50 protein-coding genes, 1 other RNA gene and 1 pseudogene (1 of these 52 cut by a window edge) are annotated in these 57,121 nt (G+C 68.5%); 24 read left to right on the top strand and 28 right to left on the bottom strand.

Features of this window, described 5'->3' with window-relative positions; translation table 11 throughout:
- Both hrpA and crcB read right to left on the bottom strand, forming a co-directional pair.
- Positions 1-249, bottom strand: the 5' portion of a protein-coding gene (gene hrpA, locus ACE3N6_RS02720; RefSeq protein ID WP_374243631.1) for an ATP-dependent RNA helicase HrpA. The gene continues 3,825 nt to the left of window position 1, outside the view; the window shows 249 of its 4,074 coding nt (coding positions 1-249); it begins with the start codon at positions 247-249; the stop codon falls past the left edge of the window.
- A gap of 51 nt (positions 250-300) precedes the next feature.
- The gene (gene crcB / locus ACE3N6_RS02715; protein WP_374243630.1) at positions 301-705 is read right to left on the bottom strand and encodes a fluoride efflux transporter CrcB; all 405 of its coding nucleotides are present in this window, start codon (positions 703-705) and stop codon (positions 301-303) included.
- Between the two features lie 146 nt (positions 706-851).
- On the opposite strand from crcB, the gene ACE3N6_RS02710 reads away from it, so the two are divergent.
- From ACE3N6_RS02710 to ACE3N6_RS02690, 5 genes are read left to right on the top strand one after another with little or no spacing between them, the layout of a single operon-like run.
- Positions 852-2,396, top strand: coding sequence for an EAL domain-containing protein (locus tag ACE3N6_RS02710; RefSeq protein ID WP_374243629.1), 1,545 nt, complete (start codon positions 852-854; stop codon positions 2,394-2,396).
- Positions 2,393-2,707 (top strand): hypothetical protein, encoded by a 315-nt coding sequence (locus ACE3N6_RS02705; RefSeq protein ID WP_374243628.1) that lies wholly within the window; start codon positions 2,393-2,395, stop codon positions 2,705-2,707. Before ACE3N6_RS02710 ends, ACE3N6_RS02705 begins: the two co-directional genes overlap by 4 nt.
- Positions 2,704-3,543, top strand: a complete 840-nt coding sequence (locus tag ACE3N6_RS02700) for an HDOD domain-containing protein (protein WP_374243627.1) — start codon at positions 2,704-2,706, stop codon at positions 3,541-3,543. Before ACE3N6_RS02705 ends, ACE3N6_RS02700 begins: the two co-directional genes overlap by 4 nt.
- A 7-nt stretch (positions 3,544-3,550) precedes the next feature.
- Positions 3,551-5,353, top strand: coding sequence for an ATP-binding protein (locus ACE3N6_RS02695; protein ID WP_374243626.1), 1,803 nt, complete (start codon positions 3,551-3,553; stop codon positions 5,351-5,353).
- A complete protein-coding gene (locus ACE3N6_RS02690) occupies positions 5,350-6,678 on the top strand; it encodes an HD domain-containing phosphohydrolase (RefSeq protein ID WP_374243625.1) in 1,329 nt (442 codons plus the stop codon). The genes ACE3N6_RS02695 and ACE3N6_RS02690 overlap by 4 nt, the downstream gene beginning before the upstream one ends.
- Here the strand turns inward: ACE3N6_RS02690 and ACE3N6_RS02685 are convergent.
- From ACE3N6_RS02685 to ACE3N6_RS02670, 4 genes are read right to left on the bottom strand one after another with little or no spacing between them, the layout of a single operon-like run.
- Positions 6,675-8,822, bottom strand: coding sequence for a putative bifunctional diguanylate cyclase/phosphodiesterase (locus tag ACE3N6_RS02685; protein ID WP_374243624.1), 2,148 nt, complete (start codon positions 8,820-8,822; stop codon positions 6,675-6,677). The genes ACE3N6_RS02690 and ACE3N6_RS02685 overlap by 4 nt on opposite strands.
- Positions 8,819-11,563: a response regulator gene (locus ACE3N6_RS02680; protein ID WP_374243623.1), complete on the bottom strand. Its 2,745-nt coding sequence runs from the start codon at positions 11,561-11,563 to the stop codon at positions 8,819-8,821. The genes ACE3N6_RS02685 and ACE3N6_RS02680 overlap by 4 nt, the downstream gene beginning before the upstream one ends.
- Positions 11,563-12,120, bottom strand: a complete 558-nt coding sequence (locus tag ACE3N6_RS02675; RefSeq protein WP_374243622.1) for a YfiR family protein — start codon at positions 12,118-12,120, stop codon at positions 11,563-11,565. The genes ACE3N6_RS02680 and ACE3N6_RS02675 overlap by 1 nt, the downstream gene beginning before the upstream one ends.
- 10 nt (positions 12,121-12,130) lie before the next feature.
- Positions 12,131-14,155 carry a TonB-dependent receptor plug domain-containing protein gene (locus ACE3N6_RS02670; RefSeq protein WP_374243621.1) on the bottom strand — a complete coding sequence of 675 codons (2,025 nt, stop codon included), beginning with the start codon at positions 14,153-14,155 and terminating at the stop codon, positions 12,131-12,133.
- Positions 14,156-14,404: 249 nt separating this feature from the next.
- Between ACE3N6_RS02670 and ACE3N6_RS02665 the strand changes: the two genes are divergently transcribed.
- From ACE3N6_RS02665 to proB, 9 genes are all read left to right on the top strand, one after another.
- Complete coding sequence (locus tag ACE3N6_RS02665) at positions 14,405-16,072, top strand: glutamine--tRNA ligase/YqeY domain fusion protein (RefSeq protein WP_374243620.1); 1,668 nt, start codon at positions 14,405-14,407, stop codon at positions 16,070-16,072.
- Positions 16,073-16,391: 319 nt separating this feature from the next.
- Complete coding sequence (locus ACE3N6_RS02660; protein WP_374243619.1) at positions 16,392-18,833, top strand: EAL domain-containing protein; 2,442 nt, start codon at positions 16,392-16,394, stop codon at positions 18,831-18,833.
- Position 18,834: 1 nt separating this feature from the next.
- Positions 18,835-20,118 (top strand): hypothetical protein, encoded by a 1,284-nt coding sequence (locus ACE3N6_RS02655; protein WP_374243618.1) that lies wholly within the window; start codon positions 18,835-18,837, stop codon positions 20,116-20,118.
- Positions 20,119-20,140: 22 nt separating this feature from the next.
- Positions 20,141-20,557, top strand: coding sequence for a hypothetical protein (locus ACE3N6_RS02650; protein WP_374243617.1), 417 nt, complete (start codon positions 20,141-20,143; stop codon positions 20,555-20,557).
- 151 nt (positions 20,558-20,708) lie between these two features.
- Positions 20,709-21,533, top strand: coding sequence for a nuclear transport factor 2 family protein (locus ACE3N6_RS02645; RefSeq protein ID WP_374243616.1), 825 nt, complete (start codon positions 20,709-20,711; stop codon positions 21,531-21,533).
- Positions 21,534-21,616: 83 nt separating this feature from the next.
- Entirely contained in the window at positions 21,617-21,928 is a 312-nt protein-coding gene (gene rplU / locus ACE3N6_RS02640) for a 50S ribosomal protein L21 (protein WP_169147605.1), read from the top strand.
- Positions 21,929-21,940: 12 nt separating this feature from the next.
- Entirely contained in the window at positions 21,941-22,204 is a 264-nt protein-coding gene (gene rpmA / locus ACE3N6_RS02635) for a 50S ribosomal protein L27 (protein WP_153161217.1), read from the top strand.
- Positions 22,205-22,291: 87 nt separating this feature from the next.
- On the top strand, positions 22,292-23,458 hold the full coding sequence (gene obgE, locus ACE3N6_RS02630; protein WP_374243615.1) for a GTPase ObgE: 1,167 nt from the start codon (positions 22,292-22,294) through the stop codon (positions 23,456-23,458).
- On the top strand, positions 23,439-24,557 hold the full coding sequence (gene proB, locus ACE3N6_RS02625) for a glutamate 5-kinase (protein WP_374243614.1): 1,119 nt from the start codon (positions 23,439-23,441) through the stop codon (positions 24,555-24,557). The genes obgE and proB overlap by 20 nt, the downstream gene beginning before the upstream one ends.
- Positions 24,558-24,731: 174 nt before the next feature.
- On the opposite strand, the gene ACE3N6_RS02620 is transcribed toward proB, so the two are convergent.
- From ACE3N6_RS02620 to ACE3N6_RS02605, 4 genes are all read right to left on the bottom strand, one after another.
- Positions 24,732-25,916 carry a porin gene (locus ACE3N6_RS02620; RefSeq protein ID WP_374243613.1) on the bottom strand — a complete coding sequence of 395 codons (1,185 nt, stop codon included), beginning with the start codon at positions 25,914-25,916 and terminating at the stop codon, positions 24,732-24,734.
- A 495-nt stretch (positions 25,917-26,411) separates the two neighbouring features.
- Positions 26,412-26,726, bottom strand: a complete 315-nt coding sequence (locus ACE3N6_RS02615; protein ID WP_374243612.1) for a c-type cytochrome — start codon at positions 26,724-26,726, stop codon at positions 26,412-26,414.
- 148 nt (positions 26,727-26,874) lie between these two features.
- Positions 26,875-28,611 (bottom strand): autotransporter assembly complex family protein, encoded by a 1,737-nt coding sequence (locus ACE3N6_RS02610; protein WP_374243611.1) that lies wholly within the window; start codon positions 28,609-28,611, stop codon positions 26,875-26,877.
- A gap of 66 nt (positions 28,612-28,677) precedes the next feature.
- A complete protein-coding gene (locus ACE3N6_RS02605; RefSeq protein WP_374243610.1) occupies positions 28,678-29,679 on the bottom strand; it encodes a class 1 fructose-bisphosphatase in 1,002 nt (333 codons plus the stop codon).
- Between the two features lie 131 nt (positions 29,680-29,810).
- Here ACE3N6_RS02605 and ACE3N6_RS02600 point away from each other — a divergent pair, with 131 nt between their 5' ends.
- Entirely contained in the window at positions 29,811-31,076 is a 1,266-nt protein-coding gene (locus tag ACE3N6_RS02600) for a D-amino acid dehydrogenase (protein WP_374243609.1), read from the top strand.
- A 5-nt stretch (positions 31,077-31,081) separates the two neighbouring features.
- On the opposite strand, the gene ACE3N6_RS02595 is transcribed toward ACE3N6_RS02600, so the two are convergent.
- From ACE3N6_RS02595 to petA, 8 genes are all read right to left on the bottom strand, one after another.
- A complete protein-coding gene (locus ACE3N6_RS02595) occupies positions 31,082-31,963 on the bottom strand; it encodes a flagellar brake protein (protein WP_374243608.1) in 882 nt (293 codons plus the stop codon).
- 53 nt (positions 31,964-32,016) lie between these two features.
- Positions 32,017-32,409, bottom strand: a complete 393-nt coding sequence (locus tag ACE3N6_RS02590; RefSeq protein ID WP_374243607.1) for a DnaJ family domain-containing protein — start codon at positions 32,407-32,409, stop codon at positions 32,017-32,019.
- 25 nt (positions 32,410-32,434) lie between these two features.
- The gene (locus tag ACE3N6_RS02585) at positions 32,435-32,935 is read right to left on the bottom strand and encodes a hemerythrin domain-containing protein (protein ID WP_374243606.1); all 501 of its coding nucleotides are present in this window, start codon (positions 32,933-32,935) and stop codon (positions 32,435-32,437) included.
- Positions 32,936-33,035: 100 nt separating this feature from the next.
- Entirely contained in the window at positions 33,036-33,485 is a 450-nt protein-coding gene (locus ACE3N6_RS02580; RefSeq protein WP_374243605.1) for a ClpXP protease specificity-enhancing factor, read from the bottom strand.
- Positions 33,486-33,590: 105 nt separating this feature from the next.
- Positions 33,591-34,187: a glutathione S-transferase N-terminal domain-containing protein gene (locus tag ACE3N6_RS02575; RefSeq protein WP_153161384.1), complete on the bottom strand. Its 597-nt coding sequence runs from the start codon at positions 34,185-34,187 to the stop codon at positions 33,591-33,593.
- Positions 34,188-34,295: 108 nt separating this feature from the next.
- Complete coding sequence (locus ACE3N6_RS02570; RefSeq protein WP_374243603.1) at positions 34,296-35,039, bottom strand: cytochrome c1; 744 nt, start codon at positions 35,037-35,039, stop codon at positions 34,296-34,298.
- A gap of 14 nt (positions 35,040-35,053) precedes the next feature.
- Positions 35,054-36,319 carry a cytochrome bc complex cytochrome b subunit gene (locus ACE3N6_RS02565; RefSeq protein ID WP_153161205.1) on the bottom strand — a complete coding sequence of 422 codons (1,266 nt, stop codon included), beginning with the start codon at positions 36,317-36,319 and terminating at the stop codon, positions 35,054-35,056.
- A 3-nt stretch (positions 36,320-36,322) separates the two neighbouring features.
- Positions 36,323-36,916, bottom strand: coding sequence for a ubiquinol-cytochrome c reductase iron-sulfur subunit (gene petA, locus ACE3N6_RS02560; RefSeq protein ID WP_153161204.1), 594 nt, complete (start codon positions 36,914-36,916; stop codon positions 36,323-36,325).
- A gap of 268 nt (positions 36,917-37,184) precedes the next feature.
- Here petA and dacB point away from each other — a divergent pair, with 268 nt between their 5' ends.
- A complete protein-coding gene (gene dacB, locus ACE3N6_RS02555; protein ID WP_374243601.1) occupies positions 37,185-38,615 on the top strand; it encodes a D-alanyl-D-alanine carboxypeptidase/D-alanyl-D-alanine-endopeptidase in 1,431 nt (476 codons plus the stop codon).
- Here dacB and ACE3N6_RS02550 read toward each other — a convergent pair whose 3' ends face one another.
- From ACE3N6_RS02550 to ACE3N6_RS02510, 9 genes are all read right to left on the bottom strand, one after another.
- Positions 38,616-39,002 carry a DUF2237 family protein gene (locus ACE3N6_RS02550; protein WP_374243600.1) on the bottom strand — a complete coding sequence of 129 codons (387 nt, stop codon included), beginning with the start codon at positions 39,000-39,002 and terminating at the stop codon, positions 38,616-38,618. It lies immediately after the preceding gene.
- Complete coding sequence (galE, locus tag ACE3N6_RS02545) at positions 38,999-40,018, bottom strand: UDP-glucose 4-epimerase GalE (RefSeq protein ID WP_374243599.1); 1,020 nt, start codon at positions 40,016-40,018, stop codon at positions 38,999-39,001. The genes ACE3N6_RS02550 and galE overlap by 4 nt, the downstream gene beginning before the upstream one ends.
- Positions 40,019-40,097: 79 nt before the next feature.
- Positions 40,098-41,297, bottom strand: coding sequence for a CaiB/BaiF CoA transferase family protein (locus tag ACE3N6_RS02540; RefSeq protein ID WP_374243598.1), 1,200 nt, complete (start codon positions 41,295-41,297; stop codon positions 40,098-40,100).
- Positions 41,298-41,322: 25 nt separating this feature from the next.
- Entirely contained in the window at positions 41,323-41,919 is a 597-nt protein-coding gene (recR, locus tag ACE3N6_RS02535) for a recombination mediator RecR (protein ID WP_374243597.1), read from the bottom strand.
- Positions 41,920-41,925: 6 nt separating this feature from the next.
- Positions 41,926-42,249 (bottom strand): YbaB/EbfC family nucleoid-associated protein, encoded by a 324-nt coding sequence (locus tag ACE3N6_RS02530; protein ID WP_374243596.1) that lies wholly within the window; start codon positions 42,247-42,249, stop codon positions 41,926-41,928.
- 22 nt (positions 42,250-42,271) lie between these two features.
- The gene (dnaX, locus tag ACE3N6_RS02525) at positions 42,272-44,221 is read right to left on the bottom strand and encodes a DNA polymerase III subunit gamma/tau (RefSeq protein WP_374243595.1); all 1,950 of its coding nucleotides are present in this window, start codon (positions 44,219-44,221) and stop codon (positions 42,272-42,274) included.
- Between the two features lie 98 nt (positions 44,222-44,319).
- Positions 44,320-44,418, bottom strand: an RNA gene (ffs, locus tag ACE3N6_RS02520) — signal recognition particle sRNA small type.
- A gap of 46 nt (positions 44,419-44,464) precedes the next feature.
- Positions 44,465-45,907: an ATP-binding protein gene (locus ACE3N6_RS02515; RefSeq protein ID WP_374243594.1), complete on the bottom strand. Its 1,443-nt coding sequence runs from the start codon at positions 45,905-45,907 to the stop codon at positions 44,465-44,467.
- A gap of 9 nt (positions 45,908-45,916) precedes the next feature.
- Positions 45,917-46,606, bottom strand: a complete 690-nt coding sequence (locus ACE3N6_RS02510; protein ID WP_374243593.1) for a response regulator — start codon at positions 46,604-46,606, stop codon at positions 45,917-45,919.
- A 170-nt stretch (positions 46,607-46,776) separates the two neighbouring features.
- Between ACE3N6_RS02510 and ACE3N6_RS02505 the strand changes: the two genes are divergently transcribed.
- The 5 genes from ACE3N6_RS02505 to ACE3N6_RS02485 all read left to right on the top strand — a co-directional run bounded on the left by ACE3N6_RS02505 (position 46,777) and on the right by ACE3N6_RS02485 (position 52,946).
- A complete protein-coding gene (locus ACE3N6_RS02505; RefSeq protein ID WP_374243592.1) occupies positions 46,777-48,288 on the top strand; it encodes a M48 family metalloprotease in 1,512 nt (503 codons plus the stop codon).
- 83 nt (positions 48,289-48,371) lie between these two features.
- Positions 48,372-48,896 carry a Spy/CpxP family protein refolding chaperone gene (locus ACE3N6_RS02500; protein WP_374243591.1) on the top strand — a complete coding sequence of 175 codons (525 nt, stop codon included), beginning with the start codon at positions 48,372-48,374 and terminating at the stop codon, positions 48,894-48,896.
- Between the two features lie 60 nt (positions 48,897-48,956).
- Complete coding sequence (locus tag ACE3N6_RS02495; RefSeq protein WP_374243590.1) at positions 48,957-49,418, top strand: winged helix-turn-helix transcriptional regulator; 462 nt, start codon at positions 48,957-48,959, stop codon at positions 49,416-49,418.
- Between the two features lie 69 nt (positions 49,419-49,487).
- Positions 49,488-50,075, top strand: coding sequence for an ACP phosphodiesterase (locus ACE3N6_RS02490; protein ID WP_374243589.1), 588 nt, complete (start codon positions 49,488-49,490; stop codon positions 50,073-50,075).
- A gap of 162 nt (positions 50,076-50,237) precedes the next feature.
- Positions 50,238-52,946 carry an ATP-binding protein gene (locus ACE3N6_RS02485; RefSeq protein ID WP_374243588.1) on the top strand — a complete coding sequence of 903 codons (2,709 nt, stop codon included), beginning with the start codon at positions 50,238-50,240 and terminating at the stop codon, positions 52,944-52,946.
- A 480-nt stretch (positions 52,947-53,426) separates the two neighbouring features.
- Here the strand turns inward: ACE3N6_RS02485 and tnpB are convergent, their stop codons facing one another.
- Positions 53,427-53,741, bottom strand: coding sequence for an IS66 family insertion sequence element accessory protein TnpB (gene tnpB / locus ACE3N6_RS02480; protein ID WP_374243587.1), 315 nt, complete (start codon positions 53,739-53,741; stop codon positions 53,427-53,429).
- Between tnpB and ACE3N6_RS02475 the strand changes: the two are divergent.
- The 3 genes and pseudogenes from ACE3N6_RS02475 to ACE3N6_RS02465 all read left to right on the top strand — a co-directional run.
- Positions 53,727-53,996: pseudogene (locus ACE3N6_RS02475) on the top strand (transposase); the annotation flags it as partial. The gene tnpB and the pseudogene ACE3N6_RS02475 sit on opposite strands and share 15 nt — an antisense overlap.
- A gap of 576 nt (positions 53,997-54,572) precedes the next feature.
- Complete coding sequence (locus ACE3N6_RS02470; RefSeq protein WP_374243656.1) at positions 54,573-55,235, top strand: hypothetical protein; 663 nt, start codon at positions 54,573-54,575, stop codon at positions 55,233-55,235.
- Between the two features lie 141 nt (positions 55,236-55,376).
- Positions 55,377-56,309 (top strand): IS4 family transposase, encoded by a 933-nt coding sequence (locus ACE3N6_RS02465; RefSeq protein WP_374243655.1) that lies wholly within the window; start codon positions 55,377-55,379, stop codon positions 56,307-56,309.
- The last annotated feature ends 812 nt before the right edge of the window (positions 56,310-57,121 follow it).

Raw genomic sequence — 57,121 nt, 5'->3', positions numbered from 1 at the left:
GGCGATCTCGTCCTTGCGCTGGTTGACCGGCAGGTCGGGCGGGAAATCCGGCTGCGGCAGCGCCTCGCGGCGGGCGATCAGCTTCGCGGCGGAATCGGCGATGGAAAGGCGCAGCGCCTCCGGCACGTCGGCCAGGGTGCGCGGGCGACGGGCGAGCTTGCGCAGCTCCCGGCGCAGGCGCGGGCGGTCGGCCGACAGGCAGTGTTCAAGCAGGCGATAGGGGTCTTGGGCGTCGGGCGAGGCTGGCATTGCGATACAACAAAAAGGTAAGAGGCGAGCGAAACGTATCGGTTTCGCAGATCAGCCGCGCAGCGCGTGGACGGTCCACATCCCGACGGCGGTCATGCACAGGGAGCCGCCCAGGTGCAGCGCGGCAGCGCCCAGGGCCCAGGCGTAGCGGGCGGTGTCGATGAGGTGGACGACCTCCGCCGAGAAGGACGAGAAGGTGGTCAGCCCGCCCAGAAAGCCGGTCACGATGAACAGACGCGCCTCGGGCGGCAGATCGGTGCGCAGCGCAAACCACGCCACCGCCACGCCCACCAGATAGCCCCCCAGCAGGTTGGCCGCCAGGGTGCCCAGCGGCAGGTGGGCGAACAGGGGGTTGAGGCGCAAGCCCAGCCACCAGCGCAACCAGGCGCCCAGGGCGGCGCCGACGCCGATGGCGACAAGGGCGAGGACCGGAAAGTGGTGGGCGTGATCGGACATGGGCCGGGATTTTACCCTGCCCGCCCCGTCGCCGCCCGCTAAAGACCGGGCGACTTCGGCCGATAGCCTGTCTGCAGGCGTGGCGGCGGGTGTGCGCCTGCCGTCGATCAAGGTCTTCCGACGCCGCCGCGCAACCTGGAGAACAGATGGAACACCTCGCCCCCCCTCCCGAATCGCCGGCCCTGCTCGCCTACCAGCCCCGTTTCGAGTGCAGCAGCGGCGAGCTGGCGGGCGCCCGGCTGCACGTGCCCGGGCCCGACGGCAGCGCCGACGCGGCGATCGCCTCGGCGGGCGACCTGCCCATGCTGCGCGCCGCCTGCCAGCAGGTGGCGGACTGGTCCCGGGGGCGCACCCGGCCCTTCGTGCTGTCGCTGGGCGCGCGCCTCGCGGCCCTGTGCGACCCGGCCTTCGCCCAGGCCCTGTCGCGGGTGCTGCTGGACACCCGGCTCACCCCGTGCACCCTCGAGTTCGCGATCGTCACCGGCCACGACACCCTGTCCGACACCGAAGAGGCGGCCCTCCAGCACCTCAAGCGCTGCGGCATCCGCCTGTCCATCGACGCCGCCAGCCCGGCCAACGCCCACCTGGCGTGGGCCCGCCGGCTGCCGCTGGACAGCCTGGAGGTGCCCTCGCGGCTGGTGCAGGACGTGGTGGTGGACCCGGAAGGCGTGGCCATCGTACGGGCGCTGGTCAACCGCGCCCACAAGATGGGGCTGTCGGTGTGCGCCGCGGGCATCGGCGACGCCCACACCGCCTCGGTGATGACCGCCGCCGGCTGCGACGAGACCCGTGGCCCCCTGTTCTGCGGCGCCGAGCCGGCCGACCGCTTCGCCGCCCTGATGAAGACCGGCCTGCGCATCGAGGCCCACCTCCAGCGCGCCGCCCAGCCCGAGCGCACCCTGCTGCTGGTGGACGACGAGGCCAACATCCTCGCCGCCCTGCGCCGCCTGCTACGCCGCGAGGGCTACACCATCCTCACCGCCACCGGCGGCAAGGAGGGCCTGGAGTTGCTGGCCACCCACAGCGTGGACGTGATCGTCTCCGACCAGCGCATGCCCGGCATGACCGGCGTGGAGTTCCTGCGCAAGGCCAAGGACATGGCGCCCGACACCGTGCGGATGGTGCTCTCCGGCTACACCGATCTCCAGTCGGTCACCGACGCCATCAACGAAGGCGCGATCTACAAGTTCCTCACCAAACCGTGGGACGACGCGATGCTCGTCGCCAACATCGACGAAGCCTTCCGCCGCAAGCTGCTGTCCGACGAGAACCGCCGCCTGTCCACCGAGCTGTCCCGCGCCAACAGCGAGCTGGAGCGCATCAACGCCCAGCTCAAGTGCGTGCTGGCCGACCGGGAGCGCCGCCTCGGCATGGGCGAAACCTCCCTCGGGCTGGCCCAGGAAGCCCTCGCCACCATCCCCCTGCCGCTGATGGGCCTCGACCCGGGCGGCATGATCGCCCTGGCCAACGGCGCCGCCGAGCGGCTGTTCCCCGGGCACGCGCCGCTGATCGGGCTGGACGCCGTGGCGGTGCTGCCGCCCGAGCTGCTCGCCCGGATCGGCGCGGCCGCCGACGGCGCCGGCGTGGACTGCCCCGAGCTGGGCTGCCGCATCGACGTTCACCCCCTGGGCGGCAGCCGCAGCACCCGCGGCACGCTGCTCACCTTCAACCGCGGAACGCCCGCGCCATGAGCACCGCCCTCGACCTCCCCCTCGCCGACGTCCAGCCCGGCATGACCCTGGCCGACGCGGTGATGGACCGCCACGATCAGGTGCTGCTGCCGGCCGGGGTCGTCCTCACCGACAGCCACCTCGACGCCCTGCGCCGGCGTGGCATTGCGCGGCTCGCCATCGCCCCGCCGACGCCCCCCGACGACCTCACCCGCCGGCGCGAAGCCATGCGGGCGCGGGTGATGCACATCTTCCGCCACACCGCCGACGACCCGGCCGCCCAGCCCCTGCTGCACGCCGTGCTGGCCTTCCGCGAGGAGCAACTAAAGTGAGCCAGCCCAGCCTCGCCGACATCGTCCAGCACATCCACGCCCTGCCGGCCATGCCGGCGGTGGCCCTGGAGCTGCTGCAGACCCTCTCCGGCGGCGACCCCGACGTGGACGCCCTGGCCCACCGCATCGCCCGCGACCAGGCCATCGCCGCCCGCGTGCTGCGGGTGGCCAACTCGCCCTTCTACGGCCTGCAGGCGCGGGTCGGCTCGATCCACGACGCCATCGTGGTGCTGGGCTTCTCGGCGGTGCGCTCGCTGGTGCTCACCAGCGCGGTCGTCACCACCCTGCCCGCCGGCCGCTGCGACGGCTTCTCCGCCGACCGCTTCTGGCGCCACGTGATCGGCACCGCGGTAGCGGCCCAGGCCCTCGCCCGCCCCCTGCGGCGCAAGCCCGACCACCTCTTCATCGCCGGCCTGCTCCACGACATCGGCCGGCTGGTGATGGTGTCGGCCTACCCCGGCCACTTCACCCAGGTCATCCAGCGCGCCGCCGAACGGGATTGCCACCTGGTGGACGTGGAGAGCGAGATCTTCGGCTGCGACCATACCGCGGTCGGCGCCGCCATCGCCCAGCACTGGAACTTCCCGGCCGAGATCGTCGAAGCCCTGGCCTTCCACCACAACCCGGCCGCCGCCGCCCCGGGCAGCCTGGCGGCCATCGTCCACTACGCCGACGGGATCGCCAAGGCCCTCGACCTGGAGGGCGCCGACAACACCCAGATGGCCCGCCTGCAGCTCGCCGCGGTCGACGCCCTGGGGCTCGACTGGCAAGCCCTCACCGCCGTGCTGGCCGAAACCCACGGGCGCTTCGAGGCGCACCTGCCGCTGCTGGGCTGACCACGCCATGGACACCGCCACCTACACCCTGCCGGCCAGCCAGTTTCCCCTCGCCGAATGCGTGGCGACCGCCGTCGCCCTGCACCGGGGCGACACCATCCTGTTCGCCAACGGCGCCCTCGCCCGGCTCACCGGCTACAGCGAGGCCGAACTCGCCCGGATGCCCTTCGCCCGGCTGTTCCCCGGCCACGCCCAGGATTGCGTGGAGGCGCTGGCCCGGACGGCCGCCCGGGACGCCCCGCCCAGCCACCGCGAAACCTGCCTCGTCACCCGCGCCGGCGAAACGCGCTGGGTCGAGCTGACCATCGCCCGGACCGACATCGACGGCCAGCGCACCGCCGTGTGCAGCCTGGTGGACATCACCGACCGCAAGCTCGCCGAAGCCGCCCAGCAGCAGGCCAAGCAGCTCCTCGCCCAGATCATCGACGGCGACCCGGTGCCCACCCTGGTCATCGACGCCAGCCACGCCGTCACCCACTGGAACCGCGCCTGCGAGCAGATCCTCGGCCTGCCCGCCGCCGCGATGGTCGGCACCCGCCGCCAGTGGGAGGCCTTCTACGACAGCGAGCGGCCGATCCTCGCCGACCTCATCGTGTCGGGCACCGTGGACGAGATCATCGGGCTCTACGGCGGCAAGAACCTGCGCCGCTCCCAGGTCATCGCCGGCGCCTACGAAGCCGAAGACTTCTTCCCCCGGGTGGGCGGCTGCGGCCGCTGGCTGTACTTCACCGCCGCGCCCCTCTACAACGCCGACGGCGCCATGATCGGCGCCATCGAAACCCTCCAGGACATCACCGAACGCAAGAACGCCGAAAACGCCCTGCTGCAGATGCGCGCCGACCTGGAAGCCACCGTCGTCCAGCGCACCCGCGACCTGCAGGACGCCAAGGCCAGCCTGGAGGAAGACATCGCCCGCCGCGAGATGGCCGAGACCGAGCTGCTCAAGCGCTACGTCGAACTCACCGATCTCAACTGCCGGCTCCACGACACCCAGCAGCAGCTCGTCCAGTCCGAGAAGATGGCCTCCATCGGCCAGCTCGCCGCCGGCGTCGCCCACGAGATCAACAACCCCATCGGCTACGTCAACTCCAACCTCCACAGCCTGAAGACCTACATCGGCCAGCTGCTGGAAGTGCTCGACACCTACGAGGCCCACCGCAGCGCCCTGCCGCCGGCCGACGCCGACGCCATCGAGTCGGTCAAGCGCGCGGTGGATTTCGCCTACCTGCGCGACGACATCGGCGAACTCATCAGCGAATCCGCCGAAGGCACCGCCCGGGTGCGCAAGATCGTCCAGGACCTGCGCGACTTCTCGCGCACCGACGCCAGTCAGGACTGGCAGGCCGCCGATCTCCACCAGGGCCTCGACAGCACCCTCAACATCGCCAGCAACGAGATCAAGTACAAGGCCGACGTGGTGCGCGAGTACGGCACCCTGCCGCTGGTCGAGTGCCTGCCCTCGCAGCTCAACCAGGTGTTCATGAACCTCTTCGTGAACGCCGCCCAGGCCATGCCCGACAACCGGCGCGGCACCATCTGCGTGCGCACCGGCCACGACGGCGACACGGTGTGGATCGAGATCGCCGACGACGGCAGCGGCATCCCGCCGGACGTGCTCGACCGCATCTTCGACCCCTTCTTCACCACCAAGCCCGTGGGCAAGGGCACCGGCCTCGGCCTGTCGCTCTCCTACGGCATCGTGCAGAAGCACCACGGCCACATCGCCGCCAGCAGCGCGCCGGGCACCGGCACCTGCTTCCGCATCACCCTGCCCGTCCATCACCAGGCCGTACCGGGAGTAAGCCCATGACCCTAGCCGCCGCAGCCCCCGCCACGCCCGACCGGAGCCCCGCCCCGGCCCCCGCCTTCTCGATCCTGTGCGTGGACGACGAAGCCAACATCCTCTCCGCCCTGCGCCGCCTGTTCCGCCCCCACGGCTACACCGTGCATGTGGCCAACAGCGGCGCCGAGGGCCTCGAACTGCTCGGGCGCGAGCACGTCGATCTCATCATCTCCGACATGCGCATGCCGGTGATGGACGGCGCCACCTTCCTGGCCGAAGCCCGCAAGCGCCACCCCGACACCGTGCGCCTGCTGCTCACCGGCTACGCCGACATGGAATCCACCGTCGCGGCGATCAACAGCGGCCAGATAACCCGATACATTTCCAAGCCCTGGAACGACCAGGATGTATTGCTTACCGTCCGCGAAGCCCTCGAACGCCAGGCCCTGAGCCGCGAGAAGACCCGCCTCGAAGCCCTCACCCAGAAGCAGAACGACGAGCTGAAATCCCTCAACGCCAGCCTCGAGCAGAAGGTCGAGGCGCGCACCGCCGAACTCAAGAGCGCCCACGAGAAGCTCAAGCAGAGCTTCCTCACCTCGATCCGCGTGTTCTCCAACCTCATCGAGCTGCGCGAGGGCAGCAACGCCGGCCACGCCAAGCGGGTCGCCGATCTGGCCCGCAAGGTGGCGGTGCGCCTCAACTTCCCGCCGGCCGAAGTGCAGGACGTGATGCTCGCCGGCCTGCTCCACGACATCGGCAAGATCGGCTTGCCCGACGACCTGCTCGCCAAGCCCGTCTCGCACATGACCGGCGACGAGCTGGGGCTGCTGCGCAAGCACCCCATCACCGGCCAGGCCGCCCTGATGGCCCTGGAGAACATGCGCGGCGCCGCCACCCTGATCCGCAGCCACCACGAGCGCTGGGACGGCCAGGGCTACCCCGACCGCCTCTCCGGGCTGGCCATTCCGTACGGCGCGCGGGTGATCGCGCTGGTCAACGACTACGACGACATGCAGAGCGGCACCCTCTCGCCGCGCAAGCTCAAGCCCGCCGAAGCCATCGCCCTGATCCAGCAGAACCGCGGCAAGCGCTACTGCCCGCAGGTGGTGGACGCCTTCCTGGAGGTGACCGGATCGAGCGCCGAGAACATCCCGCCGCCGATGAACGAGGTGAGCGCCGCCTCGCTGCGGCCCGGCATGGTGCTGGCCCGCGACCTGGTGACCCGCGACGGGGTGATGCTGCTGGCGGCGGATTTCGTGCTGGACGAAAACCTCATCCGCCAGCTGCGCGACCTGGAAGCCTCGGAAGGCGTGCGCCTCACCATCGCCATCCAGCCCGCCCCGCGCAGCTAGCCGCCGCTGCGCCCCGGGCCTTCCGGCAGCAGCACGCTGGCGCGGCTGAGGGACTGGGCCAGCGCCCGGCTCGACATGGGCCGGGCGAACAGGTAGCCCTGCACCAGATCGCAGCCCTGCTGGCGCAGCGCCTCCAGCTGGGCGGCGGTCTCCACCCCCTCGGCCACCACCTCCAGCCCCAGGCTGTGGGCCAGCCCGATCACCGCCTTGACGATCGCCACCCCCTGCCCGTCGTCCAGCTCGCTCACGAAGGAGCGGTCGATCTTCAGGGTATTCACCGCCAGCCGGCGCAGGTAGGCCAGCGACGAGTAGCCGGTGCCGAAATCGTCCACCGCCACCCGGATGCCCATCTCCCGCAGCTGGGCGAGGGTGAGCGTGGCGTAGTCGAGATCGCGCATCAGCACCGTCTCGGTCAGCTCGAACTCGATCCGCGACGCCGGCACGCCGGCCCCGTCGAGCACCGCCCGCACGGTGGGGATCAGCTGGGCGTCCATGAAGTTCACCCCCGACAGGTTGATGCTGACCCGGAAATCCGCCGGCAGCGCGTCGCCCAGCTCGGCGATGTCGTTGCACACCCGCTCGATCACCGCCCGGGTGAGCGGCACGATCATCCCCGTCTCCTCGGCCAGCGAGATGAACTCCGGCGGCGGCACCGGCCCCCGCGCCAGGTGCGGCCAGCGCACCAGCGCCTCGGCCTTCACGATGGCCTTGCGCCCCACATCCACGATGGGCTGGTAGAGCACCTGCAGCTCCTCCTCGCCGATCGCCCGGCGCAGGTCGCCCTCCAGGGTGAAGCGCAGGAAGGCCGCCACCTTCATCTCCTCGGAGAACAGCGCCACGGATTCGCGGGTGACCCGCTTGGCCCGGTTGAGCGCCGTCTCGGCCGCCTTCAGGATGGCGTCGGCCTCGGTGGCGTGCTCGGGCATCACCGCCACCCCCACCCGCGCCGACAGGGTGATGTCCTGCCCCGGCACGCGGATCGGCGCCTGCACCGCCTGAAGCAGCTCGTGGGCCATCGCCAGCACCTCCTCCACCTCGCCCACGTCGCTCACCAGAATGCCGAACTCGTCGGCCGCCAGGCGGGCCACCTTGAGCCGCGGCAGGGCGCCGCCGCCGGCCGGCTCGGCGGGCGTGCGGTCGCCCATGCGCTCGCGCAGGCGGTGGCCGATCACCTGCAGCACCTGGTCGCCCCGCTCGGGGCCCAGGCTGTCGTTGATCCGCGCGAAGCGGTCGATATCCACCACCATCACCGCGCAGCGGCTGTCGTTGCGCAGGCAGCGGGCGGCGGCCGAAAGCAGGCTCTCGCGGAAGAACTCCCGGTTGGGCAGCCCGGTGAGCGGATCGAAGTAGGCCAGCTGGCGGATCCGCCGCTGGGCCTCGACCTGCTCGGTGATGTCCTGCACGCTGCCCTCCATCAGCAGGGTCTCGGGCTCGCCGGCCTCGTCGGTGCGCTCGGCGGTCTCGAGGAGGGTGCGCACGCTGCCGTCGGGCCACACCACCCGGTAGGTGAGCTGGTAGCCCACGCCCTTGCGGGCGCCGGCCAGGGCCATCCCCACCATCGCCCGGTCGGGGCCGTACACGTGCGCGACCAGCGCCTCCATGCCCTCGCCGAAGGTGTCGGCGTGCTGGCCGAACAGCCGGTAGTACTGGGTCGAACGCTGCACCTCGTCGGTGGGGACGAACCACTCCCAGCTCCCGAGCCGGGCGATCCGCTGGGCGCTGGAGAGGCTCTCCTTGTTGCGCACCAGCTCCTTGAGCAGCTGGGCCGAACGCAGCACGTAGCGGATGCGGAAGCGCAGCAGCGTCCAGTTGATCGGCTTGGAGATGAAGTCGGTGGCGCCGGCGTCGAAGGCCTGCTCCACCGATTCGCTGTCGTCCAGCCCGGTGAGCATGATGATCGGCACCAGCTCGCCGGCGGGCGTGGCGCGCACCCGGCGGCACACCTCGAAGCCGGACAGCCCGGGCATCATCACGTCCAGCAGCACCAGATCGGGGTGCACCGCGTCGAAGGCCGCCACGGCGCGCACGCCGTCCTCGGCCTCGGAGGTGACGAAGCCGCCCTCGCGGAGCGCCTCGGTGGCCATCATGCGGGTGAGGGGGTCGTCGTCCACGACCAGGATGTGGGGTTTTGGCGTTGCGGTCATGAGTTGATCGGGCCTTCCACCCGGCTGATTTCGTCCGCGCTCACGAATCCCTCCTGGGACAGACGTTGCGTACACGCGGCCCAGGCGTCGACGATGCGCGCAGCGTCGGCGGGCTCGGGCCGGCAGCCGGCCTTCATCCGCTCGTCGAGGGCGCGGGCGCGCACCCCCAGCTGCACCGCGCCGATCGCCAGGCAGGCCGACTTCATCTTGTGGGCCAGACGTTGCACGGCGATGGCGTCGCCCGCCGTCGCCCCGTCCACGATGCCGCTCACGTTGCGCCCGGTCTCGGCCACGAAGAGGGCCAGCAGGCGGGTCAGCATCGGCGCGTCGCGCCGGCCATTGACGCCCGGCAGGCCCATCAGGATGTGGATGTCCAGCGCCGGCTCGGTCGGCGGGGGCGCGGCCGGCCTGGGCGCCGCAGGGGCCGTGGGGGCCGGCGCCGGGGCCGTCCGCAGCCAGCGACTCAGCACCGCCCACAGCTGCTCGCCCGACACCGGCTTGACCACGTAATCGTCCATCCCCGCGGCCAGGCAGGCGTCCCGGTCCTCGCGCAGGGCGTTGGCGGTGAGGGCGACGATGGGCATCCGCGGCAGGCCCCGGGCGCGCTCGTCGGCGCGGATCGCCAGGGTGGCCTGACGGCCGTCCATCTCGGGCATCTGGATGTCCATCAGCACCAGATCGAAGCGCTGCCGGTAGCAGACATTGACCGCCTCGCGCCCGTCCACCGCCACCGATACCCGGCAGCCGAGGGATTCGAGCACCGCCACCGCCACCTCGCGGTTGATCGGGTGATCCTCCACCACCAGCAGGTGCGCCGCCAGCGCGCGCCCCACCGGCACCGCAGCCGGCGCCGACGGGGCGCCCAGGTTGCGGCACACCTCGGCGGTGGCGAGGGGGCGGCTGAGGATGATGGCGGCGCCGGTGTCGCGCATCTGCGCCACCTCCTCGCGGCCGATGCCGACGATGGCCACCAGCGTCGGGTGCCCGGCCCGTCGGCGCAGGTCTTCGAGGAGCCGTCGCCCGCAGCCGCCGTCGAAGCTGCCGTCGACGATCAACCAGTCGTAGCCGGTGCCGATGGCGAGCATCTCATCCACCGCCAGCCGGTCGTAGGCCAGCTCGGAGCGGGCGCCGGCATAGGCGAGCTGCTCCACCAGCGCGTCGCGCAGGTGGGAATCGCCCACCGCCACCAGCGCGGCCCGCCCCACCAGGGGCATCGCCGGCCCGGTGCCGGCATGGTCGCAGCCCAGCTCGAACTCCACCCAGAAGCAGGAGCCGCGGCCCGGCTCGGTGACGTAGCCGATCTCGCCGGCCATCAGCTCCACCAGCTGGCGGGCGATGGCCAGCCCCAGCCCGGTGCCGCCGAAGCGCCGGGCCATGGAGTTGTCGGCCTGGGAGAAGGATTCGAAGAGCCGCGCGCCGGCCTCCCGGGGGACGCCGATGCCGGTGTCGCGCACCTGCACGCGCAGGCGCAGGAAGCCGTCGCGGGCGCCGGGCACCGGCTCCACGGTAATCGAGATGCCGCCCTTCTCGGTGAACTTCTGGGCGTTGGACACCAGATTGTTGAGCACCTGCCGAACCCGCAGGCCGTCGCCCACCACCCGGTCGGGCACCCGCCGATCCACGTGAAGGTTGAGCTGCAGGCCGCGGGCGTAGGCCGACGTGGCGAAGAGGGTTGCCACCTGGTCGAGGGTGTCCCGCAGGGAGAACGGCAGAAGCTCCAGCTCCAGCCGCCCTGCTTCGATCTTGGATACGTCGAGCACGTCGTTGATGATCTCCATGAGCCCCCGCGCGGAATCGTCCAGCATATCAACAAAGCGCTGCTGGCGCTCGCCCAGCGAGGTCTGGCGGAGCAGGCCGATCATGCCCATCACGCCGTTCATCGGGGTGCGAATCTCGTGGCTCATGTTGGCCAGGAACTGGGTCTTGGCGCGGCTGGCCGCCTCGGCCTGCTCCATGGCGGCCTGCAGCTCGGCGGTGCGGGCCGCCACCTCGGAGGCCAGGCGCTCCCGATGCAGGGTCAGCTCCCGGTCGCGGGTGGCGATCTCGGCCAGCATGCCATTGAAGCCGGCGATCAGCTCACCCACCTCGTCGGCGTGCCCCGGCGGCGCCCGCAGGTCGTAGCGCTTGCCGGCGCCCACCGCGCGCACCACGTCGGCGAGCTTCTGGAGGGGCTCGACGATGGTGCCCTGCATTCGCCGGGAGAACAGGCTGGCGGCGATCAGCGCCACCACCAGCCCGAGCAGCGCGAAGCCCAGCCACAGCAGCAGCCGCCCCACGATGGAGCGCAGGTCGAACTCGATGACGAGCCGGCCCAGGGTCTCGCCGTCGCTCGTCAGGGGCTTGGCCACCGCCAGATGAAGGGTGCGCCAGTTGAAGGAGCCGGCAGAGGGGTAGTCGCGCAGGCGGGCCAGGTGCTCGCCGTCGGCCCGCAGGCCCGCCGGGTAGTCGGCGAAGACGCTGCCATCCGGGCGCAGCACGACGGCGGCGGCGATCCGCTCGTGGTGCTGCAGCGCGCCCAGCAGCGACTCGGCCACCTTGGTGTCGTCGAAGCGCAGCGGCGAGATGGCGTTGTCGGCGACGATCTCGGAGAGCATCCGCCCGTCCTCGTCGGCCCGCCGCAGCTCGCTGTTCACTTCGGTCAGGAAGATCGTCAGCAAGGCCACGCCCAGGGCGACGAGGGCACTGAGCTGGGCCACGATGCCCAGCTTGCGGCCGATGGGCAGATCCTGCAGGCGTGCCATCAGGGCGCCTTCATGCCGAGCACGTTGCGGCCGTGACGCAGCAGCTGCGAGCTGGCGCGCAGGCTCTCCCGCTGGAGGGTGGCCTGGTTGATGTCGAAGCGCACCCGGCGCTCGTCCACCACCAGACCGATCCCGCCGCCGGCCTCGGCAAAGCCGTCGATGTCGCTGACGGTGAGCACCCCGCGCCCGGCCAGCCCGCGCAGCAGCAAGCCGACGCGCCGCTCCTCTGAGTCGGCGATGAAGACGAGGTGGCACTCGCCGGCCGTCTCCACCCCGTCCACGGTGCGCAGCCTCACCTCGTGGCCATTCACCTGCCGCCCCTCCAGGCCCGCCAGCGCCTCGCCGAAGGGGTCGCGGCCCAGCAGGCACAGGCGCAGCGGCGAGCCCGCCGGCAGTCGCGGGGCAGGCCACTCCACGTAGCGGGTGAAGTTGAGCAGGTAGGCGGCCTTGATCTGGTACTCGCCCGGCGGCATCGCCCAGACCGGGCACGCGCCAAGGCCGAGTGCCACGGCACAGAGCAGGCGGGCGGCCCGACGGGCCAGGAAACGGCGGATCACTCCCGGCCCCTCAGAAACGCCAGACGCCCTGGACATAGGCCTGCCGCCCCATGTAGGCCGACTGGGTGGGGAGGAAGTTGGACATGTACTCCATGTGCCACCGGTCGAACAGGTTGAGCCCCATCACGGTAAGCTCGAAGGACGAGCCCGGGCGCCAGCCGTAGCGCAGGTCGATGGCCGTGTAGGCGGGCACGTTGCCGTAGGCGATGGCGCCCACCCGACGCGCCATCAGGTCAAGCTCATGGCCCCGGGCCAGATTGACCACCCCGTGCACGCTGCCCCAGTAGCGCGGCGACGCGTCCTCCATCCGCGCTCCGGCCGCGGCGGTGACCGGGTCGCTGCTGCGGGCGGCCTTCAGGTCTACCCGGGTGTAGCTCGCCTGAAAGCGCAGGCGCTCGCTCACCGGCACGTCCAGGCCCAGCTCGACGCCGGTCGAGTGGGCCTTGCCCACGTTGCCCCGGTAGATGTTCTGGATCGGCACGTAGTAGGGCGGAACCGGCAGCGGAAAGCCCGGCAGGGTCAGCCCGGCCGGGTCCAGATAGTCGCCCACCAGGCGCCGGTAGTCGTGGTGGAACAGCACCGCCTCGAAGCTGCCGTTGCGCAGGGAGCGGCGATAGCCCAGCTCGAGCGCGTCGACCCGCTCGGCCCGCGGCTCCCAGCCCGGCCCGGGGGCCGTGCGGGCGAACACCACCGGCAGCAGCGGGTTGCCGGTGCGCTGAAGGCCATAGAGGATCGACGCCCCCACCTCGCCCACCGACGGGGTGCGGGCCGCGCGGGACCAGCTGGTCCACAGGCTGTCGGCTTCGGTCGGCGTCCACATCAGGCGGGCGGTGGGCTGGGGCTCGAAGTGAGACAGGGTGGAGTGTTCGAGGCGCGCCCCCAGCGTGAGCTTCCAGGTGCGCGGCGCCAGGGTGATCTCGTCCTGCACGAAGGCGCTCATCACCTGCAGGCTGCGCTCCACCGGCGAGAGCACCAGAATGGGCGTGGCGGTGTCGATGTCGGTCTTCACGTAGCGCGCGCCGCCGCCCCACATCAGCTCGTGCCGCCCGGCGGGCGCCAGGCGGTGCTGGAAATCCACGTCGAAGGTGCCGATGCCACCGTGGCCGTACTCGCCGATGGACGCCGTCAGGTTGTCGTAGTAGGCCTGCACCGACGCCTCGCCGCCGAGCAGCCCCCAGCTGTAGCGCCCCAGCAGGCTCGCCCCCTCGAAGGTCAGGTTGAGCGGAAACAAGCCGCCGGTGCCGTCGATGGCGGTGGTCACCAGCCGCTCGTCGGTGGTCCGGCGAAAGCTGTTGCCCTGCACCGTCCAGGCGTTGGTGGCGGCGCCGACGCTGTCCATCCGGAACCCCGCCGACCAGCCCTGGTTGCGATCGGACGCCGATTGCCCGTCGGCCGTGCGGGACGGCATCAGCTCGCTACCCTTCGCGAAGACCCGCATCGCCCCCACGCCCTCGATGTCGAACCCGTGGCGCACCGCCAGCGCCGGACGGCCCTTGTCGTCCAGCCGGGCCGACACCAGCGAGCCGCGGGTCGCGGTCGCCTTGCGGGTCACGATGTTGATGACCCCCATCACCGCGTTGGCGCCCCACAGCGACGCCCCCGGCCCACGCACCACCTCGATCCGCTCGATGTCCTCCATCGGCAGGTCGAGGGATTCCCAGAACACCCCGGAGAACAGCGGGTTGTAGACGCTGCGCCCGTCGATCTGCACCAGCAGCTTGTTGGAGTAGCGCCCTTCCGCCATGCGCACCCCCACCGCCCAGCGGCCCGCGCCGATCTGCGCCACCGACACCCCGGGCACCTCGCGCAGGGCCTCCGGCACGCTGCGGGCGCCGCTGCGGCGGATGTCCTCGGCGGTCAGCACGGTGACTGCGGCGGGGGTCTCCGACAGCTTCTGCGTCTTGCGCGAGACCGTCGCCACATCCAGGCGGGCGAGTTCCTCCAGGGCCAGATCGGCAAGGAAGGCATCGTCGGCCCAGGCCGGCTGGACGCTCAGGGCAAGGGCAACAAACAGCGGAAGGCGGTAACGGCGCATCGGGGCAGTTCTCGGGAAGAGGCGGGCAGCCAGCAAGACCACATTTTTAACAAAATCACAAAGGCATCGCCACCAAACAAGTCGCAGACAAACGGTTTTGCCAGATTGCATGAACCGTACCATGAAGCCGATCACGCTCACCGACCAAGCCGTCGCAAGCCTGCGCGACGCCCGCCATCGGCTACAATCCCAAGATTACTCAGACCACCACGGCGGCCCGCCGCCCGCGCCCAGCAAGGTACGACCCAGATGACCGCTCCGACCACGCCGGCCTCCGATGCCGCGCCCAGCAACTTCATCCGCAACATCATTGACGAAGACCGTCGCCTCGGCAAATGGGGCGGCCGCGTCGAAACCCGCTTCCCGCCCGAACCCAACGGCTACCTCCACTACGGCCACGCCAAGAGCATCTGCCTGAACTTCGGCCTGGCCCTCAGCTACGGCGGCGCCTGCCACCTGCGCTTCGACGACACCAACCCGACGAAGGAAGAGCAGGAATACGTGGACGCCATCATCGAGGCCGTCCAGTGGCTCGGCTTCGACTGGGGCGAGCACCTGTACTTCGCGTCGGACTACTTCGACAAGATGTACGCCATGGCCGAGCACCTCATCACCGTGGGCAAGGCCTACGTGGATTCCCTCTCCGCCGAGGAGATGCGCGCCTACCGCGGCACCCTGTCCAGCCCCGGCAAGGACAGCCCCTACCGCAACCGCAGCGTCACCGAGAACCTGGAACTCTTCCAGCGCATGAAGGCCGGCGAGTTCCCCGACGGCACCCACATCCTGCGCGCCAGGATCGACATGGCCTCGCCCAACATCAACCTGCGCGACCCGGCCATCTACCGCATCCGCCACGCCACCCACCACCGCAGCGGCGACAAGTGGTGCGTGTACCCGATGTACACCTTCGCGCACCCCATCGAGGACGCCCTGGAAGACATCACCCACTCCATCTGCACCCTCGAGTTCGAAGACCAGCGCCCGTTCTACGACTGGCTCCTCGACAACCTGGCCGAAGGCGGTTTCTTCCCGCGCCCGGTGCCCCAGCAGATCGAGTTCGCCCGCCTCAACCTCACCTACGTCGTGCTCTCCAAGCGCAAGCTGATCCAGCTGGTGGACGAAAAGCACGTCGCCGGCTGGGACGACCCGCGCCTGCCCACCCTCGTCGGCGCCCGCCGCCGCGGCTTCACGCCCGAAGGCTTCCGCCGGTTCGCCGAGCGCATCGGCGTCTCCAAGGCCGACTCCTGGATCGACATGAGCGTGCTCGAAGACTGCATGCGCGAGGATCTCAACGAGACCGCCGAGCGCCGCGTGGCCGTGCTCGATCCGCTCAAGCTCATCGTCACCAACTACCCGGCCGGCCAGAGCGAACGCTGCCTCGCCCCCAACCATCCGCTGCACGCCGAGCTGGGCAAGCGCGAGATGCCCTTCGGCCGCGAACTCTGGATCGAGCGCGAAGACTTCATGGAGACCCCGGTCAAGGGCTACCACCGCCTCTACCCGGGCAACATGGCCCGCCTGCGCTACGGCTACGTCGTCAAGTGCACCGGCTGCGAGAAGGACGCCGACGGCAACATCACCGCCGTGCTGTGCGAATACCTGCCCGACTCCAAGTCCGGCACCCCCGGCGCCGACAACTACAAGGTCAAGGGCAACCTGCACTGGGTTTCCGTGGAGCACGCCTACGCCGCCGAGGTGCGCCTCTACGACCGCCTGTTCGCCCACGCCTACCCCGGCACCCGCCGCGAAGGCGACCCGGAAGGCCTCGAACGGGATTTCCTCGACGACATCAACCCCAACAGCCTGCGGGTCATCGCCGCGCAACTCGAACCCGCGCTGCGCGCAGCAAAGCCGGAAGCCCGCTTCCAGTTCGAGCGCCACGGCTACTTCGTGGCCGACGGTATCTACTCTGCATAGGGCGCGCGGGTATACAACCCCACCGTCCCCTTGCGCGACACCTGGAAGAAATAAGCCGGCCGCCGCCCCGGCGCCGCCTGCGCGAGCGGCGGCGCCGGGGCGCTGCCATCACCTCCCCACCCGGACCCTGTTCAAGCGATAATCATAAAGATGGATGGCACCCCCGGACGTCGCGCGGCTGCCGTCAGGCCGGTTCCGCTTAAGCTTCCGGCTTTACTGCCGATTACATTCGGACGCCCGTAGCTGGGCCCTCGTCCTGTAACCCGGCAACGCGCCCCCGGACGCCAACGCCCCTCGCCCCGTACGATATTCGTCCCAGATGTTAAGCAACCTCTCGATCCGCGTCCGCCTCCTGCTGGCCAGCACCGTGGTCCAGGTCGTGATGCTTACGCTGCTGCTCACCAACAGCGGACGCCTCATGAACGAAGCGACGACCGCGAGCCTCAACACCCTGATCGCCCAGAACGCCGCGATCCTCAACGTCGTCACCGCCACCTTCGTTCCCCAGGGGCGCTACAACGACCTCCAGGACGCCCTCGGCGAACTCCTCAACGAAACCAACGAAGGGCTGATCTACGTCCGCATCGTCGACGCCACCGGCGCCACCCGGGTCCGGGCCGGCCTGCCCGACATGCAGATCCTCCCGCCGCCCGACGACGCCAGCGCCCTGGGCGTCGACGCCGGCGCCACCCACAACCTCATCCACGTCCGCCGCCCGGTGCTGCTCGAACGCAACCAGGTCGGCTTCGTGCAGTTCGGCGTCTCGGTTGCCGCCCTCACCCTCGCCAAGCGCCAGATCCTCAGCCAGGGCATCGCCATCGCCAGTGCCGAAGTGCTCCTCACCCTGCTGCTGCTGGGCGCCGTCGGCTACCTCATGACCCGCAACCTGGGCCGGCTGCTGCGCGGCAGCCAGGCCATCGCCGCCGGCCAGCTCTCCCACCGCCTCCCCGAGCACGGCAAGGACGAACTCTCCCAGCTCTGCCAGCACTTCAACCGCATGGCCAGCGCGCTCCAGTCGCGCATCCTCGAACTCGAAGCCACCGCCCGCCAGCTCGCCAACAGCGAAGAGCGCTACGCCCTTGCCACCCGCGCCGCCAACGACGGCCTGTGGGACTGGGACATCGTTGGCAACAAGACCTACTTCGCCCCGCGCTTTGCCGAAATCCTCGGCATTCCCCCCAGCGCCGTGCTCGACGACAGCCACGCCCTCTACACCCGGCTCCACCCGGAAGACCGGGAAGCCTTCCGGCTGCGGATGATCGCCCACCTCAAGCGCGAATCCACCCAGCTCACCATCGAACACCGCATCCTCCACGCCGACGGCAGCTACCGCTGGATCCTCACCTGCGGCATGGCCGTCCACGACCCCGTCACCGGCCGCGCCGTGCGGATGGCCGGCTCGATCAGCGACATCCACCTGCGCAAGCGCGTCGAAGACCAGCTCCTCTACGACGCCCTCCACGACGGGCTCACCGGCCTCGCCAACCGCGCCCTGTTCGCCGAACACCTCCAGAACACCCTGCGTCATGCCGACCGGGTCACCGGCAGCCTGTTCGCCGTGCTCCACATCAACATCGAGCGCTTCCACGTGGTCAACGACAGCCTCGGCTACTCCGCCGGCGACGACCTCTTGCGCCTCGTAGCCGCCCGCATCCGCGCCCTCGCCCGGCCGGGCGACGTGGTCGGGCGGGTCGGCGGCGACCAGTTCGCGGTGCTCCTGAACGACATCGCCGACGCCAGCGAAGCCATCCGCTTCTCCGAAAACCTCCAGACCCACCTCGCCCAGAGCGCCGAACTCAACGGCCATGTGCTCTATCCCAAGACGCGCATCGGCGTCGCCCTCGGCAGCGGCGGCTTCCAGAACGCCGAAGACCTCATGCGCGACGCCGACAACGCCATGCAGCGCTCCCGCCGCAGCGCCGACAACACCATCACGGTCTTCCAGTCCGCGATGCACCAGCAGGTCATGCGCGACCTGCAGCTCGAATCCCAGCTCCGCGCCGCGCTGCGCGACCGCCAGCTCGTCGCCTACTTCCAGCCCATCGTCGACCTCAAGACCCGCCAGGCCAGCGGCTTCGAAGCCCTCGTCCGGTGGCCCCAGGCCAACGCCCGGCGGATCGGCCCCGACGTCTTCATCCCCGTCGCCGAATCCCTCGATCTGGTCCACGAACTGGGCATGCAGATGCTCGACCAGAGCTGCGCCCGCCTCCGCGCCTGGCGCGAACGCGGCCTGGCCGACGAGACCCTGTCCATCAGCGTCAACCTCTCCGCCCGCCAGCTCATGCAGGTCGACCTGGCCGACCAGGTCGTCGCCTGCATCGAACGCCACGGCCTGCCCCCGAGCACCCTCAAGCTGGAAGTCACCGAAAGCACCCTCGTCACCCGCAAGGAACTCGCCATCAGCCAGCTCGGCAAGCTGCGCGCCAAGGGCCTCAAGATCCTCATCGACGACTTCGGCACCGGCTATTCGTCCCTCAGCTACCTGCACTCGATCCCCTGCGACACCATCAAGCTCGACGGCTCCTTCATCCGCGAGATCGAGCGCGACACCCGCCTGCGCGCCATCGTCGGCGCCACCATCCACCTCGCCCACGAACTGGGCATGCAGGTGGTCGCCGAATGCATCGAAACCCAGGCTCAGGCCGACATCCTCAGCGAACTCGCCTGCGATTTCGGCCAGGGCTTCCTCTTCTCCCCCGCCGAGCCCGAAGACAAGGCCGCCCGCTGGCTCAACAAGCAACACGTCTCCACCGGAGTCTAGGATGACCACCCCCCCGCCCCCCACCGGCCTGCCGCCCCACCTCCAGGCCCCTCTCTTCCGCACCCGCGGGCGGAGTCGCCAGCAACGCCGGCTCCTCCGCCCGCTGCTCGCCGGGCTCCTCAGCCTCGCCAGCGCCGCCTCCGCCGCCGACGAACCGCCCCGCTTCGCCCTCTCCGGCTTCGGCACCTTCGGGCTCACCCGCAGCGACAAGGACAACTACCGCTTCCACAGCAGCAACACCCAGCCCAGCAGCATGCCGGGCCAGAACTTCGACCCCTCCACCGACAGCGTCCTCGGCGTCCAGGGCACCGCCCGCCTCGCCGACAAATTCGACCTCACGGTGCAGGCCGTCACCCGTCAGGCCGCCGGCTACGACTACACCCCGCACATCACCTGGGCCTACCTGCACTACCGCCCCACCCCGGCCCTGTCCCTGCGGGCCGGGCGCACCACGACCCCGTTCTTCATGTTCTCCGACTCCCTGAACGTGAACTACGCCACCCCCTGGCTGCGCCCGCCCGCCGAGGTCTACAGCCTCAACCCCTTCTCCGACCTCGACGGCGTCGACGCCCTCTACCGCGCTCCGCTGGGCGACATGGACCTCGAAATCCAGGGCCTCGCCGGCCAGAGCGCGGTACTCACCCGCTCCGCCTCCGGCCGCCTGCGCAACGCCCGCGGCATCCGGGTCGGCCTCGCCGGCACCGGCTTCAGCGCCCAGGCCGGCTACACCCGCACCGACCTGCAGCTGCACTGGACCGACGGCCTCCACGCGGCCCTCGGCGGCCAGCTCGCCGCCACCGGCGAGATCGACGCCATGAACGAACTCTCCGGCATCCACAGCAATGCCGAATTCTTCTCCGCCGGCTTCCAGTGGGAAAAGAACAACTGGATCACCATCGCCGAGTTCGCCAAGCGCCGCGTAGACCGCTACATCTCCACCGCCCACGCCTGGTACATCACCGTCGGGCACCGCATCGACGCCTTCACCCCCTACCTCACCTACGCCAACCAGACCCAGGACAACCCGGCCTTCGACGCCGCCGTCACAGCCGTCCACACCCCCCTGGTCAACCTCTACAACAACTCGCGCAACACCGCCCAGCACTCCCTCGCCATCGGCAGCCGCTGGGACGTCGCCCGCAACATCGCCCTGAAGGGCCAGATCGAGCGCATCACGCCGGCACCGCACAGCCGCGGGCTGTTCCCATCGGGCAATCTCGAGGACTACTACCGGCCCACCACGCCGGTTCACCTCCTGAGCCTGTCGGTGGATTTCGTCTTCTGAAGGCTGCCCGCCCATGCCACCCATGAGCCTGATCCGACTCCTCGCCTTCGCCGCGGCGCTGACCTCCTCGCTCGCCCAGGCCGAGATCGTCATCGTCACCAGCCAACGCAACGTAGCGATCGAACTCAGCCGCGAGCAAGCCGAAAAGCTCTTCCTCGGCCGGGCCACCACCCTCGCCGACGGCACCCCGGTCAAGCTGGTCGACCTCCCCAACGGCGCCACCCGGGACGACTTCTACCTCAAGCTCACCAACAAGAACCCCGCCCAGATCGTCGCCTACCGCTCCCGCCTCGTCTTCAACGGCCGCGCCACGCCGCCCATCGAGGCCGACAACGTAGGCGAAGCCCGCCAGTGGCTCACCGACACCCCCAACCTCATCGGCTACCTCGAACGCACCGACATCACCCCTGGCATGCGCGTCCTCCTCCGCCTGCCCTGACCGCCCCGCGCCCCTCCCCCAGGGGGGTGCCCGCATTTCACGGAGCGGTCTGTGAACTTGCGTCAGCAACCGCCCGATGCGGAGGAATCTTGCAAACGCATCGCGGCCGGCCGCCTAGAATTCCCCGGAACCCACTTCCCTCCCGCAACACATGACACCCAGCACCATCAACCCGCAGCCGCCTTACCGCCGCCCGCGTCCGCTGTCCGCCATCCAGACCCTGCTCTGGCTCGTCGCCGGCATCGCCGGCATGTTCGCCCTCGTCTCCACGATCTTCGCCGTCAAGCTGGGCCTCGAAGGGCGACTCCCCTTCTCCGACGCGCCCCGCGCCGCCGCCGCGGCCACGCCGCCCGCCGCGCCGCAGCCCCCGGTGCAGGCCGCCCCCAGCGCCACGCCCCTGCCCGCCGCAAGCCCGACCGCGCAAGCGCCCGCCGGCTTCGTCTCCGGCGCCGAGAGCATCCTCCCGTCGGAAGTCGCCCACCTGGCCAAGCACGTCAGTCCCCTCGACGCCCCCCCGACCGCCACCGAACCCCCGTCGGCGCCGTCCATCTCCACCCAGCCCCCCACCCAGCCCCCCACTCCTGCCGCTGCGCCAGTCGCGGCCCCCGTCGAAGCGATCCCGGCCACCCACCCGGCAGACCACAAGCGCGTCGAAGCCGCCCTCCTCGCCTGGGCCAAAGCCTGGAGCAGCAAGGACGTGGACACCTACCTCGCCCACTACGCCGACACCTTCACCCCCGCCAGCCAGCTCTCCCGCAGCGCCTGGGCCGAGCAACGCCGCCAGCGCATCGCCCGCCCCGGCGACATCTCCGTCGCCCTCGACGCCATCGCCATCCAGACCGAAGGCGACAAGGCAAGCGCCCGCTTCACCCAGCACTACCGCGCCGGGAAGCTCAAGCTCACCGAAGCCAAAACCATCGAACTGATCCGTCATGGGGACACCTGGCTGATCGTCCAGGAGCGCCTAGGCCACTGACGCAGAACACAAAACCTTTGACTCGCGCCTCGCGACTGGATAAAATTCCGCGTTTCCTGAAAACCATCACTCGGAGTACATCCATGTACGCGGTCATAAAAACCGGCGGTAAGCAGTACCGTGTCACCGTCGGCGAAAAACTCAAAGTAGAACAGATACCGGCTGACGTGGACTCGCAGATCACCATCGACCAGGTCTTCATGGTCGGCGAAGGCGAGTCGGTCAAGATCGGCACCCCCGTGGTTGCCGGCGCCACCGTCACGGCCACCGTGGTTTCCCACGGCCGTCACGACAAGGTTAAGATCTTCAAGATGCGTCGCCGCAAGCACTACCAGAAGCATCAGGGTCACCGTCAGAACTACACCGAGCTTCGCATCGAAGCCATTTCTGCCTAAGGAGCAACCCACATGGCACACAAAAAGGCTGGCGGCAGTTCCCGTAACGGTCGCGACTCAGAAAGCAAACGCCTTGGCGTCAAGCGCTACGGCGGTCAGTTCGTCCTCGCCGGCAACATCATCGTTCGCCAGCGCGGGACCGAATACCACCCGGGCGAAAACGTCGGCATCGGCAAGGATCACACCCTGTTCGCGCTGACCGAAGGCACCGTCCAGTTCACCGTCAAGGGCGCCAACAAGCGTCGCACCGTGAGCATCGTCGCCGCCGCTGAATAAGCGCCGACAGCAGGTTGCCAAAGCCCTATCCAACGATAGGGCTTTTTTTCTTTCGGGGGCCCGAAACCCCCACCACCGGAAGCACCCATGAAATTTTTCGACGAAGCCCGTATTGAAGTCATCGCCGGGGACGGCGGGAACGGCGCCGCCACTTTCCGCCGCGAAAAATACATTCCGATGGGCGGCCCGGATGGCGGCGACGGCGGCAAGGGCGGCGACGTCTACGCCATCGCCGACCGCAACCTCAACACCCTGATCGACTACCGCTACAAGCGCACCTTCCACGCCGAACGCGGTGAGAACGGCCGCGGCGCCGACTGCTACGGCAAGGGCGGCGACGACATCGAGTTGCGCATGCCGGTCGGCACCATCGTCTCGCTCCAGGAGACCGGCGAAGTCATCGCCGACCTCGACCAGGACGGCAAGCGGGTGATGATCGCACGCGGCGGCCGGGGCGGCCTGGGCAACCTGCACTTCAAGACCAGCACCAACCGCGCCCCGCGCAAGAAGACCATGGGCCAGGAAGGCGAGCGCAAGAGCCTCAACCTCGAACTCAAGGTGCTCGCCGACGTCGGCCTGCTGGGCATGCCCAACGCCGGCAAATCCACCTTCATCCGCGCGGTCTCGTCCGCCAAACCCAAGGTGGCCGACTACCCCTTCACCACGCTCGCCCCCAATCTGGGCGTGGTGCGCACCTCCGAAAACCGCAGCTTCGTGATCGCCGACATCCCCGGCCTGATCGAAGGCGCGGCCGACGGCGCCGGTCTCGGCCACCAGTTCCTCCGCCATTTGCAGCGCACCCACATCCTGCTGCACATCGTCGACATCGCCCCCTTCGACCCCGAAGCCGACCCCATCCACGACGCCCATGCAATCGTCGAGGAACTCCGCAAGTACGACGACAGCCTATACCACAAGCGCCGCTGGCTGGTCCTCAACAAACTCGACCTGATCCCCGACGAGGACGAACGCAAGGAGCGCATCGCCGCATTCCTGAAGGCCTACGGCCCGGTCGAGCGCCACTTCGAGGTCTCGGCCATCAGCCGCCAGGGCTGCCAGGAGGTCGTCTTCGCCATCCAGGATCTGCTCGACGAAGAGAAGGCCGCAGCCCAGGCCGCCGCTGACGCAGCCACCCTCGCAGCCGCCACGAACCCTGATTTCGAAGCGGCAGACGACGACATCCCCACCGATGACGCCGACGACGAAGATTACGACGACGAACACGAAGACGACGATGAGAACCGCAATCCGTAACGCCCGCCGGCTGGTCGCCAAGGTCGGCAGCGCCCTCGTCACCAACAACGGCGAAGGTCTCGCCGTCGACGCCCTCGCCGACTGGGCCCGGCAGATCGCCGGGCTGCGCGCAGAAGGCCGCGAAGTAGTCCTGGTCTCCTCCGGTGCCATCGCCGCCGGCATGCAGCGCCTCGGCTGGACCAGCCGCCCGCAGGAGATGCACCAGCTCCAGGCCGCCGCCGCCGTCGGTCAGATGGGCCTCGCCCAAGCCTACGAAAGCGTCTTTGCCGCCAACGGGCTGCACACCGCCCAGATCCTGCTGACTCACGCCGACCTGGCCGACCGCACCCGCTACCTCAACGCCCGCTCGACCCTCGTCACCCTGCTAGAACTCGGCGTCATCCCGATCATCAACGAGAACGACACCGTCGTCACCGACGAGATCAAGTTCGGCGATAACGACACCCTGGGCGCCCTCGTCGCCAACCTCATCGACGCCGACGCCCTGGTCATCCTCACCGACCAGCAAGGGCTGTACACCGCCGACCCCCGCAAGGATCCGTCCGCCACCCTCATCGGCGAAGAGCGGGCCGAGAACACCGCACTCGAAGCCATGGCCGGCGGCGCCGGCTCCGGCATCAGCAAGGGCGGCATGATTACCAAGGTCCGCGCGGCCCAGCGCGCAGCGCGCAGCGGCGCCCACACCTGCATCGCCAGCGGTCGCGAAGCAGACGCGCTGCTCCGGGTCGCCCGCGGCGAACAACTTGGCACCCTGCTCTACGCGACCAGCACGCCACTTGCCGCGCGCAAACAGTGGCTCGCCGACCACCTGCAGCTGGCCGGCAGCCTCATCCTCGACGACGGCGCCATCGAGGCGCTGAAGTCCGGCAAGAGCCTCCTGCCGATCGGCGTCATCGCCGCCGACGGCGAGTTTGCCCGCGGCGCCGTCGTTGCCTGCCGCACCCGCGACGGCAAGGAGATCGCCCGCGGCCTTGTAAACTACGCCGCCAACGACACCCGCCGCATCGTTCGCCACGGGTCGGGCGAGATCGAAGGATTACTCGGCTTCATCGAAGAACCCGAACTGATCCACCGGGACAATCTGGTTCTGATCGGGTGAGATCGACTCAAGCCCCAAATACAAAGGCCACCTCCGGGTGGCCTTTGTATTTGGGGTAACGCACACGTCACGACAGCCAGGCAGCGGCATCACATCACAGCCAGCTGCCTTCGTGAACGAAAAAACGGGCACCCGAAGGTGCCCGTTTGATTTCCGATTCAGACGAAGTCTGAATTAGAAGGAGTGACGCAGGCCCAGTTGCACGCCCTGAATGGTCGCACCGCCGGTCGCGCCGCCGTTGTAGGTGGAGTTCACGCCAACGGCGTTGATGCCGAAGTCGTAGGAGGCCTTGTCGTCGTTGTTCAGGTGAGCGTAGACAGCCTTCAGCATGGTGCGCTTGGACAGGCTGTGCTCGTAGCCAACTTCGAACAGCTTGGCGCCGGAGTCCTTGGAGGAGGAACCGTTGACCTTCAGGTCACGAGCGAAGTAAGCCTGAGCCAGCAGCTTGCCAGCCGGGGTCACGTTGAAGGTGGCACCCAGGCCGAAGACGTTCTGGGTGACGGTGCCAACGGTGCTGTAGTGGTCAGCACGAGCGCGGTCGAACACGGCGCGGACGGAAGCCATGCCGAAGTCGTAGGCGCCACCAACGCGGAAGTCGCTGATGTCGGTGTTGGCTTCGTTACCCACGGAAACGGCGTTGTAGGTGACAGCAGCCATGGCCGGGCCATTGGCGTACTTCAGGCCAACGTCGTAGCCCTTGGTGTTGGACGGGTTGAAGGCAGTACCGAAGCCGTTGTTGCTGAAGGTCTTGTTTTCGTTGGCGACGTAAGCAGCGGTCACGTTCAGGCCAGCGAAGGACGGGGAGACGTAGGCGATCGCGTTCTTCCAGCGGGTGTCGAAGATCGACGTGCAGATGGTGTTGCGATCACAATTGGGGCTGCCCACCGCGGAGTAGCTGCCGCTGGTGGTGCTGGTGGTGCCCAGCAGGTTGTTGCCCAGCTTGCCGAGCAGCGCGGAGTTGGCACCGATGCCGGTGGCGCCGGCGTTGACGTCAACAGCAGCACCCAGGGCGCGGGTCGGGCCGGTCAGGTTGCCGAGAACCACGGTACCGAAGCCGCCGGCCAGGCCGACGTAGCTGTCACGGGTGGCACCCAGAGCGCCGGTGTTGTCGAAACCGACACCGCTTTCGTACTGGAACACGGCGGTCAGGCCGTTGCCCAGCGCTTCAGCGCCCTTGAAACCGATCAGGGAAGAGTTGGTGGAAACACGGGTGGTGTTGCCCAGTTCGCTGACGGCGTTGGAGGTGCGGACGACGTCGAAGGAAGCGTCGGCAACGCCGTACACGGTGACGTTAGCTTGAGCGAAGGCGCCGGTGGAAGCCAGGCCAGCAACGGCCAGAGCGATCAGTTTCTTTTGCATATGATTCTCCTCTTGATTGAAGACTGGCACGCGCCGCTTTCGCGGGGCCGACCAATTTCACCTCTCTAACGAGAAGTTGGACTGCATTGTCTGTGGGAAGGGAGGCCAGAGCAAGGACAGCGTTGTTTTTTGGATGGGGCCGTCAGGTGGACTGTTGCATGTTCGCAACACGGCCTCGACGTCCCAGCTTGAAGGGCCCGACGGGGTACCGGAGATGCCCCACTCCGCGCAGCCCCTGTCCTTGAGAAGTCAAGGCACTCGGTCGAGCCGGGGCTGAATCTTCGTCCGCCGCAGTGCCAGCACCGTGACTCATCCGTCGATCGGCCGCTTGCGACACGCCTCGGGCTGGCGGCGCCGATCGCCCGCCTCGGCGACGCAGCGCCACGGAGCTGGCTTCGCGTGTCAAAAAAACAACGCCCCGCGCGGGCGGGGCGTTGCTGCAATCCGAAGGATTGGAATGTCAGGACATCCCGATCCGGCACAACGGATTGACGATCACTTCTGGGCGAGAACCCAGGCCACGAGGGTCTTGGCTTCGGCAGCGTTGACCTGCGGGTTGGGGGGCATCGGGATCTGGCCCCAGGCGCCAACGCCACCCTTCTGAATCTTTTCGATCAGCTTGGCTTCGGCGGTCTTGTCACCCTTGTACTTGGCGGCGACATCCTTGTAAGCCGGACCGACCAGCTTCTTGTCGACGGCGTGGCAAGCGAGGCAGTTCTTGGCCTTGGCCAGATCGGCACCGGCGTCGGCGAAGGCGGCGGTGGAGCCCATCAGGCCAGCGATGGCGGCAACAGCAACGAGTTTCTTCATTGTGATCCTCTCAAGTGGTGGTGCAGGGAAATATTAGCGGAGTCTAAACCGAGCCGGAGCGTTTGCCAATTCAAGCCGCATCGGCAGACGTTCCGGAAGGGCGCCGACGGGACGATAACGCACGCGCCGGCCGGCCCGTTGACTGTGCTCAGAAGGCGATGGCCACCGCAAACTGCAGGCGTACGCGACGGTCGCTCTGGCCGTAGGCGAGGTCGACGGCGATGGGCCCGGCGGGGCTCCGCCAGCGGGGGCCCAGGCCGTAGCCCAGGTTCAGCTTGAAGAGCTTGCGCTCGTCGTTGGCGTTGCCGGCGTCGATGAAGGTGGCGATTCCCCAGTCGCCCCAGCGCCAGTGCACGTACTCGGCACTGGTGACGGCCAGGTAGCGGCCGCCGACGGTGGCGTTGCCGTCCTGCACGCCGAGGCTCTGGTAGGCGTAGCCGCGCACGGTCTGGGCGCCGCCGGTGCGGAAGAGGAAATCCTGCGGCACGCCCTCGCGCGATTCGGCCACGGTGACGCCGCCTTCGGCGCGGACGATGAGCACGTCTCGCCCGACGGCCGGGACAAATCGCTGATAGCGCCCGTAGAAGCGGGCAAAGTTGCGGTCGGACAGCAACGCCTGGGACGCGCCGCCGACCTGCACGTTGAACACATGGCCGCGGTGGGGGTCGAGCAGGCTGTCCACGCTGCGGTGGGTCCAGGACCAGTTGGCGGTGAGGGCGGAGCGGCTTGTGCGCTGGCTGCCGTCGGGAAGCAGGACCTCGTGCTGATAGTTAAGGGCGAAACGATTCTCGATCTTGCCGCGGGGAATGGTCCGGACAACGCCGACCGACTGGCGGCGGGTCTGCAGGCCGGCGATGTTGGTGTGCTCGGCGAGCCCGCCGACGCTGTCGAGGTAGCCCTGCCGGGTGGGGGGCAGGAAGACGTCCATGTAGCCCAGCTGCCGCCGCTGCTCGATCCGCAGACCGCTGACGAGGTTGTAGGGCTCGCCCAGGAAGTGGGCATCCCGGTAGCTTGTCTCCACCCGATAACCGGTGTTGCTGCTGGCGCCAAGGCCGAAGCCCAGGCGCCGCGGCTTGGCCTCGGTGACCTGCACATGCACCTGGGCGGCGTCGGGGGCGGCGCTGTGGCGGTCGATCTCCACCACCACCGAGGCGAAATAGCTGGTGTTCTGGAGGGCGGTCTGGAAGGCCAGCAGGCGCTCCTGGCTGTAGGGCTCGCCCGGCGCGGGCGGGCGGTATCGTTCGATGAGGGCGCGGTCGTAGTCGACGAGCCCGGATACCGCCAGCGGGCCGAAGCGGAACGCGGGCCCGGAATCCACCTGGACGGTGAGCACCGCCTCGGCCGAGACCGGGTCGATCACCGCCTGGCTGTCGATGATGGCGGCGGCGGCGTGGTCGCGGCTGGCGATGGCGTCGAGCAGCCGCTGCTTGGCGGCGCCCCAGTCGGCCTGCCGGAAAGGCTGGCCCACCGGCAGGCCCCAGCCGGCCTTGAGGGCGGTCAGCCGTGCAGCCCGGTCACCTTCGTCGCGGGCAAGATCGCCGACGACGCCGATCTCGACACGCCCGATGCGGGTCCGCTGCCCGGGCAGGACGACGATGCGGTAGCTGCCATCCGGGCCGGGTTCGCCTTCGATGGAGGGCGAGAAGTAGCCCTCCGTGGCGAGGATCTCGCCAATCTCCTTGCGGGCCCGACGCAGCAGCGCCACCCGCCCGCCTTCGTCGAGGGCGGCATCGGCCGGACGGTCGAGGAAATCCAGGTGCTTGACCAGCAGCGTTCTCAGCTCATCGGGCGCCACCAGCGTCACGCCCGGGCCCGCCCAGGCGCCGACCGGCCCGAGGGCGATCAGCACGAGGAGCAGTCGAAGGGCGCAATGGGGAAACGGCACGGGACGAAAGCCTGCCGCGCGCTCCGCCATCGGAGGGATCGCGCGGCCGGGCTGCGGGGAGGCCGGTCAGCCTTCGAGGTGGTAGCGGGTAACGCGCTCGACTTCGTTCCTGGAGCCAAGCACCACGGGCACACGCTGGTGCAGATGGGTGGGCTGGATGTCGAGGATGCGCTCGCGGCCGGTGGTGGCGGCACCGCCGGCGGCTTCGACGATCATCGCCATCGGGTTGGCCTCGTACATCAGGCGCAGCTTGCCACCCTTGTCCTTCATCTTGCTGTCGAGGGGGTACATGAACACGCCGCCGCGGGTGAGGATGCGGTGCACGTCGGCCACCATCGAGGCCACCCAGCGCATGTTGAAGTCGCGCTCCCGCGGGCCTTCCTTGCCGGCCTGCAGCTCGGCGATGTAGCGCTGGACGGGCGGCTCCCAGAAGCGCTGGTTGGACGCATTGATGGCGTATTCCTTGGTGTCTTCCGGAATCGTCATGTACGGGTGGGTGTAGATGAAGCTGCCCATCTCGCGATCGAGGGTGAAACCATGCACGCCGTCGCCAACGGTGAGGATGAGCTGGGTGGACGGACCATAGACCGAGTAGCCCGCCGCCACCTGAGCGGTGCCCGGCTGCATGAAATCGGCCTCGGTGGCAGCTGCGCTACCCTCGGGGCAACGCAGCACCGAGAAGATGGTACCCACCGAGATGTTCACGTCGATGTTGGAGGAGCCATCCAGCGGATCGAACAGCAGCAGGAAGCCGCCGCGCGGGTAGTCGCTGGGGATCGGACGGATCTCCTCGACTTCCTCGGAAGCCATCGCCGCCAGGTGGCCGCCCCACTCGTTGGCCTGGATCAGAATGTCGTTGGCGATGACGTCCAGCTTCTTCTGGGCTTCGCCCTGCACGTTGTCGCTGCCGGCCTCGCCCAGCACACCAGCGAGCGCCCCCTTGGAGACATTGACGGCGATGGCCTTGACCGCACGGGCGACGACTTCCATCAGCAGGCGCAGATCGGCGCCCATCAGGCCCTTGCGCTGCTGCTCGATCAGGAATTGGGTGAGCGTGACTCGACGCATGACTCGGTTCTCCGGAATAACCAGTAAAAGTCGTGATTATCGCCCGGATCGGCCCCATCCGTCGTTTATGATTGCGGACCCACCTGAAAACAGGGCAGTCTTCCCCCGAGAAGCACGTTCAGCATCCCATCATGGAAGTTCTGGTCATAGGCGCCGGCCTCGCCGGCGTCACGAGCGCCTGGTATCTCACCCAGGCAGGCTGTCGCGTCACCGTCGTAGATCGCCGCCCCGGCCCCGGCCTGGAAACCAGCTACGCCAACGGCGGGCAGATCTCCGTCAGTCACCCCGAACCCTGGGCCAACCCGGCAGCGCCAGCCACCGTGCTGCGCTGGCTCGGGCGGAGCGATGCGCCGCTCCTCTTCCGCTGGCGGGCCGACGCCGCGCAGTGGCGCTGGGCGCTGTCCTTTCTGCGCGAATGCTTGCCCGGCCGAACCGCGCGCAATACCGAGGCCATCGCCAATCTGGCCGTCTACAGCCGCAACGCGCTACGCACCCTGCGGGCAGAGACCGGGATCGACTACCAAGCGGAGACCGGCGGCATCCTGCACCTGTTCCACACCCGTCGGGAGGTGGCCCACCTCCCAGCCAAGCTGCGCCAGCTGGAGAAGCTCGGCATCCACGGGCGGATCCTCAGCGCCGACGACGCCATCGCCCTGGAGCCCGCCCTCGCTGCCCTGCGCCCTCGCCTTGCCGGCGCCCTGCATGGGCTCGACGACGAATCCGGCAACGCCCAGCTGTTCTGCGCCGGACTGGCGGCCAGGGCCGAAGCCCTCGGCGTGCGCTTCAACTACAACACCGTGGTCCAGTCCTTCGACACCATCAACGGGCACATCAGCGGCGTGCGGGTGCTGGACGCGGCGCGACGCGCGGGCATGCTGCGCGCCGACGCGGTGGTGCTGGCGGCCGGCAGCTACAGCCCGCTGCTGGCACGACCGCTGGGTATCCGCCTGCCGATCTACCCGGTCAAGGGGTACTCGATCACCGTCCCCATCCTCGACCCCGAGCGCGCGCCGCGCCTGAGCCTGACCGACGAATCCCGCCGCATCGTGTGCTCCCGCCTGGGCGACAGCCTGCGGATCGCCGGCACCGCCGAACTCAACGGCTACAACCTCGATCCGAACCCGGCCCGCAGCCGCGCCATCGAACGCTGGCTCGAGACCCACCTGCCTGGTACCGCCGACCTCCGCCACGCGGAACACTGGTGCGGCCTGCGCCCGGCAACACCGAGCAATGTGCCGCTGATCGGGCGGACTCGGATGGAAAACCTCTTCCTCAACACCGGGCATGGCACCCTGGGGTGGACGCTCGCCTGCGGCTCCGGTCGCGCCATCGCCGACATCGTGACGGGCAAGCCCCCACAACCGGATTTCCCTTTCCTGGCCGGCCCGCAGCACTGACGCGCTCAGACGTCCGCCGATTCCTCGAACAGGGCGCGATAGACGAAGGCGGAAAGCACGACCTGCTCGGAATGGGGTAGATCGCCGAACTGCACCCCATGGTTCACCTGGGGGACTTCCCCCTCCGCCGCTGCCGACGCATGGACGGAGCGCAGCACCGCCGGCACGGTAAGGTATTCCTCCACATCGCTCACGGTGACCCGGAACTTGATCGAGACGTTGTCGTCCTTCACCCCGACCGGCGACTTCGCCGTGAGCATCGCCCCGCCCGTGCTCAGATCCACCAGCGACGCGGCATGGGCCCGCCCGTCGGCTCCGGAGACGGCGCAGATCAGGTTGACCCGCGCCCGCGCCCCGCGCCGCACCACCAGCCCCCGCACCTGACTCGGGTAGCTCAGGTGAAGATGGGGAAACGGCACGTTGGCCACCTTGAAGATCGTCGTGCCGAAGGCATACACGCTCTTGCCCGAAAACATCCGGACCACAAAGCCCTGACCTTCGCGCATCAGCAACACCTTGCCATCCACGGTGGGCGTCGAGACGATGATGCTCTTGCCCTTGAGGAAGCCGATCAGCTTGACGTAGAACCGGCTCTGCACCGAATCGCCCTGGGACTGAAGCTGGAGGGTGTCGCCGATGTCGAGCTTGATCTCCTCGAAGGCGAAGGCGCTCTCGCTCGGTTTCTCGCCGCCGCTGTCGGTGTTGAGTCTGGTCTCGCTGATCTGCAGCTTGCGGAACAAGCCCCGCTCCATCAGCGCCTTTTTCTGAGTCTCGGTCTCGACGATCACCCCGCGGGCAAGGAGCAACTGCTTCCGGTCGTCGTACAACGCCCACGGAACCGGCCGACCGACCTCCACCTCACCGCTGTTCACCCGAACGAAAGACATCACCCACCTGCCATGTAAACACGAGTGAGCGACATATCGTCAGCAGGACGCTACTACTTTAGGGGCAATTCGGCTGACTGCGCCGAGTCCGGCAAACCGGCATCGGGGCCGGCACGCCTCAGCAGGGCTGCCGCGACATGAGAAAGCCCGGCCGCCTCGAGTTGCAGGAGCAAACGGGTCATCTGGCGCTGACGCCGGGCATCGGAAACCGGATCGGCAGCGGTCGGCGCACCGGCGGCGAGCGCCCTCAACGCCTTCAGGTCGGCCACCGCCGGAGGGACATAACCCGCGTTGCGGAGAACCCGGTTGGTCATCCGCACCTCGACCGGAACCAGACAGTCGTCGTCGAAAACCAGCGGCTGCCCTTCCCCGGGCAACCCGGCCAGATCGCCCCGGGCGAGCGCTGCGCGGATGCGCTCCTCCGCAAGGACGTCGAAGATGCTCATCGGCCGCCCTTCCCGAAGACGGGGGTCAGGCCGGCTGCCCCTCGGCTGCGGGCGCGGCCGGCTGGACGGGCGGGGTGCAGCACGAAGAAGAGCCGTCCTCGCAATCTGCCTGAGGCGGGTTGCGGATCTCACCGGTCTCGGTATCGAAACCGATCGTGGCGATGTAAGACGACAACGCGGCATCCATCGTCGCCACGTGATTGTCGAACCAGACAGGCAGTTCCCGGATCAGCTGACGGCCAAGGGCTTCGTCGCCGCGCTCCATGCGCTTGCGCACGTCCCGGCAGACAGCCAACACCCGGTCGTGCTCCGCCTTGTGGCAGGCGGGAAAGCCGATCAACTCCATCCATCGGTTTTCCTGGTCGAAATGCTCGACGGTGTGGACGATGAAGGCATCCATCTCCGCCAGCAGGTCGGCGCCCGACGCTGCCAGCAGACGGTTGTAGGCGTCGACGAACTCGACGTGGGTCTGATCCATCGGCGCCAGACCGAGAACGAGTTTTTCAGACCATTCCATGGCGGCCATGTCGGGGAACCTCAAAGCGTGGTGGGTTGCAGATAGCGGGCTACTCTACGCTCGAAGCGGCGGACGCTGCTCTGAGCAAGATCAAGCCGGAAGTGCGGCTTTACTTGACGAGCTTTAGATGGCTGCGCCCAACCTTGGGCGGCTCCGGCGGCTCATCGGGAGGAACGGCCGCCTCGGGCGGCTCGCCGGAAACCGGCGACTCGGTCTCGGCCTCGAGCGCCGCGTCGTGGGCGGGCAGGCCGGCAACTTCGAACGCCATCCCATGACCGTTCTCCCGGGCGTAGATGGCCGACACGTTGTCGACGGGCACCGAGATGTTCTGGGCCACGCCGCCGAAGCGCGCCTGGAAGGCGATCAACTCGTTGCCGATCACGAGGCTCTGGGTGGCGTCGGGGCTGATGTTGAGCACGATCTGGCCTTCCTGCACGAACTGTCGCGGGACCATCGTGTGCCGATCGACCGCCACGGCGATGTAGGGGGTAAGCCCCTGATCGGTGCACCACTGATAGATGGCTCGAACCAGATAAGGCTTGGTGGAGATTTCACTCATGAGTCGAACTTTCCGGCCGGTTTGGCCTGACGCGCCTTCCAACCCGAAGTGAGGGAACGCCAGAAAAGCTCCGGAGCCGCGACAGGCGCGGCTCCGGATCGGCATTCAGCGCCGCATCACCTTCTCGGACGGGGTCATCGCGTCGATGAAACCCTGGCGGCTGAAGATACGCTCGGCGTACTTCATCAGCGGAGCCGCCGAACGCGGCAACTCGATGCCGTAGTGATCCAGACGCCACAGCAGCGGTGCGATCGCCACGTCGAGCATCGAGAACTCCTCACCCAGCAGAAACTTCTGCTTGGTGAACATCGGCGCGAGCTGGGTGAGCTGGTCACGCACATGGGCGCGCTCCTTCTCGGCACCCTTGGGGTTCTTCTCCAGGGCGTCGATGTGGGAGAACAGCTCCAGCTCGAAAGTGTGCAGCAGCTGACGGGCCCGGGCGCGCATGATGGGGTCGGGCGGCATCAACTGGGGATGCGGGAAACGCTCGTCGATGTACTCGTTGATGATGTTGGACTCGTAGAGCACGAGATCGCGATCAACCAGCACGGGAACCCGGTTGTACGGGTTGATGACCGCGATGTCTTCCGGCTTGTTGAAGAGATCGACATCAATCACCTGGAAATCCATGCCCTTCTCGAAGAGCACGATACGACACCGGTGACTGAAAGGATCTGTCGTTCCGGAATACAAATTCATCATCGTTGTGTTACCCCACGGATACTCTGAATCACGCACCACGCGCCGCGCGCGTGGTGCGTCTTGCTCAATGACAGCAAGAGATTGCATCGGCTTTACTGCTGCGGCCGATTAGTGAATGTCCTTCCAGTAATTCTTCTTCAGAAGATAGGAAAGAACGAAGAGAACGCTCAAGAAGGCGATGACGATGGCGCCGATGGACTTGCGGGTCTCGGCCATCGGCTCACCCATCCAGGTCAGGAAGGAGACGAGGTCGGCCACGGCCTTGTCGTACTCATCCTTGGACATGGTGCCGGGCTTGCCCTGCTCCAGGTGGATCTCCTTGGTCTTGCCGCCGTGACCGTCGTCCTTCTCGGTGACCTTGGCGACCTGCTCACCCTGCAGTTCGTAAAGAACGTGCGGCATGCCGACATTCTCGAAGACCACGTTGTTCCAGCCGGTGGGACGCTCGCTGTCACGGTAGAAGCCGCGCAGGTAGGTGTACAGCCAGTCGGCGCCGCTACCGAACTCGGAGGCACGGGAGCGGGAGATCACGGTCAGATCCGGCGGCGCAGCACCGAACCACACCTTGGCCTCGTCGCGCTGCATGGCAATGCGCATCGGCTCGCCGATCTTGTCGGCGGTGAACATCAGGTTGTCCTTGATCATCTGCTCGGACAGACCGATCTGCTGCAGCCGGTTGTAGCGCATGTAGCTGGCGCCGTGGCAGTTCAGGCAGTAATTGACAAAGAGCTTGGCGCCATTTTGCAGCGCCGCCGGCTCGGTGGACACCGGCGCCTTGTCCAGGTGCAGTTCGGGGCCGCTGGCGATTGCAAGCAGCGGTGCGAACAGGAGAGACGTCAAAAGTTTTTTCATGGCTTTCATTCTCATTAACCGGTCACACGATCGGGCTCGGGCTTGCACTTGTCCATCTTGGAGTACCACGGCATCAGCAGGAAGAAGCCGAAGTAGATCACCGAGCAGATCTGCGACACGATGGTGCGGCCCGGGGTCGGGGGCAGCACGCCCAGGTAGCCGAGGATGAAGAAGGCGATAATGAAGACCGTCAGGATCAGCTTGAAGAGGCCGCCCTTGTAACGGATCGACTTCACCGGGCTGCGATCGAGCCACGGCAGGAAGGCGATGATGACGACCGCGGCACCCATGGCGACCACACCCCAGAACTTGGCGTCGATCCCGAACAGCGGGTAGGTAACGGCACGCAGGATCGAGTAGAACGGGGTGAAGTACCAGACCGGCGCGATGTGCGGCGGGGTCTTCAGCGGGTCGGCCGGGATGAAGTTGTTGAACTCCAGGAAGTAGCCGCCGCCTTCAGGCGCGAAGAACACGATGAAGGAGAAGACGATCAGGAAGCCCACGACACCGACGATGTCCTTGACGGTGTAGTACGGGTGGAAGGGGATGCCGTCCAGCGGGTGGCCATCGGCGCCCTTCTTCTTCTTGATCTCGACGCCGTCCGGGTTGTTGGAGCCAACTTCGTGCAGGGCAACGATGTGGGCGGCAACCAGGCCGATGAGGATCAGCGGCACGGCGATGACGTGGAAGGAGAAGAAGCGGTTCAGGGTCGCGTCGGACACCACGAAGTCGCCACGGATCACGACGGAGAGGTCGGGACCGATGACGGGGATCGCGGAGAACAGGTTCACGATCACCTGGGCACCCCAGAAGGACATCTGACCCCAGGGCAGCAGGTAGCCCATGAAGGCTTCGGCCATCAGCGCCAGGAAGATCAGGGTGCCGAAGATCCAGATGAGTTCGCGGGGCTTGCGGTAGGAACCGTAGAGCAGGCCGCGGAACATGTGCAGGTACACCACGATGAAGAACGCCGAAGCGCCGGTGGAGTGCATGTAGCGGATGAGCCAGCCACCCGGCACGTCGCGCATGATGTACTCGACGGATGCGAAGGCCACCGGCACGCCGGAGGCGTTCAGGGAGGCATCCGGCTTGTAGTGCATGACCAGGAAGATGCCGGTCACGATCTGGATCACCAGCACCAGCAGGGCCAGCGAGCCGAAGAAGTACCAGAAGTTGAAGTTCTTGGGCGCGTAGTACTCGGTCAGGTGGCCCTTGATGGTCGACGTCAGCGGGAAGCGCGCGTCGATCCAGTCCAAAACCGCTTGAGATTTGGTCGTCATCGTTTATGCCTTTCCGTCTTCGCCGATGATGATCTTGGCGTCGCTCAGATACTTGTGCGGCGGGATCTCGAGGTTGTCGGGCGCCGGCTTGCTCTTGTACACCCGGCCCGCCATGTCGAAGGTCGAACCGTGACAGGGGCACAGGAAGCCACCCGGCCAGTCGGCGGCAACGCCGCTCTCGGCGCCGGTCTTGAACTTGTCGGACGGCGAGCAGCCCAGATGGGTGCAGATGCCGACGGCGACGAGAATCTCCGGCTTGATCGAACGGGTTTCGTTCTGGGCATAGGCCGGCTGCATCGGCTTCTCGGACTTCGGGTCGCTGACTTCGCTGTCGGTCTTCTTCAGCGAATCCAGCATTTCCTTGGTCCGGTTGATGATCCAGACCGGCTTGCCACGCCACTCGACGGTCATCATCTGACCCGGCTGCAGCTTGCTGATATCCACTTCAACCGGAGCACCGGCTGCCTTGGCTCGTTCGGACGGCGTCAGGCTCGCGACAAACGGTACGGCAGCGGCGACAGCGCCCACGCCCCCCGCAGCCGACGTCACCAGCAACAGCTGGCGCCGACCCGCATCCACTTTTTGATCCACGCTCATGGCCCACTAACCTCAATAAAAGAGACTTCGAAGATCGCAATACGGAAAACCTGCGGAGTATAGCGAAATACCCGCCCTAAAAAAAGGGCTACGGTGCTAAACCCGCGCCAGCATTGGAGATTATCCAAGTTCGGGGGGCCGCCGGAGCGCATCGACATGACCCGGAAGGCCTGCCACGGGGCGGTTTTTTTGGCGATGCAGCAAGGGTTTGGCGCCGACCGGGGCATAATCGGCCTCCGCCAGCCCGCCGCTTCCGGAACGTCACACCATGCCCCCCCTGCCCCGCTGCATCGCCCGTCGGATCGCCCTGGTCACGCTGCTTGCCAGCCCCCCGACCGCCCTCGCGGAGCCCTGGCCCGCCCCCCTCGATGCCAGCCTTGCCCGTGCCGGCATTCCCCGCGGCGCCGTGGCGGTGCTGGTTCAGGACGTGGAGGCCACGCCCCCGGTGCTCGCCCAGCGCACCCAGGAGCCGATGAACCCGGCCTCGGTGATGAAGCTGGTGACGAGCTTCGCGGCCCTCGATCGCCTGGGCCCGGCCTTTGCCTGGAAGACCCGCTTCGTCAGCCGCGGCGACATCCGCCAGCACACCCTCCAGGGCGATCTGCACGTCGTCGGCGGCGGCGACCCGCGGCTGTCCCGCGAGCGGCTGTGGCTGGCGCTGCGCGACCTGCGGGCGCAAGGCGTCCGGCGCATCGACGGCGACGTGGTTGCCGACCGCAGCCTGTTCCGCCTGCCGCCCCACGACCCCGGACTGTTCGACCAGCGCCCGCTGCGCCCCTACAACGCCGGCGCGGATGCGCTGACGGTGGATTACGGCGCGATCCGGCTGCGCGTGCAGCCGACGCCCACCGGGGCCGGCGTGAGCAGCGAGCCGCTCCCTGTCGGCCTCGCCATCGACAACCGGCTCCGCCGCAGCCCGGCCGCCGGCTGCGGCGACCCCACCGCACAGCTCGTGGCCAGCCGCACCGAGACGCCGGCCGGCGTCCGCCTCGTCCTGGAGGGCGCCCTGCCCCAGGGCTGCACCGAAGCCTTCGACTGGAACCTCGCCCCGTTGCCGCCGGACCGGCTGTTCGAGGGCATGTTCCGGGCGATCTGGAAGGAGTTGGGGGGCGAGATCGGGGGACGTTTTCGGGAGGGGAAGGCGCCGCCCGACGCCCGCCTGCTGGTCGAGACGGTCTCGCCCACCCTGCCCGAGGTGCTGCGGGACATGAACAAGTGGTCGAACAACGTCATCGCCCGGGGCCTGCTCGCCACCCTGGGGGCGCAGGCGGAGCCGGACGAGGATTCCGTCGTGGCCGGCGCCCGGGCCGCCCAGCGCAGCCTGGCCAGCAACGGTGTCCCGACCGTCGGGCTGGTGATCGAGAACGGCGCCGGGCTGTCGCGGAGCGAGCGGGTCACAGCCGCCACCCTTGGCCAGATGCTGCAGTCGGCCTGGCGCAGCCGGACCATGCCGGAGCTGATCGCATCACTCCCGGTGGCAGGCGTCGACGGCACCGCGCGCAAACGGCTGGCCGGCAGCCCGGCCGCCGGGTCGGCCCACGTCAAGACCGGCACCCTCGACGGCGTGCGCAGCCTGGCGGGTTACGTGCTGGCCAACAGCGGACGCCGCTACGTGGTGGTGCTGCTCGTCAATCACCCCAACGCCGGCGCGGCGCGGGAGGTGCAGGATGCGCTGCTGGAGTGGGTGGCCGGGCTGTAGTCAGCCCAGGTAGGCGTGGCTGCGCAGCGCGTCGAAGGGGATCACCTCCAGCGCGGCCATGTGGGTGGACTCCAGGATCACCGGCGGCGCCATGCCGGCTTCCCAGGCCTCGCGCCAGCGCAGGGCGCACAGGCACCAGCGGTCGCCGGGCTTGAGGCCGGCAAAGCGGAACTCGGGCCGCGGGGTGGATAGATCGTTGCCGCGCATCGCGCTGAACACCAGAAACTCGGCGGTCACCCTCACGCATACGTGGTGACGGCCAGCGTCTTCGGGATCGGCCTCGCAGCAGCCCGTCCGCATCCAGCCGGTGAGGGGCGCGTAGCTGCAGGCGAGCAGCGGCCCGCCCAGCACGTTGAGGGCGTCGTTGGGCGGGAGGTCGGCGCTCAATCCGGGTACCCCTGCGGGTTGCTGCTCTGCCAGCGCCAGGCGTCGGCGCACATCTCGTCGATGCCGCGGGTGGCGCGCCAGCCCAGCTCCTGCGCGGCGAGGGTGGGCTCGGCGTAGCATTGGGCCACGTCGCCGGGACGCCGGGCGACGATCTCGTAGGGCACCGCACGGCCGCAGCCCTTCTCGAAGGCCTTGATGACGTCGAGCACGCTGTAGCCCACGCCGGTGCCCAGATTGACGGTGAGCACGCCGGGACGCTCGGCCAGCCGGCGCACCGCCGCCACATGGCCGACGGCCAGATCCACCACGTGGATGTAGTCGCGCACGCCGGTGCCGTCGGGGGTGGGGTAATCGCCGCCGAAGACCCGCAGCTGCGGCAAGCGGCCGACCGCCACCTGGCTGACGTAGGGCATCAGGTTGTTGGGCAGGCCGTTGGGGTCTTCGCCGATGCGGCCGCTGGCGTGGGCGCCCACCGGGTTAAAGTAGCGCAGCAGCGCCACCCGCCACTCGGGATCGGCGGCGGCGAGATCGGACAGCACGAACTCCATCATCCACTTGGTGCGGCCGTAGGGGTTGGTGGGGCCGGTGGGGAAATCCTCGCGGATCGGCACGCTGGCGGGGTCGCCATACACCGTGGCGGACGAGCTGAACACCAGCGACTTGACGCCCGCCTCGGCCATCGCCTCGGCCAGGGTCACCGTGCCGGCGATATTGTTGTCGTAGTACATCAGCGGCTTGGCGACGGATTCGCCCACCGCCTTGAGGGCCGCGAAGTGGATCACCGACTCGATGGCGTGGGCCGCGAAGATCTCGCGCAGAGCCGCCTTGTCACGGATGTCGGCGCGGTGGAAGGCCGCCAGCTTGCGCCCGGCGATCTCCTCGACGCGGCGCAGGGCCTCGGGCTTGCTGTTGCTGAAGTTGTCCACCACGACCACGTCGTAGCCGGCCGCGAGGAGTTCGACACAGGTGTGGGAGCCGATGTAGCCGGCGCCGCCGGTCACGAGAATGGTTGCCATTTCAGTCAGTCGCGATGTTCGGTAATCGGGATGCCGGAATGATACCGCGACACGGCGGCCGACCATCCGCCAGAAGCCGTCAGACCGCGCCTTTTTCACGAAGGGCGACGATCTCCTGCGGGGAGTAGCCAAGCCCGGCGAGGATCTCGTCGGTGTGCTCGCCGAGCTTCGGCCCGAGCCATTCGGTGCTGCCCGGCGTATCCGAGAGCTTGGGCACGATGCCGGGAATCTTCATGGGCTGGCCGCCGGGCAGATTGACCTGCTCGAACATGTCGCGGGCGATGAACTGGGCGTCCTCGAACATGTCGGCCACCGAATAGACCGGGCTCGCCGGCACCTGGGCCGCCTCCATCGCGGCCAGCACGACATCGCCGTCGCGGGCTGCCACCCAGGCGTCGATCACCGCGTAAAGCTCCGCCGCGCGGGCGTCGCGGCCGGCGTTGCTGGCGAGGCCGGGGTCGTCGGCCAGATCGGGCCGACCCACGGCCAGCATCAGCCGTTTGAAGATCGCGTCGCCGTTGCCGCCGACGATGATGTGGCGGCCGTCGCGGGTGGTGTGGGTGTTGGAGGGGGTGATGCCGGGCATCACGTTGCCGGTGCGCTCGCGCACGAAATTGGCGACGTCGAACTCCGGCACCATGCTCTCCATCATCGCGAACACGGCTTCGTAGAGCGCCACATCCACCACCTGCCCGGCGCCGCCGTTTACCTCGCGGTGGCGCAGGGCCATCAGCGCACCGATGGCCGCCCACAGGGCCGCGATGGAGTCGCCGATGGAGATGCCGGTGCGCACCGGCGGACGATCCGGGAAACCGGTGATGTAGCGCAGCCCGCCCATGGATTCGCCGATGGCGCCAAAGCCGGGGCGATCCTTGTACGGCCCGGTCTGGCCGAAGCCGGACAGGCGCACCATCACCAGCCCGGGGTTGGCGGCGGAGAGCACATCCCAGCCCAGGCCGAGCTTTTCGAGCACGCCGGGGCGGAAGTTCTCGACCACGATGTCGGCCGCGGCGGCCAGCCGGCGCACCGCCGCGAGGCCGTCCGGATCCTTGAGATTGGCGGTGAAGGAGCGCTTGTTGCGCGCCTGCACCGACCACCACAGCGACGTGCCCTCGTGCAGCTTGCGCCACTGGCGCAGCGGGTCGCCCCCGTCGGGCGATTCGACCTTGATGACCTCGGCGCCGAACTCGGCCAGGATGCGGGTGCAGAAGGGCCCGGCGATCAGGGTGCCGAGTTCCAGCACCTTGACGCCGGCAAGGGGTTTGGCGGCTTGGACCATCGTGGGACTCCCGAAGGGGACGAAATCAGAGGGCGCGGCGCTCCACCAGCGCCTGGGCGATGGTGCCGGTGTCGATGTGCTCCAGCTCGCCGCCGACCGGAATGCCCCGGGCGATGCGGCTCACCTTGATGCCGCGGCTCTTCAGCAGCTCGGAGATCATGTGGGCGGTGGCCTCGCCCTCGTTGGTGAAGTTGGTGGCGAGGATCACCTCCTGGACCACGCCGTCGCAGGCGCGGTTGAGGAACTTCTCCAGCCCCAGCTCCCGCGGGCCGATGCCATCCAGCGGCGACAGCCGGCCCATCAGCACGTAGTACAGGCCGTGGAAGCTGTGGGTCTGCTCCATCATCGCCAGATCGGCCGGCATCTCGACGACGCACAGCTGGGTGGCGTCGCGCTGGGGGTTGGCGCAGCGGGCGCACACCTCGTCTTCGCAGAAGGTGTTGCAGCGGGCGCAGTGGCGCAGCACCTCCAGGGCATGCCCGAGGGCGGTGGCCAGCCGCGCCGCGCCGCGCTGGTCGCGCTGCAGCAGGTGGTAGGCCATCCTCTGGGCGGACTTGGGCCCCACGCCCGGCAGGCAGCGCAGGGCTTCGATGAGGGCGTCGAGGCTGGAGGGCGCGCTCACGGCCGGTCAGAACGGCATCTTGAAGCCCGGCGGGAGATTGAGGCCCGCGGTGAAGCCGGACATCTTCTCCTGGGTGGTGGCCTCGACGCGACGCACGGCGTCGTTCACCGCGGCGGCCAGCAGGTCTTCGAGCATTTCCTTGTCGTCCATCACCGACGGGTCGATGCTCACCCGGCGAACGTCGTACTTGCAGGTCATCTGGACCTTGACCATGCCGGCGCCGGACTGGCCTTCGACCTCGATGCCGCCGAGGCTGTCCTGCATCTTCTTCATGTTTTCCTGCATTTGCTGGGCCTGTTTCATCAGGCCGGCGATGCCGCCTTTCATCATGGTGACTTCTCCAGTGGGGGGTTCAGAGGGGTTTGACCGACGCTTCCTCGAGCGTCGCGTCGAATCGTTCGATCAGTTCGCGGACAAAGGGGTCCTGCTCCAGCGAGGCCACCGCCGCGGCGTGGCGCTCGGCCTTCTCGGCCTGGTTGCGCTGGGCCGGGGTTTCGGTGGCAATCTCGCCAACCTCGACGCTGACCCGCACCGCACGCCCGAGATGGGCAGACAGCGCCTCCTGCAGCTTCTCGGGGCCGGCCTTGTTGATCTGCAGCAGGTGGCGGTGGGTGTGGGACAGGCGCAGCCTGAAGGTGTCGTCGGCGGTGCCCAGCAGTTCGCAGTGCTGGGCAAGCTCGCGGTTGAGGCCGCCGAGGCCCAGCGCGTTGAGCAGGCCGTGCCAGCCGGCGGCGTCGGCCATCGCCGGCACGGAAGCGGGCGATGGCTCGGGCGGGCGGGTGACGGGCGGCGCCGGCCGGGTGGGTTCGGGCGCCGGTTCCGGCGGCGGGGCGATGGCGGCCGGCGGCGTTTCGCGGGGCGCCGCCGGGCGGGGCGGCGCGATCTCGTGGGCCTCCGGGGGCAGATCCTCCCAGGGCGGCACGCTGCTGCCGTCATCGGGGCCGCTGGATTCGACCGGTTTGGCGACATCTACCCGCTTCGCGGTCTCGGGGGCGCGAGCCGGCTCAGGCGGCGCCACCTCGGCACGGACGGGCGGCGGTTCGGGCGTGCGTACGGGTTCCCGCGCCACCGCAGCCGACGGGGGCGGTGCGACCGGCGCGGCGACCGGCCGCGGAGCAGGCGCCATGGCGGCAGGTGCGGGCGCAGCGGGACGGGCCGGCACCGGGCGCGCCTGCCCCTGACCGCCGCCACCCGCCACCACCGCGCCCAGCCCCGCGGGTTGATCCGGACGGAAGGCGAACAGGCGCAGCAGGGTCATCGAGAAGCCGGTGGTCTCGTCGGGCGCCAGCGACAGCTCGTCGCGGCCGTGGATGGCGATCTGGTAGGCCAGCTGCAGGAACTCGGCGTCGAAGGCCTGGGCGTAGGGCGCAAGGCGGGCGGCCTCGAACTCGTCGGTGACCGCCGCCGGCGCCAGCTGGACCAGCGCGATGCGGTGCAGCAGCGCAGCCAGCGACTGGAGCGCCGATTCAAACGACAGGCTGCGCGCCTCCATGCCATCGACGGCGGCCATCAGCGCGGCCACGTCATTGGCGACCAGCGCATCCAGCACGGCGTAGAGGTGGTCGTCGCCCACCGTGCCGAGCATGTCCTGCACGGCCTGCTCTTCAACCTTGCCGGCGCCGTGGGCGATGGCCTGATCGAGCAGCGACAGGGAATCGCGCATCGAGCCGCTGGCGGCCTTGGCGATGTGGCGCAGCGCGCCCGGTTCGAAGGGCACCTGCTCGGCCTCGAGCAGCCGGGTGAGGTGGCCGACGATGTGGCCCGGCGGCATCTGCTTGAGGTTGAACTGCAGGCAGCGCGACAGCACGGTGACCGGGATCTTCTGGGGGTCGGTGGTGGCGATGATGAACTTGACGTGCTCGGGCGGCTCTTCGAGCGTCTTCAGCATCGCGTTGAAGGCGTGCCCGGTGAGCATGTGCACTTCGTCGATCATGTAGACCTTGTAGCGGCCCTGGACCGGCGCATACACCGCCTGGTCGAGCAGCGCGGCCATGTCGTCCACGCCGCGGTTGGAGGCGGCGTCCATCTCGACGTAGTCGGGGAAGCGGTCGGCGTCGATGGCCGTGCACGCGGCGCACTGGTTGCAGGGCGTGGGGGTGACACCGGTCTCGCAGTTGAGCGCCTTGGCGAGGATGCGCGAGATGGTCGTCTTGCCGACCCCGCGGGTGCCGGTGAACAGATAGGCGTGGTGGAGGCGACCGGTGGAGAGGGCGTGGGTCAGCGCACGGACCACGTGCTCCTGCCCGACGAGCGTCTCGAAACTGCGCGGGCGCCACTTGCGGGCAAGGACTTGATAGGCCATGGCGGAATTCTATCAGGCGCCGGCGCCGGGCCGACGGGCTCGAAGGACGGCGGACGAATGTAAAAAGGGGCGTCCGCCTGGACGCCCCTTGAATTCGGGGTGGCGAGCCCGACCCCCGGCACTAGCAGGGAACGGCTGTGGCTGCTGCCTTCCGGCCCTGACCAGGTTCACCGCGCTGCTATGCGGGGAGACCCGCCACGGCGCGCATTCTAACAGCAGGCCGGGGCTGCGCCCAACTTTCTTTTAGGCTGGTTTTTGCGCTGCAGCAACGGGGCCGAAGGGCAGCACGATCTCCATCGCCAGCCCACCGTCCGGGCGGTTGCTGGCGCGGATGTGACCGCCGTGAGCCTCCACCGCCCGCCGGGCGATCGCCAGCCCGAGCCCGAAGCCCCCCGCCGACTGCCCGCCGGCGCTGCGGTAGAAGGGCTCGAAGATCGCCGTCAGGTCGGCCTCCGGCACGCCGGGGCCGCGGTCGGCCACGGTGAGCACGAAGCGCCCGTCGGCCGCGCTGGCGCGCACCTCCACCGTCGTGCCCTCGGCGGTGTACTTCACGGCGTTGCGGATCACGTTCTCGAAGGCCCGCTGGACCAGCTCCACCCGCATCTCGCCTTCCGCCTCGCCCTCGCCGGAAAAGTTCAGCTCGCGGCCGCGGCTCTGGGCCTCGAAGCGGGCGTCGTCGGCGATGGCGGCGGCCAGGTCGAACAGCTCGACTCGCTCGCTGCGGCTGTCGCGGGTGCCGGCATCCAGCCGGGCGATGGTGAGGAGCTGGCCGACCAGCTCGTCCAGTCGCACCGCCTCGCGCTCGATGCGGTCGAGGGTCGCCTCGAGCTTGGCCGGGTCTTGGCGGGCCAGGCCGATGGCCGCCTGCAGGCGCGCCAGGGGCGAGCGCAGCTCGTGGGAGACGTCGTGGAGCAGGCGGCGCTGGGCGCCGATGAGGTGCTGGATCTGCTGGGCCATGCGGTCGAAGTCGCCGCCCAGATCGGCGATCTCGTCGCGCCGGGCGCCCATCAGCGGGCCGACGCGGGTCTCCAGCTGGCCGCTGGCCACCGCCCCGAAGGCCCAGCGCAGGTTGCGGATGGGCCGCGCCAGATACCACGCGAGCAGCGCGCTGGCGGCCACGCTGGCGATCAGCCCGACCACGATGGGCAGCCACGGGCTGGGGGGCAGCGGGCCGTGACGGTCGAAGGGCGGACGTCCGCCCCGGGGTGGCTCGCCCCTGCCGGGCGGTGGCTCGCGCCGCGGGTCGAAGCGATCTCCGGGCAGTTGCGGCACCAGCAGCAGGAAGCGCTGCCCATCCGGCGCGGTGACCAGCCGGGCCGGGCGACGGGGGTCGTCGCCCTCGGCCCGGGCGCGGGCGTCCGCGACCAGCTCGGCGCTCAGCTCGCGCCCGAACATGTCGCGCCCGGCGTCGTCCACCACGAACATCCGCGGCATGCGCTCGCCGCGCCATTCGGCGATCAGGTCGCGCAGCGCCGGCAAGCCGCCGTGCCCCAGCACCGACGCCGCCGCCGACAGCGCCATCGTCACCCGGGGCCCGCCTCCCAGCAGCGGGTCGCGCTCGGCCTCGATGCGCTCGCGCTCCTTCTGCTGATGCCACCACACCGCGCTACCCACGCCCACCCCGGCCAGCAGCAGGGCCAGCCAGAAGACGAAGAAGAACTTCCAGAACAGCCGCCCGAACTTCACGCCGGGCCTCTACTCGCGGACCAGCTGGTAGCCCAGCCCGCGCACCGTCTCGATCCACGAGCGCCCATCCGGGCGCGGGCCAAGCTTGTGACGGATGCTGGACAGGTGCACGTCGATGCTCCGGTCGAAGCGCGCCAGCGGCCGCCCCAGCCCCTGCTCCGACAGCTCCGCCTTGCTCACCACCCGGCCGGCGTTGCGGGCCAGCAGTTCGAGCAGGTTGAACTCGGTGCTGGTGAGTTCGAGGGCGTCGCCCCGCCACTGGGCGCGACGCATCTGGGGCCACATCTGCAGCGCGCCGGCCACCAGCGGCCCGCCGGCGGTGTCGGCCGGCGAGACGTCCTGGGTGCGCCGCAGGATCGCCCGCAGGCGCGCCACCAGCTCCCGCGGGGTGCAGGGCTTGGGCACGTAGTCGTCGGCCCCCAGCTCGAGCCCGACGATCCGGTCCACGTCGTCGCCCTTGGCGGTGAGCATGATGACCGGCACCTGACTATGGGCGCGGATGCGCCGCAGGGCCTCGATGCCGCCCAGGCGCGGCATCATCACGTCGAGCACCACGATGGCGTAGCTGCCGGTGAGCGCCCCCGCCACCCCGGCTTCGCCGTCGTGGGCCACGTCGGCCTCGAAGCCTTCCTGCTCGATGTACTCCCGCAACATCGACGACAGCTCCACGTCGTCGTCAACCAGCAACACCTTGCTCATCCTGCACCTGCTTTCTGGATTCCCTGCCCGGATGATACGGGCGCCCGCGCCGCGCTCCCACCGGCCGACGGCGCTTTTACCCGCCTTTACATGCCTTTACACCTCACGAACCGGGCTTAACAAGACGCTGCCCGAAGATTTCACCTGTCTTCGAGCCCCCGCGCCAAACCATGCCCCGACGCCTCCGCCTGATCGCCCTCGTCACCGCCTTCGCCTTCTGCACCGGCACGCGGGCCGCGAGCCTGCCCGATCTGGGCGACGCCGCCGAAAGCACCCTCTCCCGCCAGAGCGAGCACGCCCTGGGCGAACAGACGATGCGCAGCCTGAAGGCAGCCGGCGCAATGCTGGACGACCCCGAGATCGACGCCTACCTGGACGCCCTCGGTCATCGCCTGGTGGCCACCGACCCCGATCTGGCCGGCCAGCCCTTCCGCTTCTTCGCGGTCGATTCCAACCAGCTCAACGCCTTCGCCCTGCCCGGCGGCCACATCGGCGTGCACACCGGGCTCATCGCCGCCACCCAGAGCGAGAGCGAACTCGCCTCGGTGCTGGCCCACGAGATCAGCCACGTCGGCCAGCACCACATCGCCCGGCAGATCGCCGCCCAGTCGGGCGGCCAGATGCTGTCGATGGCCGCGATGGTCGCCGCCATCCTCGCCGCCGGCACCGGCAACGGGCAGGCCGCCATGGCCGCCGCCACCGGCGCCACCGCGGCCCAGCAGCAGAGCATGATCGACTACACCCGCGAGCACGAGCAGGAGGCCGACCGGATCGGCTTTCAGCTGCTGGTGCGCGCCGGCTTCGACCCGCGGGCGATGGCCAGCTTCTTCGAGCGCCTCCAGCAGCGCACCCGGCTGGTGGAGGCCGGCACCACCCCGGCCTGGCTGCGCACCCACCCGCTCACCGCCCAGCGGGTGGCCGAAGCCGAAGACCGCGCCTTCGCCCAGCCCTACCGCCAGGTGCCCGACAGCCAGGACTACCACCTCGCCCGCGCCCTGGTGCGCAGCTACGAAGGCACGCCCCGCGACGCCGAGCAGCGCCTCGCCGCCGAACTCGCCGAAGGCCGCCACCGCGACCGCAGCGCCGCCCGTTACGGCCTCGCCGCGGCCCAGCTGCGGGCCGGCCACTTCAGCGCCGCCGAAGCCACCCTCGACGGCCTCGTCCGCGACGGCTTCCGCCACCCCATGCTCGAAGCCCTGGCCGGCCAGATCCTCAGCCAGTCGGGCCGCGACGCCGCCGCCCGGGCCCGCCTCGAGGCCGCCCTCAAGCGCTACCCGGATCACATCCAGCTCGTGTACGACTACCCCGCCCTGCTCATCCGCGGCGGCGACCACCGGGCCGCCATCGCCTTCCTCGACGCCCAGCTCGCGCGCCGGCCCGCCGACGCCACCCTCCACCGCCAGGCCGCCGAAGCCTGGGCCGCGCTGGGCCAGCCGCTCCAGTCCCACCGTCACCAGGGCGAGTACTACGCCCTCTCGGGCGACGCCAAGGCGGCGCTGGAGCAGCTCCAGCTCGCCCTGAAGGACACCGACGACGACAGCCCCGAGCGCCAGATCGTCGAAGCCCGCCTGCAGGCGCTGCGCACCCGCGAGCGCGAGACGCGCAGCGCCCCCGGCGGCGCACGCGGTAACAAACCGGAGCACTCCCTTTACCCGCATTTACCCGCCGACAACCGCCATTAACGCGGGGGAGTGGGAAATTTCATCCCGTCGGGCAAGCCCCACCGCCAGCCCGATCCGACAACCGACGCTCACAAGGAAACGCCATGAAACTCCGCAACAAGCTCCTGCTTCCCCTGGCCCTCGTCGCCACCCTCCCCTTCGCCGCCCAGGCCATGGACGGCGGCCCCCGCTGCGAGGGGCACGGCGCCCACCACTTCGGCATGCGCGGTGGCATGGACCACTTCGAGGGCGGCATGCCCATGCCCCCGTTCGTGCGCGAACTCAAGCTGACCGAGGCCCAGCGCGACCAGATCTTCAAGCTCATGCACGAGCAGGCCCCGGCGCTCCGCGAGAAGGCCAAGGAAGCCCGCAAGGCCCATGCCGACCTGCGCGCCCTCAGCTTCTCGGGCAACTACGACGAAGCCCGGGTGAAGGCCCTGGCCGAGACCGAAGCCCAGGCCATGGCCGCCATCGCCCAGATGCGGGCCGCCGGCGCCAACCGGATCTACCAGCTGCTCACCCCCGAGCAGCGCAAGAAGGCCGACGAGCTGAAGGCCCAGTTCGACGCCGACGGCCCCCGTCGCGCCGGCCCGCCGCCTGCCGACGCCCCTGCCGGCAAGCGCCGCTAAACCCACCGGCAGGGCGCACCGTCGCCCTGCCCCCACCCGCCCAGAGAGCACGCCCATTCCATGCGCCCCCTCGACCCCATCGACCGCAAGATCCTCCACGCCCTCCAGCAGGACGGCCGCATCACCATGACCGAGCTGGCTGCCCAGATTGGGCTGTCCGCCACCCCATGCACCGAACGCGTCCGCCGCCTGGAGCGGGACGGCATCATCTCGGGCTACCACGCCCGGGTGAATCCGGTCGCCCTCGGCCTGCGGGTGCTGGTGTTCATCGAGATCCGCATCGCCAACAAATCCCCCCAGGTGCTCGACGAGATCCGCCAGTCCATCGACAAGCTGGACGAGATCATCGAATGCCATCTGGTGTCGGGGGATTTCGACTACCTCCTCAAGGCCCGCCTGGGCGCCCTGGAGGACTACCACGACCTGCTGTGCACCCTGCACCGCTACCTCCCCGGCGTCACCCTGCAGCGCAGCTACGTGGTGATGGAGGAACTCAAGGAAACCCAGTACCTGCGCGCCTGACCCCCACGGGCGACGCACCTGGCGCACAATGGCGGCGGGCGGCGATCCACCCCCAGCCTCCAGCGCGCCATGAACTACCTTGCCCACGCCTATCTCGCCGGGCCGCTCGCAGCCGACCGGATCGGCGGGGTGATCGGCGACTTCGTCAAGGGGCCGCTCCCGGCCGGCCTGGGAGACGCGCTTGCCGCCGGCGTGTCGCTGCACCGGCGCATCGACAGCTTTGCCGACAGCCACCCGGCCTTCCGGCGCAGCCGGGCCCGGATCAGCGACGCCCGCCGGCGGGTGAGCGGGGTGATGGTCGACATGTTCTACGACCACCTCCTCGCCCTCCACTGGGCGCACTTCAGCCCGGAGCCCCTCGCCGGCTTCACCGCCGACACCTACCGCCTGATCGCCGCCTGCGCCGAACCGCTGCCCGCCAGCTTTGCGCCGGTCTTTGAACGGATGGCCGCCCACGACTGGCTGGCCAGCTACCGCGACGCCGCCAACGTGGCCCTCGCCCTCGACCGCATGGCGCGCTTCCGCTTGCACCGGCCCAACCCCCTGGCGGGTGCCGGCGACGAGCTGCACGCCGCCTTCGACGGGCTGCAGGCCGACTTCTTCGCGTTCATCCCCGACGCGCTGGCCTTCGCCGCGCAGGTGCGCGCCAGCCGCTGAGGCGCCGGCCCCGAGCGGCCCGCGACGGGAGCCTAAACCTTTCACCGTCCGCTTCCGTAATGGTGACTATCCACACGCCGGAGGTCACTGCCATCGCGCATCCAACCCAGCCCGGCCTTCGGCCAAACCCTGCGCGACAGAGCTTTTCCTGGAGAACACCCGATGACCGGCCTTTCATGGCAATCCCTGAGAACCAGGCTGGTCGCCGGATCGCTGTGCGTTTCGGTGGCGTCGATCTGGATCGTGATGCTCGTCATCGGCAAATACCTGCGCGCCGACATGGAAGCCGCGATCTCGGCCCAGCAGTATTCGACCGTCTCGCTGATCGCCGCGGAGATCCACCGCTCGGTCAATGAGCGCAGCGCCGTCCTGACGCAACTGGCCGGCTACCTCGGCCGCCAGGGCGACCTGCGCCACACGGCCCCCCAGGCGCTCCTCGAATCCCAGGCCGGGCTCGCCCCGCTGTTCAACTGGGGCGTCATCGTGCTCGACGCCCAGGGCGTCGCCCTCGCCAGCGTGCCGACCTCCCTCGAACGCACCGGCACCGACTACGGCGACATGCCCATCCTGCCCGAGGTGCATGCAGCCGACCGCCCGGTCATCGGCCCGCCGCGGATCGGCAAGCGCACCGGCGTGCCGGTCATCACCATCGCCCTGCCGATCCGCAGGGCGGACGGGCACTACCTGGGCGCGGTGCTGGGGGTCATCAACCTCCGCGAGCCCAACTTCCTGGACCAGATCAGCCACGCCAAATATGGCCACACCGGCGACTTCCTGGTCACCGACGCCCGATCCCGTACCTTCATCGCCTCGTCCGACAAGCGCCGGGTGATGCAAACCGGCCCGGCCCCGGGGATCAACCCCGTCTACGACCGCTACCTCGACGGCCACGAAGGCTCGGGGGTCGCGGTCAGCTCCCGCGGCGTGGAGGAGCTGTCGTCGTCGGTGCGGATCGGCGACACCGGGTGGCTGATGCAGTCCGTGCTGCCCACCCAGGAAGCCTTCCTGGTGGTCCGCCAGATGCAGCAACGCATGCTCATGCTGGCCGCGGCGCTCACCCTGTTCGCGGTGCTGATCGCCGGCTGGTGGGTGCGCCGTCAGCTCCAGCCCCTCGCGCGCTCCGCGGAACTGCTCGACCAGATGCGCCAGGGCACCCGCCCGCGCCAACCCCTGCCGGTGGCGCAGGACGACGAGATCGGCAAGCTCGCCAACGCCTTCAACGGGCTGCTCAAGTCCATCGTCGACCAGGAAGCCCTGCTCGCCAAGGTGGCCGCCACCGAACAGATGCGCAAGATCCTCGCCCACGTCCCGGGCATGGTCTTCCAGTACTACCAGCACCCCGACGGCACCGGCGCCCTGCCCTTCGCCAGCGAAGCGGTGCGCGAGATCTACGGCGTCGCCCCCGAGGTGGTGGAATCGGACGCCAGCCACATCCGGGCGCTGCTGCTGCCCGACGACCGGGAGCGCTTCTTCGCGTCCCTCGAGCGCTCCGCCGCCACCATGGAACGCTGGCTCGTCGACTACCGCATCCGCCACACCGACGGGCAGATCCACTGGCTGCACGTGGACGCCATGCCCGAAGTGGGCGACGACGGCCGGATCGTGTGGTACGGCTTCGTCACCGACGTGACCGCCACCAAAGCCCTCGAACAGGAACTCGAGATCCACCGCAGCCACCTCGAGGAACTCGTGCGCGAACGCACCGAGCAGCTCGAAGACGCCCGCAACGCCGCCGAATCGGCCAACGTCGCCAAAAGCACCTTCCTGGCCAACATGAGCCACGAGATCCGCACCCCGCTCAACGCCATCACCGGCATGGCCTACCTGCTGCACCGCACCGGCGTCACCCCCGAGCAGGCCGACCGTCTGGACAAGATCGAAGCCGCCAGCAAGCACCTGCTGGAGATCATCAACGCCATCCTCGACCTCTCCAAGATCGAAGCCGGCAAGCTCATCCTCAACACCGAACCCATCGAACTCCCCGCACTGCTCGCCAACGTCGCCTCGATCATGAACGACCGCGCCGCCGGGAAGGGCATCGCCCTGCGCGTCGACATCCCGCCGGACGTCCCCGCCGTCGCCGGCGACGGGACGCGCATCCAGCAGGCCCTACTCAACTACGTGGGCAACGCCATCAAATTCACCCAGCACGGCAGCGTCACGGTGGGCGTGCGGATCGAAGCGGAGGACGCCCGGCAGGTCCGGGCCCGGTTCGAGGTGAGCGACACCGGGATCGGCATCCCGCCCGAAGCGCTCGAGAAGATCTTCAACGCCTTCGAGCAGGCCGACTGCTCCACCACCCGCGAATACGGCGGCACCGGCCTGGGGCTCGCCATCACCAAGCGGCTGGCGGAGTTGATGGGCGGCAGCGTCGGCGTCGCCAGCACCCCGGGCGAAGGCAGCACCTTCTGGTTCACCGCCCGGCTCGAACGCCGCGACGCCTCGGCCCCCACGCACGACGTGCCGGACATCGCCCAGGCCGAAGCCGCCCTGCAGCAGGTCGCGTCGGGCAAGGTCGTCCTCCTCGTCGAGGACGAACCCATCAGCCAGATGGTCGCCGAAGAGCTGCTGACCACCGTCGGCCTCGCGGTGGACACCGCCGACAACGGCCAGCACGCAGTGGACAAGGCCGCCGCCAAAACCTACGACCTGATCCTGATGGACATGCAGATGCCCCGGATGGACGGCCTCAGCGCCACCCGCCTGATCCGCGCGCTGCCCGATCGCCAGCGCGTCCCCATCCTCGCCATGACCGCCAACGTCTTCAGCGAAGACAAGGCCAACTGCCTCAGCGCCGGCATGAACGACTTCGTGCCCAAACCCGTGGTACCGGAACGGCTGTACGCAACGCTGCTCAAGTGGCTGGGCTGAACCGGGCGGCCCGGCGCCAACCCTCACCGCAGATCGGCACCCCAAAGCAAAAGGCCCAACCACCTGAGTGATTGGGCCCTGCTTTAAACTGGTTGCGGGGGCAGGATTTGAACCTGCGACCTTCGGGTTATGAGGCTGATGATTAACATCAATGTTAATCGTAGCCAGGTGTCACAAGACTGGTCTTAAACGTCAAACAGATCATAATCTGTTGATTTATAAGAAATCTTTTAACACCGCTCTTGTGACAGTCTTCCCCGATTTCGGGAGCCGCATTCACAAAAGTTGTCACAACCGTCGTTTCAATCAACTGCAGGGTCCGCAACTATACCTTGACCGTCGGGTTAACGCAAATCACTCGTCGTGTTCTGCTCGGAGTGCGGCCCGGGAGGGCTGTACCCACCCCTGTGGCCTGTCTGCCAAGACCTGCCGAATGCCTAGGCTGAGGCAGGGATCGGCCGAAAAACGGCGGGCGGCGGCTCAGCGATTCAGCGCCCAGCGACGCAGCGTCCCGCAGATCGATGGGGGAGCCACGACACAACCGAAAGCCGATGACGTAGTGACGGAGGTCGAGCGAACTTTTGAAGCGGTAGGCAGCGCGGCAGCTAATCGGATAGTGGCTCCAGGCCCCACCGCGCAGCACACGGAACTCGCTGCCTTCACGTCGGGAGGGATCCCCTGGCCGTCGTGGATCAGCACCTTCATCCGGGTGCCGCGCCGGTTGGCGAAGAGGTAGGCGTGATGCGGGCGCGCTTCGCCGAAGACCCGCACTACTTGGGCGAGGAGCGTGTCCATGCCAGCGCGCATGTCGAGCGGCGCCACCGACACCGGAACAAGCCGCTGTCCGAGTGCCAGCAGCGGCGCAACAAGCGCATCGCCAGGACGCGGGCGCGAGTCGAGCACGTGTTCGGGGCCGTAGAGCAGATGGGCGGCAAGTTGCTTCGCACCATCGGCCAGGCACGGGCGAATTTTGCGATGACGATGATGGCGGCCTGCTACAACCTGAAGCGGCTGGTTTATTTCCAGAAGGCTGGAATCAAGGCCTTCTGACGCCCGAAATGGGCCGAATCGCGGCGGCCCTAGGCGATTCGAGGCAAAAACGGGCAACACCGCCGGGAAAACCGGTGCGTTGTCGGAGCAGTTGAACCGAATTCGGTCGCGTTCATCGTTGCGTGGCGGATTCTACTGAAAACGTCGGGTTATTCGAGGTGCCCATGTAAGTGTCCACTTCTAGTGCGTAGTGAACACTATGGTTAGCGAGCTAAGGGGCTGGAGGAAGATGGGTTTGCCGGGGGCTTACGCAAGAGCGGCTTCATCGACTTGAAGGAAGTGCACCGACAGCAGCAGTTCCACAAGCTGGATGCGGACCAGATCGTCAGGGCTATCGCACCTACATGACATACCAGCCTCCTGAACCTCTTTCACGGTCATGCATTTACGAAGCCCCTGTTCACAGCTCCTGATTTTGTGTAGCTTCCTCGTCTTTAGGGGTTCTCATGCAGACGAGGGAAGTGATGCCGCTCACGCAGAGGTTCGTTTCGATCTCCGACCCGCGCAGTGCCCGGCAGGTCAGGCACGATCTGTCCGAGTTGCTCACGGTCGCGGTATACCGAGGTGCGGCTCAATATGGAGTACGACTTCAAGCGCCGCCCGGTCGATGCCCGCATGGTCCGGATCGAGTCGCTCGGCGTCGATCATCTGGCCTTTGCAACTGTACCGTGGGACAACGTGGCCGAGGGCAGACTGGCCCGGATGCTGTTCGACCGCTGGCGCGAGGGGGGGAAGGACAAGGACGGGAACTGGGTGCGGCCGGGGCATTGCCTCAAGACCATGGCGGACTGGAGCGACTGGCAGGCGTACTACGGGCTCTACGTGGGCAACCACCAGCGGCGGGCGCGCTTCCGGGCATTGCAGGAGGCGTCGGACGTGGCTGCGGCCAAGGTTGAGGGCCTGCCGGACGAGGGACAACAGAAGCGCCTGCGCGGCCCCACAGGGCAGGTGTACGCGACGGCGCGGACTGGAATGCTCGGGACGGCGATCCGGACCTTCCTTACCGCTTATGTGCAGCGGGCGTGGGGGCTGGACGGCGCAGACCTGTCGCAAGCGAAGCTCGCCGCTTGGCTCACCGAGGTGGGCTACCCGGTGAAGGTGCATGACGTGAAGAACGCCGGGCGCTCGCAGTTGCATGAGCACGTATCACCGGTGACGCCGGAGGTAATGGCGTTCCTGACGGTCGTGAAGGCACGGTTTCCAGGACTGGAAACGGAGCGGCTTTTGGTGCGGGAGTGATTCGTTAGTGGGGGAGTGAGGAAGCAATGCTCCCAACTTAACGCCAAACCCCTTGTGAACCTGCGCCGTCACGGGTAAAATTCATACCGTTAAGTTATTGATAAATAGACAATATGAACTCAAACACTCGATCCCCAATCGCTGCTGGATGAGTTTTCCAGGTTTCTTCTCGACCCCGCCCTGGTTGATCAAGTGCGGCTGCACCCGGGCGCTTTTACCCGCGATCGCCACCTGACCTTGCCGCGCATCGCGGCAATGATGATGTCCGGGATGTGCGCCAGTGTGCAGGCCGAACTCGATGCCTTGTTCGGCCAGTTGAAGGGCATGACGGTCCGCAGCCGGGAGGTCAGCGCCCAGGCGTTCAGCAAGGCCCGACGTGGTTTTTCGGCGGAGCTGTTCCGGCTCGCCGGCCGGCACCTGCTGGCGCTGGCCCAGCCGCGGATCGATGCGGCGCGCTGGAACGGGTTGCGCGTCGTGGCGGCCGACGCCTCCCGGCTGCGCGTCTCGACCCGCGCCAACGCCAAGTTGTCTGCCGATCACTACGCCTTCGCGCTGTTTCTGCCCGGGGCCGAGCTGACGCTGCACGCGAGCCTGCATCCGGCCGACGGTTCGGAGCGCCAGATGCTGTTCGAGGCGCTGGACGAACTCGATGCCGGTCGCGACCTGCTGGTGCTCGACCGCGGCTATGTCGGCAACACGATGGTGGCGTCCCTGGCGCAGCGGGGGCTGGGCTTTTGCCTGCGGGCCGACACCCGGGGCTGGCGCTGTGTCGCGGATTTCCTGCGCTCGGGCGCCCCCGAGCAGGTGGTGACCCTGGCCGCACCGCGCGCCGCCGAGGCGTCGATCTACGAGATCCAGACCATTCCGACTACGGTGCGGCTGATTCGCGACGTCACCCCCAGCGGCAATATCCCCGTGCTGATGACCAACCTACTCGACGTCCGGCGCTACCCGGCCGAGCAGTTCGGGGCGCTCTATCACCGCCGCTGGCGGGTCGAGGAGGCCTTCAAGCGGATCAAGCATCGTCTGTGCCTCGAGGCACCCAGCGGGCTCACCTATCTCGCCTTTCAGTAGGACTTCGCCGCCAAGGTTCTGGCCGATAACCTCTGCCAGTTGCTCAGCGCGGAAACGGCGCCGCCCGACGCCACCTCCCGCCCCAACCGAACCTACGCCCAGGGTGCCCTCAAACCAATCCTCGCCGGCTGCCTCCTGGCGCTCGAACACGCCCGAAACCCGCTACAGACCGTGCTTGACGCTATCTCACGCGCCCGCTGCCACACCCAGCCCGGGCGAAGTTATCCCAGACCACCACGCGTCAAGCCGCACCAGCATTTGGCATATAAGGGGGCTTAAGTTGGGAGCATTGAGTGAGGAAGGGGCTGCGATCGCAGCCCCTTCTGCGTTCCGGGCAGGGCGCGGCCCGCGCCCTCAAGTTTTGGGGCCCGGCGAGCTTGGCTCGCTTGGTTATAGGCATCAAGCTGGCTTCATGACCCTGGCTTTACCGAGCACGACCGGGCACCTCGAAAAACCCCTGATTTCTGCAAAATTGGTCCATAAGACTTTGATTTTTATAGGCCAAAATTTCGGGGAACGAGGTTTTTCGAGGCGCCCGACCTACACTCTTATTCAGGGGGCCGCTCCTCGGCCGCAGACGGCAATGCCCATGCGCTAGAATGGTTGCTGTCGTTCATGAAGAGACGGTCGTCAGGATACTTTTCAGACATCCGAACAGCGGCTTTACAAGTGGGTAGCAGCGGCCGGCAGGATCGTGTCCCGGTGCGTGGTGTAAGAAGCGTCAGCAGAAGCGGTCGGCGGGTCATCGTCTCCGGTTTGGCAGGAGAGCGAGTCAGGCTGCGAGTGCAGACAGGCTGACGTTGGGATTGTCG

It is taken from the genome of Zoogloea sp., from assembly GCF_041904905.1.
Classification (GTDB): Bacteria; Pseudomonadota; Gammaproteobacteria; order Burkholderiales; family Rhodocyclaceae; genus Zoogloea.
Note: the sequence above shows the minus strand (reverse complement) of the source record. Positions and strands in the feature narration are given on the sequence as shown.

Bases quoted from the DNA above. Each gene is read 5' to 3' on its own strand.
- ACE3N6_RS02600 (WP_374243609.1), top strand. From the start codon at position 29,811: ATGGAAGTTCTGGTCATAGGCGCCGGCCTCGCCGGCGTCACGAGCGCC.
- ACE3N6_RS02660 (WP_374243619.1), top strand. From the start codon at position 16,392: ATGTTAAGCAACCTCTCGATCCGCGTCCGCCTCCTGCTGGCCAGCACC.
- ACE3N6_RS02580 (WP_374243605.1), bottom strand. From the start codon at position 33,485: ATGAGTGAAATCTCCACCAAGCCTTATCTGGTTCGAGCCATCTATCAG.
- ACE3N6_RS02685 (WP_374243624.1), bottom strand. From the start codon at position 8,822: ATGACCGCAACGCCAAAACCCCACATCCTGGTCGTGGACGACGACCCC.
- ACE3N6_RS02570 (WP_374243603.1), bottom strand. From the start codon at position 35,039: ATGAAAAAACTTTTGACGTCTCTCCTGTTCGCACCGCTGCTTGCAATC.
- ACE3N6_RS02505 (WP_374243592.1), top strand. From the start codon at position 46,777: ATGCCCCGACGCCTCCGCCTGATCGCCCTCGTCACCGCCTTCGCCTTC.
- tnpB (WP_374243587.1), bottom strand. From the start codon at position 53,741: ATGGACACGCTCCTCGCCCAAGTAGTGCGGGTCTTCGGCGAAGCGCGC.
- ACE3N6_RS02605 (WP_374243610.1), bottom strand. From the start codon at position 29,679: ATGCGTCGAGTCACGCTCACCCAATTCCTGATCGAGCAGCAGCGCAAG.
- ACE3N6_RS02470 (WP_374243656.1), top strand. From the start codon at position 54,573: ATGGAGTACGACTTCAAGCGCCGCCCGGTCGATGCCCGCATGGTCCGG.
- ACE3N6_RS02705 (WP_374243628.1), top strand. From the start codon at position 2,393: ATGAGCACCGCCCTCGACCTCCCCCTCGCCGACGTCCAGCCCGGCATG.
- ACE3N6_RS02650 (WP_374243617.1), top strand. From the start codon at position 20,141: ATGAGCCTGATCCGACTCCTCGCCTTCGCCGCGGCGCTGACCTCCTCG.
- ACE3N6_RS02495 (WP_374243590.1), top strand. From the start codon at position 48,957: ATGCGCCCCCTCGACCCCATCGACCGCAAGATCCTCCACGCCCTCCAG.
- rpmA (WP_153161217.1), top strand. From the start codon at position 21,941: ATGGCACACAAAAAGGCTGGCGGCAGTTCCCGTAACGGTCGCGACTCA.
- ACE3N6_RS02540 (WP_374243598.1), bottom strand. From the start codon at position 41,297: ATGGTCCAAGCCGCCAAACCCCTTGCCGGCGTCAAGGTGCTGGAACTC.
- ACE3N6_RS02575 (WP_153161384.1), bottom strand. From the start codon at position 34,187: ATGATGAATTTGTATTCCGGAACGACAGATCCTTTCAGTCACCGGTGT.
- ACE3N6_RS02595 (WP_374243608.1), bottom strand. From the start codon at position 31,963: ATGTCTTTCGTTCGGGTGAACAGCGGTGAGGTGGAGGTCGGTCGGCCG.
- ACE3N6_RS02665 (WP_374243620.1), top strand. From the start codon at position 14,405: ATGACCGCTCCGACCACGCCGGCCTCCGATGCCGCGCCCAGCAACTTC.
- ACE3N6_RS02500 (WP_374243591.1), top strand. From the start codon at position 48,372: ATGAAACTCCGCAACAAGCTCCTGCTTCCCCTGGCCCTCGTCGCCACC.
- ACE3N6_RS02490 (WP_374243589.1), top strand. From the start codon at position 49,488: ATGAACTACCTTGCCCACGCCTATCTCGCCGGGCCGCTCGCAGCCGAC.
- ACE3N6_RS02655 (WP_374243618.1), top strand. From the start codon at position 18,835: ATGACCACCCCCCCGCCCCCCACCGGCCTGCCGCCCCACCTCCAGGCC.
- ACE3N6_RS02620 (WP_374243613.1), bottom strand. From the start codon at position 25,916: ATGCAAAAGAAACTGATCGCTCTGGCCGTTGCTGGCCTGGCTTCCACC.
- proB (WP_374243614.1), top strand. From the start codon at position 23,439: ATGAGAACCGCAATCCGTAACGCCCGCCGGCTGGTCGCCAAGGTCGGC.
- dacB (WP_374243601.1), top strand. From the start codon at position 37,185: ATGCCCCCCCTGCCCCGCTGCATCGCCCGTCGGATCGCCCTGGTCACG.
- ACE3N6_RS02510 (WP_374243593.1), bottom strand. From the start codon at position 46,606: ATGAGCAAGGTGTTGCTGGTTGACGACGACGTGGAGCTGTCGTCGATG.
- ACE3N6_RS02615 (WP_374243612.1), bottom strand. From the start codon at position 26,726: ATGAAGAAACTCGTTGCTGTTGCCGCCATCGCTGGCCTGATGGGCTCC.
- ACE3N6_RS02690 (WP_374243625.1), top strand. From the start codon at position 5,350: ATGACCCTAGCCGCCGCAGCCCCCGCCACGCCCGACCGGAGCCCCGCC.
- dnaX (WP_374243595.1), bottom strand. From the start codon at position 44,221: ATGGCCTATCAAGTCCTTGCCCGCAAGTGGCGCCCGCGCAGTTTCGAG.
- ACE3N6_RS02680 (WP_374243623.1), bottom strand. From the start codon at position 11,563: ATGGCACGCCTGCAGGATCTGCCCATCGGCCGCAAGCTGGGCATCGTG.
- ACE3N6_RS02590 (WP_374243607.1), bottom strand. From the start codon at position 32,409: ATGAGCATCTTCGACGTCCTTGCGGAGGAGCGCATCCGCGCAGCGCTC.
- crcB (WP_374243630.1), bottom strand. From the start codon at position 705: ATGTCCGATCACGCCCACCACTTTCCGGTCCTCGCCCTTGTCGCCATC.
- ACE3N6_RS02645 (WP_374243616.1), top strand. From the start codon at position 20,709: ATGACACCCAGCACCATCAACCCGCAGCCGCCTTACCGCCGCCCGCGT.
- ACE3N6_RS02530 (WP_374243596.1), bottom strand. From the start codon at position 42,249: ATGATGAAAGGCGGCATCGCCGGCCTGATGAAACAGGCCCAGCAAATG.
- galE (WP_374243599.1), bottom strand. From the start codon at position 40,018: ATGGCAACCATTCTCGTGACCGGCGGCGCCGGCTACATCGGCTCCCAC.
- obgE (WP_374243615.1), top strand. From the start codon at position 22,292: ATGAAATTTTTCGACGAAGCCCGTATTGAAGTCATCGCCGGGGACGGC.
- ACE3N6_RS02585 (WP_374243606.1), bottom strand. From the start codon at position 32,935: ATGGCCGCCATGGAATGGTCTGAAAAACTCGTTCTCGGTCTGGCGCCG.
- ACE3N6_RS02695 (WP_374243626.1), top strand. From the start codon at position 3,551: ATGGACACCGCCACCTACACCCTGCCGGCCAGCCAGTTTCCCCTCGCC.
- ACE3N6_RS02485 (WP_374243588.1), top strand. From the start codon at position 50,238: ATGACCGGCCTTTCATGGCAATCCCTGAGAACCAGGCTGGTCGCCGGA.
- ACE3N6_RS02565 (WP_153161205.1), bottom strand. From the start codon at position 36,319: ATGACGACCAAATCTCAAGCGGTTTTGGACTGGATCGACGCGCGCTTC.
- ACE3N6_RS02670 (WP_374243621.1), bottom strand. From the start codon at position 14,155: ATGCGCCGTTACCGCCTTCCGCTGTTTGTTGCCCTTGCCCTGAGCGTC.
- petA (WP_153161204.1), bottom strand. From the start codon at position 36,916: ATGAGCGTGGATCAAAAAGTGGATGCGGGTCGGCGCCAGCTGTTGCTG.
- rplU (WP_169147605.1), top strand. From the start codon at position 21,617: ATGTACGCGGTCATAAAAACCGGCGGTAAGCAGTACCGTGTCACCGTC.
- ACE3N6_RS02710 (WP_374243629.1), top strand. From the start codon at position 852: ATGGAACACCTCGCCCCCCCTCCCGAATCGCCGGCCCTGCTCGCCTAC.